54 protein-coding genes and 2 pseudogenes (1 of these 56 only partly in view) are annotated in these 57,671 nt (G+C 65.1%); 18 read left to right on the plus strand and 38 right to left on the minus strand.

From position 1 onward, the window contains the following. The 3 genes from ABTV10_RS25630 to ABTV10_RS25640 form a co-directional block, all read right to left on the minus strand. On the minus strand, positions 1–341 hold the 5' portion of the coding sequence (locus ABTV10_RS25630; RefSeq protein ID WP_433604918.1) for an RNA polymerase sigma factor. It extends 226 nt beyond the left edge of the window; the window shows 341 of its 567 coding nt (coding positions 1–341); the start codon lies at positions 339–341; its stop codon lies beyond the left edge, outside the window. Positions 342–550: 209 nt separating this feature from the next. Further along, the gene (locus tag ABTV10_RS25635) at positions 551–781 is read right to left on the minus strand and encodes a hypothetical protein (protein WP_499035696.1); all 231 of its coding nucleotides are present in this window, start codon (positions 779–781) and stop codon (positions 551–553) included. 140 nt (positions 782–921) lie between these two features. After that, positions 922–1,263: a hypothetical protein gene (locus ABTV10_RS25640; protein ID WP_499035697.1), complete on the minus strand. Its 342-nt coding sequence runs from the start codon at positions 1,261–1,263 to the stop codon at positions 922–924. 361 nt (positions 1,264–1,624) lie between these two features. Here ABTV10_RS25640 and ABTV10_RS25645 point away from each other — a divergent pair, with 361 nt between their 5' ends. Then, entirely contained in the window at positions 1,625–2,137 is a 513-nt protein-coding gene (locus tag ABTV10_RS25645) for a hypothetical protein (RefSeq protein WP_499035698.1), read from the plus strand. Positions 2,138–4,143: 2,006 nt separating this feature from the next. After that, a complete protein-coding gene (locus ABTV10_RS25650) occupies positions 4,144–4,371 on the plus strand; it encodes a hypothetical protein (protein ID WP_499035699.1) in 228 nt (75 codons plus the stop codon). A 1,181-nt stretch (positions 4,372–5,552) separates the two neighbouring features. On the opposite strand, the gene ABTV10_RS25655 is transcribed toward ABTV10_RS25650, so the two are convergent. Together ABTV10_RS25655 and ABTV10_RS25660 are read right to left on the minus strand one after the other, a co-directional pair. After that, complete coding sequence (locus ABTV10_RS25655) at positions 5,553–5,915, minus strand: hypothetical protein (protein ID WP_499035700.1); 363 nt, start codon at positions 5,913–5,915, stop codon at positions 5,553–5,555. Between the two features lie 92 nt (positions 5,916–6,007). Then, positions 6,008–6,280: a hypothetical protein gene (locus ABTV10_RS25660; protein ID WP_499035702.1), complete on the minus strand. Its 273-nt coding sequence runs from the start codon at positions 6,278–6,280 to the stop codon at positions 6,008–6,010. A gap of 158 nt (positions 6,281–6,438) precedes the next feature. Here ABTV10_RS25660 and ABTV10_RS25665 point away from each other — a divergent pair. Beyond that, positions 6,439–6,705 (plus strand): annotated as a pseudogene (locus tag ABTV10_RS25665) (hypothetical protein); the annotation flags it as partial. A 168-nt stretch (positions 6,706–6,873) separates the two neighbouring features. Here ABTV10_RS25665 and ABTV10_RS25670 read toward each other — a convergent pair. Further along, positions 6,874–7,389 carry a hypothetical protein gene (locus ABTV10_RS25670; RefSeq protein ID WP_499035703.1) on the minus strand — a complete coding sequence of 172 codons (516 nt, stop codon included), beginning with the start codon at positions 7,387–7,389 and terminating at the stop codon, positions 6,874–6,876. Positions 7,390–7,488: 99 nt separating this feature from the next. Between ABTV10_RS25670 and ABTV10_RS25675 the strand changes: the two genes are divergently transcribed. Next, positions 7,489–7,641 carry a hypothetical protein gene (locus tag ABTV10_RS25675; protein ID WP_499035704.1) on the plus strand — a complete coding sequence of 51 codons (153 nt, stop codon included), beginning with the start codon at positions 7,489–7,491 and terminating at the stop codon, positions 7,639–7,641. A 263-nt stretch (positions 7,642–7,904) separates the two neighbouring features. On the opposite strand, the gene ABTV10_RS25680 is transcribed toward ABTV10_RS25675, so the two are convergent. From ABTV10_RS25680 to ABTV10_RS25695, 4 genes and pseudogenes are all read right to left on the minus strand, one after another. Continuing rightward, positions 7,905–8,663: a DUF4839 domain-containing protein gene (locus tag ABTV10_RS25680; RefSeq protein ID WP_499035705.1), complete on the minus strand. Its 759-nt coding sequence runs from the start codon at positions 8,661–8,663 to the stop codon at positions 7,905–7,907. 686 nt (positions 8,664–9,349) lie between these two features. Beyond that, a pseudogene (locus tag ABTV10_RS25685) lies at positions 9,350–9,895 on the minus strand (peptide deformylase). Positions 9,896–9,900: 5 nt separating this feature from the next. Then, positions 9,901–10,413, minus strand: a complete 513-nt coding sequence (msrA, locus tag ABTV10_RS25690) for a peptide-methionine (S)-S-oxide reductase MsrA (RefSeq protein ID WP_499035706.1) — start codon at positions 10,411–10,413, stop codon at positions 9,901–9,903. 456 nt (positions 10,414–10,869) lie between these two features. Beyond that, entirely contained in the window at positions 10,870–12,321 is a 1,452-nt protein-coding gene (locus ABTV10_RS25695) for a DHA2 family efflux MFS transporter permease subunit (protein WP_499035707.1), read from the minus strand. A gap of 61 nt (positions 12,322–12,382) precedes the next feature. Here ABTV10_RS25695 and ABTV10_RS25700 point away from each other — a divergent pair, with 61 nt between their 5' ends. Beyond that, positions 12,383–13,009: a TetR/AcrR family transcriptional regulator gene (locus tag ABTV10_RS25700; protein WP_499035708.1), complete on the plus strand. Its 627-nt coding sequence runs from the start codon at positions 12,383–12,385 to the stop codon at positions 13,007–13,009. A 216-nt stretch (positions 13,010–13,225) separates the two neighbouring features. Here the strand turns inward: ABTV10_RS25700 and ABTV10_RS25705 are convergent, their stop codons facing one another. Next, positions 13,226–14,788, minus strand: a complete 1,563-nt coding sequence (locus tag ABTV10_RS25705) for an MFS transporter (protein ID WP_499035709.1) — start codon at positions 14,786–14,788, stop codon at positions 13,226–13,228. 88 nt (positions 14,789–14,876) lie between these two features. Here ABTV10_RS25705 and ABTV10_RS25710 point away from each other — a divergent pair, with 88 nt between their 5' ends. Beyond that, positions 14,877–15,419: a TetR/AcrR family transcriptional regulator gene (locus ABTV10_RS25710; RefSeq protein ID WP_499035710.1), complete on the plus strand. Its 543-nt coding sequence runs from the start codon at positions 14,877–14,879 to the stop codon at positions 15,417–15,419. A 503-nt stretch (positions 15,420–15,922) separates the two neighbouring features. Here the strand turns inward: ABTV10_RS25710 and ABTV10_RS25715 are convergent. Continuing rightward, positions 15,923–18,208 carry a hypothetical protein gene (locus ABTV10_RS25715; RefSeq protein WP_499035711.1) on the minus strand — a complete coding sequence of 762 codons (2,286 nt, stop codon included), beginning with the start codon at positions 18,206–18,208 and terminating at the stop codon, positions 15,923–15,925. Further along, positions 18,205–18,945, minus strand: a complete 741-nt coding sequence (locus ABTV10_RS25720; RefSeq protein WP_499035712.1) for an ABC transporter ATP-binding protein — start codon at positions 18,943–18,945, stop codon at positions 18,205–18,207. The genes ABTV10_RS25715 and ABTV10_RS25720 overlap by 4 nt, the downstream gene beginning before the upstream one ends. Before the next feature lie 879 nt (positions 18,946–19,824). On the opposite strand from ABTV10_RS25720, the gene ABTV10_RS25725 reads away from it, so the two are divergent. Continuing rightward, positions 19,825–20,769: a hypothetical protein gene (locus tag ABTV10_RS25725; RefSeq protein WP_499035713.1), complete on the plus strand. Its 945-nt coding sequence runs from the start codon at positions 19,825–19,827 to the stop codon at positions 20,767–20,769. 537 nt (positions 20,770–21,306) lie between these two features. On the opposite strand, the gene ABTV10_RS25730 is transcribed toward ABTV10_RS25725, so the two are convergent. Together ABTV10_RS25730 and ABTV10_RS25735 are read right to left on the minus strand one after the other, a co-directional pair. After that, positions 21,307–23,238 carry an FtsX-like permease family protein gene (locus ABTV10_RS25730; RefSeq protein WP_499035714.1) on the minus strand — a complete coding sequence of 644 codons (1,932 nt, stop codon included), beginning with the start codon at positions 23,236–23,238 and terminating at the stop codon, positions 21,307–21,309. Further along, positions 23,235–23,984 carry an ABC transporter ATP-binding protein gene (locus ABTV10_RS25735; protein ID WP_499035715.1) on the minus strand — a complete coding sequence of 250 codons (750 nt, stop codon included), beginning with the start codon at positions 23,982–23,984 and terminating at the stop codon, positions 23,235–23,237. Before ABTV10_RS25735 ends, ABTV10_RS25730 begins: the two co-directional genes overlap by 4 nt. Before the next feature lie 110 nt (positions 23,985–24,094). Between ABTV10_RS25735 and ABTV10_RS25740 the strand changes: the two genes are divergently transcribed. Both ABTV10_RS25740 and ABTV10_RS25745 read left to right on the plus strand, forming a co-directional pair. Continuing rightward, positions 24,095–25,369 (plus strand): sensor histidine kinase, encoded by a 1,275-nt coding sequence (locus tag ABTV10_RS25740; protein WP_499035716.1) that lies wholly within the window; start codon positions 24,095–24,097, stop codon positions 25,367–25,369. Continuing rightward, on the plus strand, positions 25,366–26,052 hold the full coding sequence (locus tag ABTV10_RS25745; protein WP_499035717.1) for a response regulator transcription factor: 687 nt from the start codon (positions 25,366–25,368) through the stop codon (positions 26,050–26,052). Before ABTV10_RS25740 ends, ABTV10_RS25745 begins: the two co-directional genes overlap by 4 nt. On the opposite strand, the gene ABTV10_RS25750 is transcribed toward ABTV10_RS25745, so the two are convergent. Beyond that, the gene (locus tag ABTV10_RS25750) at positions 26,053–26,406 is read right to left on the minus strand and encodes a hypothetical protein (protein ID WP_499035718.1); all 354 of its coding nucleotides are present in this window, start codon (positions 26,404–26,406) and stop codon (positions 26,053–26,055) included. Between the two features lie 958 nt (positions 26,407–27,364). Between ABTV10_RS25750 and ABTV10_RS25755 the strand changes: the two genes are divergently transcribed. Beyond that, positions 27,365–28,687 (plus strand): lipase family protein, encoded by a 1,323-nt coding sequence (locus ABTV10_RS25755; protein WP_499035719.1) that lies wholly within the window; start codon positions 27,365–27,367, stop codon positions 28,685–28,687. A 646-nt stretch (positions 28,688–29,333) separates the two neighbouring features. Here the strand turns inward: ABTV10_RS25755 and ABTV10_RS25760 are convergent. The 5 genes from ABTV10_RS25760 to ABTV10_RS25780 all read right to left on the minus strand — a co-directional run bounded on the left by ABTV10_RS25760 (position 29,334) and on the right by ABTV10_RS25780 (position 35,436). Then, on the minus strand, positions 29,334–30,353 hold the full coding sequence (locus tag ABTV10_RS25760) for a dipeptidase (RefSeq protein ID WP_499035909.1): 1,020 nt from the start codon (positions 30,351–30,353) through the stop codon (positions 29,334–29,336). Positions 30,354–31,407: 1,054 nt separating this feature from the next. Then, positions 31,408–32,034: a TetR/AcrR family transcriptional regulator gene (locus ABTV10_RS25765; protein ID WP_499035720.1), complete on the minus strand. Its 627-nt coding sequence runs from the start codon at positions 32,032–32,034 to the stop codon at positions 31,408–31,410. 423 nt (positions 32,035–32,457) lie between these two features. Beyond that, positions 32,458–33,699: an MFS transporter gene (locus ABTV10_RS25770; RefSeq protein WP_499035721.1), complete on the minus strand. Its 1,242-nt coding sequence runs from the start codon at positions 33,697–33,699 to the stop codon at positions 32,458–32,460. 39 nt (positions 33,700–33,738) lie between these two features. Beyond that, entirely contained in the window at positions 33,739–34,764 is a 1,026-nt protein-coding gene (locus ABTV10_RS25775) for a ketoacyl-ACP synthase III family protein (protein ID WP_499035722.1), read from the minus strand. Positions 34,765–34,947: 183 nt separating this feature from the next. Continuing rightward, on the minus strand, positions 34,948–35,436 hold the full coding sequence (locus ABTV10_RS25780) for a hypothetical protein (RefSeq protein WP_499035723.1): 489 nt from the start codon (positions 35,434–35,436) through the stop codon (positions 34,948–34,950). 441 nt (positions 35,437–35,877) lie between these two features. Between ABTV10_RS25780 and ABTV10_RS25785 the strand changes: the two genes are divergently transcribed. The 4 genes from ABTV10_RS25785 to phzG all read left to right on the plus strand — a co-directional run bounded on the left by ABTV10_RS25785 (position 35,878) and on the right by phzG (position 40,193). Continuing rightward, positions 35,878–36,615, plus strand: a complete 738-nt coding sequence (locus ABTV10_RS25785; protein WP_499035724.1) for a hypothetical protein — start codon at positions 35,878–35,880, stop codon at positions 36,613–36,615. A gap of 119 nt (positions 36,616–36,734) precedes the next feature. Then, the gene (gene proS, locus ABTV10_RS25790; protein WP_499035725.1) at positions 36,735–38,159 is read left to right on the plus strand and encodes a proline--tRNA ligase; all 1,425 of its coding nucleotides are present in this window, start codon (positions 36,735–36,737) and stop codon (positions 38,157–38,159) included. Positions 38,160–38,672: 513 nt separating this feature from the next. Continuing rightward, positions 38,673–39,323, plus strand: a complete 651-nt coding sequence (locus ABTV10_RS25795) for a 2'-5' RNA ligase family protein (RefSeq protein WP_499035726.1) — start codon at positions 38,673–38,675, stop codon at positions 39,321–39,323. 228 nt (positions 39,324–39,551) lie between these two features. After that, on the plus strand, positions 39,552–40,193 hold the full coding sequence (gene phzG / locus ABTV10_RS25800; RefSeq protein WP_499035728.1) for a phenazine biosynthesis FMN-dependent oxidase PhzG: 642 nt from the start codon (positions 39,552–39,554) through the stop codon (positions 40,191–40,193). A gap of 293 nt (positions 40,194–40,486) precedes the next feature. Here phzG and ABTV10_RS25805 read toward each other — a convergent pair whose 3' ends face one another. From ABTV10_RS25805 to ABTV10_RS25845, 9 genes are all read right to left on the minus strand, one after another. Then, a complete protein-coding gene (locus tag ABTV10_RS25805) occupies positions 40,487–41,035 on the minus strand; it encodes an AAA family ATPase (RefSeq protein ID WP_499035730.1) in 549 nt (182 codons plus the stop codon). Positions 41,036–41,374: 339 nt separating this feature from the next. Continuing rightward, positions 41,375–41,599, minus strand: a complete 225-nt coding sequence (locus tag ABTV10_RS25810) for a hypothetical protein (RefSeq protein WP_499035731.1) — start codon at positions 41,597–41,599, stop codon at positions 41,375–41,377. A 273-nt stretch (positions 41,600–41,872) separates the two neighbouring features. Continuing rightward, complete coding sequence (locus ABTV10_RS25815; RefSeq protein ID WP_499035733.1) at positions 41,873–42,208, minus strand: hypothetical protein; 336 nt, start codon at positions 42,206–42,208, stop codon at positions 41,873–41,875. Positions 42,209–42,527: 319 nt separating this feature from the next. Beyond that, complete coding sequence (locus tag ABTV10_RS25820) at positions 42,528–43,418, minus strand: alpha/beta fold hydrolase (protein WP_499035735.1); 891 nt, start codon at positions 43,416–43,418, stop codon at positions 42,528–42,530. A gap of 49 nt (positions 43,419–43,467) precedes the next feature. Then, positions 43,468–44,103, minus strand: a complete 636-nt coding sequence (locus ABTV10_RS25825; RefSeq protein WP_499035736.1) for a TetR/AcrR family transcriptional regulator — start codon at positions 44,101–44,103, stop codon at positions 43,468–43,470. A 345-nt stretch (positions 44,104–44,448) separates the two neighbouring features. Then, positions 44,449–44,748: a hypothetical protein gene (locus ABTV10_RS25830; protein WP_499035737.1), complete on the minus strand. Its 300-nt coding sequence runs from the start codon at positions 44,746–44,748 to the stop codon at positions 44,449–44,451. A 3-nt stretch (positions 44,749–44,751) separates the two neighbouring features. Beyond that, positions 44,752–45,210: a hypothetical protein gene (locus tag ABTV10_RS25835; RefSeq protein WP_499035738.1), complete on the minus strand. Its 459-nt coding sequence runs from the start codon at positions 45,208–45,210 to the stop codon at positions 44,752–44,754. Next, on the minus strand, positions 45,207–45,545 hold the full coding sequence (locus ABTV10_RS25840; protein WP_499035740.1) for a hypothetical protein: 339 nt from the start codon (positions 45,543–45,545) through the stop codon (positions 45,207–45,209). Before ABTV10_RS25840 ends, ABTV10_RS25835 begins: the two co-directional genes overlap by 4 nt. 44 nt (positions 45,546–45,589) lie before the next feature. Beyond that, positions 45,590–46,273, minus strand: coding sequence for a DJ-1/PfpI family protein (locus ABTV10_RS25845; RefSeq protein WP_499035741.1), 684 nt, complete (start codon positions 46,271–46,273; stop codon positions 45,590–45,592). Positions 46,274–46,471: 198 nt separating this feature from the next. Here ABTV10_RS25845 and ABTV10_RS25850 point away from each other — a divergent pair, with 198 nt between their 5' ends. Further along, the gene (locus ABTV10_RS25850; protein WP_499035743.1) at positions 46,472–47,410 is read left to right on the plus strand and encodes a GlxA family transcriptional regulator; all 939 of its coding nucleotides are present in this window, start codon (positions 46,472–46,474) and stop codon (positions 47,408–47,410) included. A 1,012-nt stretch (positions 47,411–48,422) separates the two neighbouring features. Here ABTV10_RS25850 and ABTV10_RS25855 read toward each other — a convergent pair. Next, positions 48,423–48,788, minus strand: a complete 366-nt coding sequence (locus ABTV10_RS25855) for a winged helix-turn-helix transcriptional regulator (protein ID WP_433604949.1) — start codon at positions 48,786–48,788, stop codon at positions 48,423–48,425. 116 nt (positions 48,789–48,904) lie between these two features. Here ABTV10_RS25855 and ABTV10_RS25860 point away from each other — a divergent pair, with 116 nt between their 5' ends. After that, positions 48,905–49,624, plus strand: a complete 720-nt coding sequence (locus ABTV10_RS25860) for an SDR family oxidoreductase (protein WP_499035744.1) — start codon at positions 48,905–48,907, stop codon at positions 49,622–49,624. A gap of 399 nt (positions 49,625–50,023) precedes the next feature. On the opposite strand, the gene ABTV10_RS25865 is transcribed toward ABTV10_RS25860, so the two are convergent. From ABTV10_RS25865 to ABTV10_RS25885, 5 genes are all read right to left on the minus strand, one after another. Beyond that, positions 50,024–51,085, minus strand: a complete 1,062-nt coding sequence (locus ABTV10_RS25865; protein WP_499035472.1) for an IS110 family RNA-guided transposase — start codon at positions 51,083–51,085, stop codon at positions 50,024–50,026. 187 nt (positions 51,086–51,272) lie between these two features. Then, positions 51,273–52,334 (minus strand): IS110 family RNA-guided transposase, encoded by a 1,062-nt coding sequence (locus tag ABTV10_RS25870; protein ID WP_499035472.1) that lies wholly within the window; start codon positions 52,332–52,334, stop codon positions 51,273–51,275. Positions 52,335–52,610: 276 nt separating this feature from the next. After that, a complete protein-coding gene (locus ABTV10_RS25875; protein WP_499035746.1) occupies positions 52,611–53,606 on the minus strand; it encodes an IS481 family transposase in 996 nt (331 codons plus the stop codon). Between the two features lie 117 nt (positions 53,607–53,723). Then, positions 53,724–54,215 (minus strand): hypothetical protein, encoded by a 492-nt coding sequence (locus ABTV10_RS25880; protein WP_499035747.1) that lies wholly within the window; start codon positions 54,213–54,215, stop codon positions 53,724–53,726. A gap of 329 nt (positions 54,216–54,544) precedes the next feature. Further along, a complete protein-coding gene (locus ABTV10_RS25885; protein WP_499028032.1) occupies positions 54,545–55,390 on the minus strand; it encodes a hypothetical protein in 846 nt (281 codons plus the stop codon). Positions 55,391–56,096: 706 nt separating this feature from the next. Between ABTV10_RS25885 and ABTV10_RS25890 the strand changes: the two genes are divergently transcribed. Then, on the plus strand, positions 56,097–56,312 hold the full coding sequence (locus ABTV10_RS25890; protein WP_499035748.1) for a hypothetical protein: 216 nt from the start codon (positions 56,097–56,099) through the stop codon (positions 56,310–56,312). 2 nt (positions 56,313–56,314) lie between these two features. Next, positions 56,315–56,668 (plus strand): hypothetical protein, encoded by a 354-nt coding sequence (locus tag ABTV10_RS25895; RefSeq protein WP_499035749.1) that lies wholly within the window; start codon positions 56,315–56,317, stop codon positions 56,666–56,668. A gap of 47 nt (positions 56,669–56,715) precedes the next feature. Here ABTV10_RS25895 and ABTV10_RS25900 read toward each other — a convergent pair whose 3' ends face one another. Next, positions 56,716–57,042, minus strand: a complete 327-nt coding sequence (locus ABTV10_RS25900) for a transposase (protein WP_499035751.1) — start codon at positions 57,040–57,042, stop codon at positions 56,716–56,718. Positions 57,043–57,136: 94 nt separating this feature from the next. Further along, on the minus strand, positions 57,137–57,478 hold the full coding sequence (locus ABTV10_RS25905; protein ID WP_499035910.1) for a histone-like nucleoid-structuring protein Lsr2: 342 nt from the start codon (positions 57,476–57,478) through the stop codon (positions 57,137–57,139). Positions 57,479–57,671: the final 193 nt, after the last annotated feature.

The raw sequence follows: 57,671 nt of genomic DNA on the forward strand, positions 1-57,671 counted from the left end.
ACTTCAACGCGGTCGGTGACTGCTACGTCCGCGCCGGGCACGGATGCCGTCATTTGCTCGATACGTGCCAGTTCCGCGGCCAACGCATCATGGCGGCGGACGGTGCGCAGGTTGTTGCTCATAGTGTTTCGGGCGACCACCAGCAGCCAGGGCAATCCCGGGTCGGGTACCTCGGCAAGGCGTCGCCATGCAACGAGGAACGTCTCGGCCACCACTTCCTGGGCGGTGTGGTGATCGACGTGCCTGCAGGTGTACGCGAACACGCGCCCGGCGTAGGTTTCCCACAGCGCGGTGAAGCGTTCCCTGTCTCGCGGCGGTGGCCGGTGCGCTTTCTCTCTCATATGAAGAAGTGTCCGGACGCGTGCTGTTTCTTACGGCGGTCTTCGAATCCTGTACTCCGACGGTCGATAGGCCGGCGCTCGTGGTGAGGATGGTGTCAACAACTTGACGGGCTTCCTCCTTCGGTCTTGGCCGCGACTCGAGCTCGGGCATGCCGGAGCACCCGCAGGTGGCAGGAAGCTGCCCTTCTTCGGTGCGTCGGAACTTCACGTCATCCTTGAGTGGCCCTGGTGCCAACCACACCAGGGGATTGTGCGTGCCGGAGTGGTATCGCGGCGTCGGCGGATAGCAGGGCTGTGGCGGTCGTTGCCGTGGCTGAGATAGTGGGCTGCTCGGCGGCGGCGGGCTTGTCCTCGATTCGGTAGGCGGCGAAGTGCGCCCAGACTAGGAACCCGATTGTGGCAACGACGATCATCGCCATGATGAGCTTGCTTACCTTCACCTGAAAAATTCCTAACCTGCAGTCATTTTGGGTCATTGCCCAGGATGGACGACACCTCGCGCGCTTCGAATGGGTGGTCACGCTGTAGGTGTTGAATGTGGGTCGGCGGCGCCGGCGCGGGATGAGCGCAGGCGCAGGGTTTAGGCGCCACCGGACAGTGAGTAGCTGATGTAGCGGTCGACCTGGAAGGCATCCCATGCCGCCTCGACATCGCCCTCGAGTCGGACACTGTCGATCGTCAGTGCGCCGGCCGCGTTCTCGCCCCGTTCACAGCGTATGACGGCGACCGGCGAGAAATGTTCGGGTGGGTATCCGACCCCAACAGCAGGTGGGCGGCCGGGATCGATGCTGTTGAGGTTCGCCGCCGAGAGCGTGCTCTCGATGTCCGGGGCGAGGCAGTCAGCCCGCTCGGCGATCGCGGCCGTCGGGGGACGGTAGGACGTCGAGCTGCACGCGGTGAGGACGGCGCCTGCAACTGCCACGATCGCCAGCGCTGGGGCGAGTTTCGCTGCCCTGCTATGCATTACGGACTGCCAGCTCATGGACCGTTCAGACATGGCCAACCCGGGGCTCGCGCATCACTACGCCACCGTATCTGGCAGGTCCCGCAAATCCCGCGGTACGCGGATTCCGGATCCCCTGAACACTGCCAGCCCGGTAGCAGCACGGCGGTCGAAAACGGGCCTTTAGTCGCCGCCGTAATGGTGCACATCGGTGAACCCTCACGGTCTCGACGGGTGAACACCCTGAAGCGGCGCCTACTGCGCTCTGAGTGTCATCGCCGCCGTGATCGTCCTCGTCTGTCTTGCGTCAAGACTCTGGCCGGAAGTCGCGATAGTTCGGGTGGATATCGACGCGGCGGAGTGTCAGCATCGACTGATTGTGGTCCGCTGGCACGCCCCTCCTATGCGGAACATCAGGCTCGTATGGTTGCTTCTTGCTCTCGGTGTGGGCAGTCTCGGGTTGATCGCGACAACATTGGCGTCCTGGCCGATGTCAGAATTCACGAGTTGCGAGATCGATCCGGGTTACGACCCGGCCAGATGCGGCGAGTCCCTGATCGACCGCGGCGGTTCCGGGTATATCGCGGCATTGCTGCTTCCCGCGGTCCTGTGTGCAGTGCCGGTGGTTGTCCCGCGGCGAAGCGTGGTGTGGGGCACGGTCGCTGCGCTCACTGTCGGCGCCATTCTGGCCTTCGTGACGGTGGGCGGAGTAGCGATGATGCTCGCGGTGACAGCCGTTGCGGCGACAGCACTCGGAATGGGATACGCCAGGCTGACCACCAAGGATCAGACCGCTCCCGCTGGCGGCCTCTCACTGCTTCACCAAGTGAGCCAACGCCAGCGACACGAGTAGGGCTACGCAGAATCCGCGAAACTGACAGGGCGCTACCAACTCGGGTGCGCTTCGGGGTGCCAGCCCTGAAACTCGATGTTCGATTCAGGAAATCCGCTCATCCAACAGGGGAGCGGTGTACCCGCAGTCACCAAACGCGAAGTCCCGACAACTCAGCTACTCGTCGAGTGACACGGTCAGGCCTTCCGCAACACCTCCTTCGTCTTGAATCATCTGGACGACAACAGATGTGAGCCGACGCCGGTCAACACGGATTATGTGCAGCCCACATCGATGGCGGAGTTAACTCCGGTCTACCACCTGAAATGTCGGCCGTGAAGAGTTTGCGGATTGGTGTACCCGCAACGACGACATCATCGTGGTCATCGGGGGTGCGGCCGGCGAAGTTGGGTAGGACGCTCATCGGTGGCGTCGACCTCAGCCACCGCAACTCCTGATCAACGCAGACGAAGCGACCAAGCTGTGCAATGGAGTGTCCGCAAAACGGGCGCAACCAAGTGAGGCTTTCCGTCACAGTGACCAAATGGGGAGGCAGAATTTTCGCACGAGGAACTAGCGGGGTGGGCATCATGGACTCCGGATCCCATGAGGTCGTCACCGAACCCGGGTCCACAGCGGTCTTCCTCCAGAGAAGGCGCAAGAAGGAACCCGGAACCACGGACTCTCGGGTGCCCCCGGTCTCAAGTTGAGCGAGCTGGCGACCTCAGTTGTGCCAACTAGGCTGTCCATTTGCCAACTATGGTGACCACCGCGCCAACTAGGCTGTCCATTTGCTTAACGTCGCGTCAGAAGACAGCGGAGGAGGCTGGGTGATGTTTGCTAGATAATATGGGTTATCTAGCAAACCTGATGGATTTGGCTGGGAATCGCGTTTGAGCCGCCGCCCACACAGCGCGCGCGAGCGGTTTGCATCTTCCAAGATCGTCGGAAGCTACGGGGTGTGAATCGTGACGAAAGTTAGCAACTCTTCAGGTAGTTGGCATTTGGTATGACCGGTAAGTGGCCGATCAGGCCGCTGGCATCCCTTCACAACGGGTTGACGAGCTGCGCGATCGTTCGCTGTAACGTTCAGGCGTCGTCATTTGCCCTTCCGCAGCATTCGGTCGTCGCCGCGAGTGCGAGCGCTGTACGCGATGGCCGATCTCGTACACCGGCCTTCGCGCCTGAGTTAGGCTCGCCCACTTCGGCGCCCCTACGAGACCTCCCAGCTATTTCATCACAGTGACGAATAAGCGTGATCGCCCCCTCTGTGCCCGGGTGGCCGCACCGGGGCGATCTGCCACCCTCCGATTCCGGTCAGTGGCTGTTCGTGCTGCTCGCCCAGCCGCGGACAGGCCAACGCTAGTCGTCCCCTTTCCACTTCTCTGACGGGGGCCGCGCCACCGCCGTTGGCACGGTCCGGCCGGCCACAGCGCCGCAACTACCGTCCGCCTGGACGGGGCGTCGACGACCTCGACCTCGCATATTTGACGACCCATCCCCCGGCCACAAGCACGCTGGTTTCTAATCTGAGCGCATGGCCGGAGGAACAGTACTGGCATTGCGCCCGAGGAACTAGCTCTCGCTTCGGGTTTCTGACTCTGGTCAGTGAATCGCGAATACGTTGCGGCGCAAATCGTTCGATGTTGGAAGCCTCGTACCACCGGGCTTGCCCACCTATGCTCATGTCTTCCACCCCGTCCACCGCAGCCGCCGCGACGAGTGGACTCGAAGCAACTGGCGAACCCGCCGCCGAACAACACGGCCAATCGCTCACGCTGCGATTAGCTCGCAGACCATCACTGGGACCCACCGTCCCGGTTACGATCCAGAAGAAGGCTCCCTGCCTCAACCGGTAGCCCACATCCTCGCGACGATTCCCAACAGTGGTTGCGCCACAACACAATTCCAATCAACCCCTGCAGGCCCCTCCAGACCGCCCCCGGCCAGCACCGGGCCGCCCCGACCGGCGCGGCCCAGGACGTGTCATCCGCCCAGGTCAGAGCGGGAAAGGCTGCAGTCCAACCGTGCCCACCATCCGACACGCTGACCCGCTGAAGATCGCTGCCGTCTGCCTCGCCGGGGCAATCACCAGCTCCGCCCTGGTACCGCTCGCGCTAGTACTCTTCGCGACCGTGCCGCCCCTCGGCGTCATCCTGCTCGCCATCACCACCGCACTCGCACCTGTCCTACTCTGTACCTCCATCGGATTCCTCACCCGCTCGATCTTGCTCAGCCGACGCACCCGGACGTGACATCACCCCAGCTCAGAGCGCGACTGCCCCCACACCGTAGAAGGGTGTGGGGGCCGAGAACGAGGGCTGAAGCGATCGACCAGGCAGATGACCGGGACCGGCCCGGCTGCTACAGGCTGGCCCCACCCACGTCAGACCGGACGAACCTCGGTGCCGTCACGTCGTCGTCAAGGAACCGGACCACGATCCCCTCACGCTCCACACCGACCAAGTCCAATCCGGCAGGGCCGCCCACGCGTCCCCCAGATCCACGCGCTCCCTCACCAGCAGATCGTCCTCCGAACTGATTCCACCAACCGGCGAAGAGGTTCCACTTGAGTATCCCCGGCCGCACGCCCTGCTTCAGCGGATTCACGCACCACAAGTCCGGTAGTAGTTCAATCACAACGGCCCCTACAGACGCACGGTGGGACGTGTCATCAGTGCAGGCCCAGTCTCAGAGTCGATCCGAAGCTCGATGCCGCCGATGAACGTCAACCGCTCGACATCGACGAACAGGCCCCGGGGGCGCTGATCACGCGGGCTCACTCTCGCAGCGAAGCAGCGCCGCCGTCAGGGTGCCGCTGGACGCCGGGTCCTGAGCGCGCCAGGCGATATGCCCCTCGGGCGCACCAGCAGGGCCCCGGTGTCAGCGAGCCCGCACACGCGACGCAGCCGGTCCCACGGGTCACAGGGTGCACCCTGTGACCGGAACACCTTGTCGGGCAGCATCATCGACCTGATCGCGCCACTGCGCTGTCGGCGGGGCCATGAATCAGAGTGAACCTGGCGCCGATCAGTTCGAGAGTCGAGCGCGCCCCGACCGAATCGCACGGGCAGTGAACGCGGGAAGCGTGGCGCGGTGCGTTTGCCGTATGCGGGCGGCCAGCACGCCGCGATCAGTCTCCATACCTACGAGGCTACTGGCGCCCATCCGGCGCGAGCAGCGACGTCATGGCAACGAAAATCAGTGGTTGAGCTGCATAGACGACACGTCCCCTCGTCGGGCAGGGACCACCTTGCGCGACGCGCTGCCCGAGCACAATCGGGGGTGTGCTCAGGCACCGTTTGCACCCCGCCGAAGAGCCGGAGCGCGGCCGTGCGAGTAGCCCGCGCACGGCTCTTCTGTGTTCTGCTCGTCCGTCGGAGACCAGAGAGACCGCGGCGCCCTCGGGCGGTGAACTGTGGAGCCCTGCTGGAATTCAGCACGTCTCGAGCGGGTCGGCCTGTCCGAGCAGTTCCGCGAACGGGGTCCCGGTCCGCGCGGCGAGGATGCGTCGGGCCCGCACCTGCGCCCGGGTACGGGGACGGAACTTCGGATCCCGCCCACACCCGCACGGCTCGAAACCCTCGTAGCGCAGCCCGGCACCCATGACCACGGCAACGACCGACCATGCCTTCCGATCGCTACGGCGAGGTGCCGCGAAGTCATGGCCGGCACACAGCAGCGGCCCGTCGCAATTCGGGCACCTGTGTCCGCCCTCCATGGGATGCCGCTTGAAGCTGATCCGGCACGATACGCACGCGTAGTGCAGCTTGTAGTGGACGAACGCGTAGGTACACACGGACTGAACGTACCGACGACACTTCCTCGCGGCCAGCAGATTCCGCTTCCGTCGACGACGGCCCCGCCGTCGTGCGCCTGCGACGCTCGGATTCAGCGCATCATCACAATGGCGAGGACGATTACGACAACGAGTTCGAGGCACCCCAACATCGCGGCGGCGAAGGCAATCCAGCTGCCGGTCTCGTGGGGTCGACGGTCAGCTTCGTACAGCCCGAGAATCCCGAAAACGACTGCGACCGGGGCCAGACCGATGAGGGCAGCGAACAGCGCGATCTGTGCGGACACGTTTGTCCGCTCCGCGGCCGTCTGCTCCTCGAGCAGGTCGTACACGTCCTCAATGGTCGGGACTGCAGTCGTGGTCATGGCCGGAGACGATACGTCGCCCAGCACTCCGCCGTCGCGGTTCAATCCAATCCGGATCTCGGTATCACTCCTGCGGGTGGATGAGCTTCTTCGGCGTCTTGGCGAACACCAGCGGGCCGGCCATCGCTCCTGATCCGGCTTCCCGCACCGTCGGCAGCATGGGCGACGTCCTCCTCCAGATCACCACCGACAACACATGGATTCAGCCGCCGACAGTCGTGGACTCCGACCCAATCCCGATTCCACACAGCCCCCACGCGGTGGCATACCTGCTGCGTACCCGAGCCGATCTGGAGCCGCTACCGGTGCCCGAAGCCGAGGCGCGACTCGCCGACCTCGGACACCACAACCCTCGGCTGTACACCGACCACCGAATCGTCTCCCCCGGTCTTCGATCCGCGTTGCTGCGACTGTGGAACCTCTGACCAACCGAGGGACGGTTAGTTCGGGACCTGTCGGCGTAGCTCGTCCTCCTTGAAGTAGCCGAGGAATGCGCTCGTCAACTCAGTCCATGAACTCCAGTCGGCATTCTCGTCCAGATGCTCGATGGCCGGCCCAAGTGATGAATCCCCCCGCGCAGGACAGTGCTCGACTCAGTGCAAGGCGCCGATCCAATGGCGCGGGGTGTCGATCGTCTGCGTCGGCACCCGGATCGGGGCCGCGTCCTCGTCGAGGTAGAGGCGGTAGACGGTCCGGCCGTGCTCGGGAAGTCCGGTGTCCGGGTTGATGCCGCCGAGCAGGTAGATCCACTGGGCGTCGTCGTCGAACTCCGCGAAAACTGCTCGGGCCCACGCCTCCGGCTCCCGCAGCTGCACGTGCCGGCGGGCGCCAGTCTCGGTGTCGGTGCTCGTCACGGTCACGGTCACGGTCACGACGGTCCCTGTAGCGGCCGGGTCCCATCGCCGCGGACCGACGGCGAACCGCCGGCAGGTGATCGCGACGGTGAGGGTGATGTTCTCGGTCGCAAGTGCTTCTGCCACAGCGATGGTCGTCGAGTCATCGAGCGCACCGGTGGCGAAGGAAGGGAGCATACCGGTGGCGAAGGAAGGGAGCACGGACAGGTGCGCCCGGCGTATGCGGGCGGCCAGAACGGCGCGATCAGTCTCCACACCACCCACGCTGCTGCGAACCCTGGGTAACCATCAACGGAGGTGTGGCGGAAACCTGTGCATGATCTGGACAGATGACACGTCCCCCACACGCCGTACGTGTCCTCACTCACCCGGAACACGATCGCCCGTGAACTCGGGTACTCCGCCGGCACCGTCACCAAAGCGGCCCGGCACCTCATCGTCGTCAGCCGCGGTGTCCTCGTCCATCCGTTCGCCGACGAGTCGCTTAAGCCAGCCGAGGCTAACTGACGAGCTTCGCCAGCGTGGACGTCCGGCCCGACTGGCTGCTGATCGACGACGTCCTCGTCCACGTAGTCGGCGCATGGGTGCAGGTCGAGAACGGGAACCTGCGAAGCGCCACGAAGCCCTTGCGAAGCTCGTCGCGGACCTCCGCGCCCGAAGCGACGCGACCGAGCAGGGCTACTCCCGCTGCCGAGTTCGTCGCTGGGGTCGAGGATGCCAACGGCGCAGTCAACGACTTCACCGAGGAGGCTTCCCCGGGTCGCGGAGGGCTAGCGGACGGCGGTGGTAACCGGCTCAAGGAGGAACAGGCACGACCGCTCCTCATAGCGGTCGACTTCTGCCGTGACGCTCAGGTTCGTCCTCACACCGATCGTGTCCGGCACCGAGCCGGTCCAGTGCATGTCGGACATGGTGTTTTCGTCACGGAACTGGAAGGCCGGCCCGGTCGCGGACGTTTCGCTGTAGTCGCCCGCGTTGATGAGGATGTCGTATCTGGTCTTCGCGTCCCCATGGGGTGTCAACGCGCCGATGTTGCCCGGGAACGCGATCGTCTGACCACGATGAGCCGCAGCGAACGCTGCGATGTCAGGCGCGCAGTAGTCAGTCCCCGCGAGGAGAGCCGCGAGCTCAGGACTGTTCTCAGACGTGAGGACAACGTCGCCAGGTTCCGGCGATGGTGCCGGTGCCGCGTCTGTCGATTCCGGGGACGGTTGCTCGCTCGGCGCAGCTGCTGTTTCGCTCGGCACAGGGCTCGCGGATTCTGCTGGGGCAGCGTTCCTCTCGCCGATCACCCCAACGGTAAAGATGATCGCGAGCGCAAGCACGAACACGCCGCCACCGACGATCCAAAGGAGCGGGCGAGACTTGGGCTTCGGGCGTCGGAACGTGATCTCTGTCTGCACCTTCCCGGGCGCCTGAGAGGCAACCTCCCAGCCATCTGTTTCCCACTTCTTGATGGTCCGCGACTCCATGCCGCGGATCGCGCGGACCGTCTTCGTCTCGTACGTGACTTCGGTGTCCGTTGTCATGCCCATAACCCCCAGATTCATGCCAGAAAGTGACCGGCCTCGCCGGAGCTTTACCGACCTCACGATCCTCCGCCCAATCGCGACACCCCGTCGGGATCAAGCCCCCGCCGCTCCCCACCGGTTCCTCGAACCGGCCGCGAACTGAAGTGATGCAACGCCGCGCACCGGTGACCGTCGGCCCTTCTCCGCCGAGGCGTTCCCACCCGCCGGGGATGGGGTGACCTTGCGCGACGCGGTGCCCGAGCGCAGTCGGGGGTGTGCTCGCGCACCGCACCGTCGAATGTAGCCACTGGCACCGTATCTCGTGGCGACTGTGCTTCAACTCTCAATCAATCATCCCTCGCTCGTCCGGCTGACCGTGTCACACGATGCTGTCGCCGCTTCAACCGCGCGACAGGATGCCCCCGCCCGGAAGCCGGAACAGGGGACGCGTCTCGTGGTGGCAAGGTCGGGCGTCACGATGCGCAAGGTCACCCCGCACGTCGAGGAAGCGGGCCAGTGCCACGGCCTGCTCCCAGCTCGGATACAGGCTGCCGACCTCCTTAACTGGACTCGGAATATGAGGCCATGACGTTGGTGACTCCGGTCTGAAGCTTGTCCGCGGGGGGCCGGTCGCGGGCGGCAGTGTGGCGCCGGCGGCAGTTGACGAGACCGACGGCGAGTGGTGCATCCGCGTGGACCACCGATCACCAACCGAACGGGTCGTGGTCGGCACCCGGTAGCCACGCGTTTCCGGGCACCGACCACACCCATGGCGTTTGATCATCTTGCGCGCACCACGGTGGTTACGGCCGATCAACCGATCGAGGTAGAGGAGCCCGGTGAGGTGGTCGGTTTCGTGTTGCAGGCACCGGGCGAGATAGCCGGTGCCTTCGACGGAGATCGGTTCGCCCGAGCTGTCGAGACCGGTCACGCGGGGCCCAGTGGCCGCGGCCCGTCGGGTACCGCTCCCCCGGAACCGACAGGCATCCCTCGAGATCGTCGGGGTCGGGCATCGTCTCAGGCAGCGCCGAGGTCTCGAGGGTCGGGTTGATGAGGTGCCCACGGTGACGACGGCCCTCGTCAACCATAGGTTCTATCCCGCACTGCGCTTGCGCCTTAACTAACTGAGATGTCTGTGTGTCTGTCAAGTTCGGAGGATGTTCGAACTGGACGTGACGGCCGGGGTGGTGCGGACCTGTAAGGGAAGTAGCGGTCCGCTCACACTCGGCAGTCCCTGACGAACAGTTCACCCTGATTAGGTGGTAGATCGACTCGTCGGCAACTTCCAGTGAAGCCGAGGGAAATGGCAGGTATAGCCATCCGGGTAGTGCTGGAGGTAGTTCTGATGCTGGGCCTCAGCCTCCCAGAACGTGCCCGCTGGGGTCACCTCTGTAACTACCTTGCCGGGCCACAGACGTGAGTCCTCTATATCGACGATGGTGCCCAGCGCGACGCGCTTCTGCTCCTGGTCGAGATAGAAGATCGCCGACCGATAGCTGGATCCGAAGTCGCGACCCTGGTAGTTCAGGGTCGTTGGATCGTGAATCTGGAAGAAGAATTCCAGCAGCGCTCGGTAGTCCGTCTGCGTGGGATCGTAGACAATCTCGACAGCCTCCGCATGACCCGGATGATTGCGATACGTGGGACGATCGTTGCTCCCACCGGTGTAGCCAACCCGGGTCGACACCACACCCGGCTGCTTACGAATCAAGTCCTCCATCCCCCAGAAGCACCCGCCTGCCAAAATCGCCTTACGTGTGTCAACCATCCCTCCCCCTCATCCAAAAGCCTTATGGGTACGCAGCATTCCGCTGCGACCCTACGGGCGAAATCACTGAGCGTTCTCACTGTAGTGGTCCAAGGTTGGCCGCCCGTGGCTCCGGTGAGGAGCGGTTGGAGATAAGCCTGGACAAGCCAACCGTTACCGTTTGATTCTGTGACGCTGGCACCTTCACTCAGCATCGACCGTCCGCATGGTGAGCCACTTGAGTTGGTCATCTCGCATAGTGCGCCAGAGGCGTTTCGCTACTTGCCGTTTGAGGCAGCGCATTGGCTCGCGGGACGTCTTGCCTTCGGCCATCTTTCGCTGGTGGTAGGTGTATCCGTCGCTGCTCGGTGTTCGGGCTTGAGTGACGGCGACGATGTGGATAGCGGCGTTCAGGGAGCGATCGCCGGTGACCGGGCGCGTCGGCGAGAGGTGAGTCATCACAGACGATGTGTGGCGCTATCGGTCTCCTTGGGTGGCCTGCTCTGTTTCGGTACTGTTGGCGTCCGCCACTCGAGCGGCAGCCGCGAGCACTGCCACGAGAGCAGCGATGATCGCTGCGACCATGATGGCGACGCTGTATCCCTGCACGAGGCGCTCCAACGAGGCCGAGGCGCTCGAGTGCGCGGTCACCGCGCCGGCGGTGGACGCCAGGACCGCGAGTCCGACCGCACCGCCTGTGCCCCGTGCAGTGTTGGCCAGTCCTGATGCGAGGCCCGCGTGCTCGGCGTCGATGCCGGTGGTGGCCAGGGCGATACACGGCATGATGACGATGCTCGCCCCCGCGGCCCACACGAGCGTGGGTCCGAGAATGTGCAACACGTAGCCGCTGTGCGTGGTGATGGCGGAGAGCCAGACGAGGCCGGCCGCCATCAGCAGGCCTCCCGCGGCGATGAGACGGCGTACCCCGAATGCGGCAAGCAGCGACCTCGAGGCGAGCGCACCGAGCGTGAGCACGATGCTCATCGGTACCAGTGCGAGACCGGTCTCCAGTGGGCTGCTTCCGAGAACTTGCTGCAGGTAGAGCGACAAGAAGTACATCGTGGCGGTCATGATCGCACCGAGTCCCGCGATGACGGTGTTCGCGACCACGATGTTGCGTCGGCGCAGAATCGACAATGGCACAAGTGGTTTCGAGCTGCGCTGCTCGACGAGAACGAACAGTCCGAGAAGAGCAACCGCGGCAACAAGGGGCACCACGACGTAGGCCGACGCCCAGCCGTGCGCCCCAGCTTGGGAGATGCCATAGGTCAGCGCGCCGGCGCCGAGGGTGACCGTCACCGCGCCGGGCACGTCGAGAGCCCACCTCGTACGCACCTGCGCCGGCGCGAGGGTCGCCGTCGCCACGATCCACAGCGCCGCGCCGATCGGGACGTTGATCAGCAGTACCCAGCGCCACCCCAGGGCCCCGGTGATCACACCGCCCAGCACCAGGCCGAGCGCACCCGCCGAGCTGGAGGTGGCGCTCCAGATCGCCAACGCGCGAGCACGGCGTTTGCCGGCGTGGGTCGCGGTGAGCAGGCTCAGGCTGCTCGGCGCCAACGCCGCCGCACCGATACCCTGCGCCAGACGCGCCGCGATCAGCACAGTCGGGTCGTGAGCGAGACCGCCCGCGAGGCTCGCGAGGGTGAACACCGCGATCCCCGCGAGGAAAACTCGCCGATGACCGATGAAATCGGCGGCCCGAGCGGCGAGCAGCAACAGGCCGCCGAAGGTGACCAGATACCCATTGACGACCCACTGCAGCGGCGATGGCGACATGCCCAGATCGAGACCTATCTGGGGCAGAGCCACGTTCACCACCAGCCCGTCCAGGACCACCATCAGCTGCGCGCCACACGCCAGGACGAGCACCACGGCCAATGGAACACGGGGCTTCGCCACCGAGGACGGGAGGTAAACACTGTTCACTTGGGTGACGGTAGAGCGTGCCCGAGGCGGTGGTCAACCCTCCGCCGTAGGCTCGACAGCCGTGGCTGCACGTGGACTGACCCGGGACCGACTCGTGGCGATCGCCCACGACTACGTGGCCGAACACGGCCTCGACGCCCTGACGATGCGGCGCCTGGCCGGCGCCGCCGACGTCTCCCCCGGCGCCATCTACAAGCACTTCCGCGACCAACGCGACCTGCGCCGCGCGATGGCCGACGCCATCTACGCCACCATCGACCTGTCCGACATCGACACCGACCAACCGACCCCCGAACAGGTGATCACCTGCTGCATGCGCATGCGGTCCGCGATGCTGAAATTTCGAGACGGCGGCCGCATCGTCGCCGGGTCCTACTCGCCGTTCGCCGCGACGGCGGCTCTCGGCGCAACACTACGCACGCTCCTGCAAGCGATTGCCCTGCCGGCCTTCGACGCAGGGAACCTCGCATACGTGCTGCGCAACTTCACCGTCGGATTCGTCATCGAGGAACAGGCCTACCTCGGCCTGGTCGCCAGCGGCGAATGGGACAATCTCATTCAGACGCCTCCCGGCCACGAACGAGCCGAACCGGACGGCGCCTCCGACGCCATCACCATCCTCGGCGACGATCGCGACCAGCGGTTTCGCGCAGGCATCGAAGCGATCCTCGCCGGAACCGTCGCCTAGCCCAAACCCGGCACCAGTCGCTCGGGAGGCGCACATCCCCGGCCTGCGGCCCCGCCACCTGCCAATCGATGGCCCCGTAGCGCCCCGACCAGCTACGAACGGCCATCACCTGCCAGGTGAAGCCGCGGACAGACTCGGGCACACCCGAATCATGCGAGTGGCCGTATGTTCCGCACGAAGAACGTTTACGTGTCCCACAGGAGCGGTGGATTCAAGCTACGCGTCGACCGACGGCGCGGACTGCGACGGTCGACGGTTGCCGAGGGTAAGCAGCGCCAGACCCGCCGCCGCGACCATCAAGATCATGCCGATGAGCGAGGTGATCTCGACGCCGGTGTCGAACGCCGCCCCGGCCGAATCCAGCAGTGCGGCACTTTGAGCGGCGGGGAGACCCTCCGCCACCTGATGTGCCCCGCCGAGCGTCTCGCGGGCAGTGTCCGCCGCACCCGCCATGACGCCTTCGGGCACAACGAGGTTCGCACGGTACGACGCCGTGAGGATCGTACCGAGGACCGCCGTCCCGAGCACAGCGCCGAGTTCGTAGGCGGTCTCGGAAACCGCCGACGCCGCACCAGCTTTTGCTGCGGGAACACTGGAGACGATCAGATCGTTCGAGATCGTCTCCGCTGCACCGATGCCCGCACCCAGGATCGCGAACGCCGCGAGGATCGGCGTGACGGACTCCGGCGACGCGAACAGGTACACAGTCGCGTAGCCGAACGCCGACAACACCAATCCGACGACCACGATGGTCACCGGCTGCACCTTCCGCACGAGCGGCACCACCGCGAGACCGGCGACCACCATGACTGCCAGACCGGGCAGGAGGCTGATCCCGGCCTGCATCGGGCTCTGCCCGCTCACTAGCTGCAGGTGCTGCGAGACGAAGAACAGGAAACCGACCAGCGAGAACACGCTGAGCAGGTTCACCGCCACCGCACCCGAGAACACGGGCACCTTGAACAGGCGAACATCGAGCATCGGGACCTCGCGCCGCAACTGGCGGCGGACGAACAGTGTGGTACTGACCACGCCGACGACCGCGGGCACCACGGTGAGGAGCAGGGACCCGTCCTTCGCGAGATTCTTGATCGCGAACACGATCGGCGCGAGCGCGAGCAACGACAGTGCGATGCTCACCAAGTCGACCGGACCGGGATGCGGATCTCGCGACTCGGGCACGAAGATCGGCGCCAGCACCAAGAGGGGAATCAGCACCAGGACCGCGAGCAGGAAGACCGAGCCCCACCAGTAGTGCTCGAGCAGGAATCCACCCACGATCGGACCCAACGCCGCACCGGCCGCGAAACACGAGGCCCAGATCGCGATCGCCAGTCGACGTTGTGAGGCGTCGACGAAGACGTTGCGCAGCAACGACAGCGTCGACGGCATGAGCATCGCACCGAACACACCCAGGACAGCCCGGGACGCGATCAGCATCTCGGCGGACGGCGCGTATGCGGCGAAGGCTGAGACTGCCGCGAAGCCCGTCGCACCGATCAGGAGTAGACGCCGGCGGCCGAACCGATCGCCGAGGCTGCCCATCGGGACCAGGAGTCCGGCCAGCACCAGCGGATAGATGTCGATGATCCAGAGCTGCTGGACGCCGGTCGGCGCGAGAGACGCCGATATCGACGGCAGCGCGAAAGACAACACCGTGTTGTCCACGGACACCAGCAGCACCGGGAGCATCAGGACGGCGAGCGCGCCCCACTCCCGAGGTCCGGCCTTGGCGGTCTGCGCGGTCGTGTCGCTTACGGCGCGGACTGTGGTCGACATGGGGAGGGACTCCAACCGGGTGCACGAGTAGGAACATCGTTACTGTACCAGCCGGACGGTTCAGTAACGATGCGATTATCATCGGGCCGTGCCCCCTCCCCCTGCCGCCCGCTCCAAGATCCTGGATGCGTTCGTACGCATCCTCATCGAGCAGGGCGAGCGCGCCGCCACCCTCGAGGCCGTGGCGTCGGCCGCCGGTGTCTCGAAGGGCGGTCTGCTCTACCACTTCGCCTCGAAGGAGGCGCTCGTCGAAGGCCTCATCGCGTATCTCGACGAACTCGCAGCGGCCGATGCAGCCGTCATGGCCACCGCCCCGGAGGGGCCCGCGGCCTACTACGTGCGCACCTCCAACTACGAGGACACCCTCCTCGACCGCGCGATCATCGCGACCATGCGGCTGAGCCAGGGTGCGAACGCACGCGCCCAAGGGGCGCTGCGCGGCATCCACGCCCGATGGATGGACGCACTGAGCGAGGAGATTCCGAACCGGAACGTAGCGCGCGCGGTGATGCTGATGGGCGATGGCCTGTACTACAACGCCGCGATGTCCGGCGCGCGGAGCCTCGTCACCGACGAAGAGATGTGCGAGCTGCTCGAGATCGTTCGGCGCGTGGTGCAGTCCGACGCGTAACTACGAAGCGACGACGCCCGGCGACCGGTTCCACCACCGACCTGGATTCGACCCCGGATGGCCACGCCAGCATCGGCGCCGCCGCGGCGCACATCGTGGCAAGGCGATCCTGGCGGCCGACCACTGCATGTGCGGCGGAGATCCTCGGTTCTGACGACGACTACGGTGGCGGTTGGCTGTTTGTGTGGCATTGAGAATCGGTCGAGCAGGCCGAGTCCGCCGTAACGCCGGTAGCGGTGTTCCCGCTTCGAGGCACGTTAGGTCCCCACCCGAGAGCGGCGCAGGCCCGCCACCCGATCTCCGAGGCCTGCACAACGACCATCCTCGTACGCTACCGATCTGCCGCCGGCGTGATCGAGGCTGATCGGGGCCCGCCGCGATCGCAACTGCTGTTAATCGCCGGAACCGGGGGTCTGCCCCGACGCTGCATTCACTTGAACGACCTGCGGATGCGGAACCTGACGGCACCCCCATGGTGGGTTGGCGCTTCAGCTGTTCGGCGTCTACCGATCCGGGGGAACCTCACTGGTTCCCCCGGGGGAATCTCCCGGTTCGACCGACCGAACACCGATCACCGCACCCGCTGCCGCGACGATGACGGCGCCTACGCTGACCACCCAGGTCCATTCGCTGAGCCGCAGTGTGCCCACACCCGCTCCAAGGGCCGCGGTCGGGAAGAGCGACAGCAGGCTGGCCAGGATGGCGATCACGGCAGCTACGGCGACCGCCGACGTGACTTCGACGATCAACCGCGTCGTCCGCTGCGTCCGTGTCGTGCCCTGCCTGCGGAGTGCGTGTAGCGCGCTCTTGCGACCGTAGATTCCGAGGACGATGGATCCGGACAGTGCAGCGGCGCAGTAGATCACGAGGACCGCAATGACCAGTGCGGAGCTGGGGTCGACCTCGACCTGCCCCTGAGCGCTCAGATCTCCCAAGGACGCTGAACTTCCGTCGCGGCCGGCGGCGGTGACGAGGCGCGCGGCCGAGTACGGTGCATAGCTGGCCGCGGCGACTGTCGTGTTCGGCATCAGCATCTGGCCGAAGATCAGGTCCCGGTCGTAGGTGAACCGCATCGTCAGCGTCTGTGTCGACCCGTCCGGTAGCGGTACGGAGTACCGCTGGCCGACGGCCCAACCGCGTTTGCCTGCGAGCGAGGCGGATGCTGCGAACTCGTCGGGCTCGAGGTCCCTCGCAGTCCCGGAGGTGTCACCGGGATCGAGTAGACCAGTTGCCAGCATGGCGGAGGGGACGCCCACCACCGTCCAGTCGGCGTCATCTGGGGTGTCAGTTCCGCGGATCTGCTCGCGAATGAGCGCATCCCCGAAATCGGTGGCGGGCGCTCGCGACACCTCCACGCCCACGGTGCTTTCGCTCCCCTGATACTCGTACGCCGCGCGGAGGGTCGGCTGGAGCCCGAACAAGGTGGAGGCGAGGGCTACAGCAACCAGGACCGGTGTGCCCACCGAAACGACCAGCCCGTCGTAGAACTTGATGTCGGCGGCAACGAGTCGGCCCAACCTCCGATCGACGACCGCCCATCCGGCGCCGACCAGTCTGACCAGCGGCAGCACGATCCACGGCGCGAGTAGTGCCGTGATGGGCGCGAGCAACATCACCATCGAGAAGCCGATCATGGCCCCGGACACTCGGTCCAACAGAACCATCGGCATGATCATCGTCGCGCTGGCCGCGATCAGGATCAGCCCGCCGATGAGTCGCCCCCGCGTCCGCGACGAGCGTTGCTGGCGAGGGGGCCGCAACGCATCCGATGGCGCGCACGTCCAGACCCGACGCATCGAGACGCTGCCTGACAGAACCGCAACGAGCAGCACCGCCAGCCCCGACAGCAGCACTCCCGCCCACAGCCCGAATCCGAGATGCCACGCCACGCGCGGGTCGACGACTCCGGTGCGGTGCAAGAACGTGAGCAGGCCCCAACTCGCCGGGACACCGCACACGACACCGACGATGGTCGGAACCACGGCGGCACCCAGGAACGTCTGCAGGTGCAGCCTGACCGTCTGCACCCGGCTGGCGCCGACGGCGCGCACCACCGCCAACGCCGGCAGCATGTGCACGGTCACGAGCGCCATCAGCGATGACAGCACCACCACGGCGAGGAGCACGACGAATCCCGTGATCGTCGAAACCGCTTCCAATGCCCCTGCGAGATCAGGTGTCTCGACGATCCCCAGGTCCCGCCCCACCGCGTCCATGTGCGATGCCAACCAACCGCAGCCCGCGGCAACACTTGCGATGTCCGCGGTCGCCGAGCCTGCCCCTGTCACCGCGATCGCAGGAACTCGCTCACTCCCGGCGATTCGTTGAAGAACGTCGTCGTCGACGACCACGGCCGCGAGAGGATCGCTGCGGGCAACATCCGTGTCGGCTGAATACGCCAACCCCTCGACACGTCGCACGTCCGTTGTGTGTGGCCGTGCCTCGTCGGTCATCACCTCGGTGAGCGAGCGGCCGACCAGTAACGTGGGAGCGCCGTCGACGGCCGCGCGCCGAATCGTGATCGGCGTCGCGCGAAGCGAAGGGTCCACGTCGTGCAGCCGAGTCTCGACGTCTGCTGCCGAGCACGACGCAGCGGGCGCCGTCACCATGGCCGCTGTGTCGGCACGAAAGGCTCCATCGGTGCCGGGGGCCGTGGACGCGAACAGGCCGAGCAACGCCCCGAGCGCCGAACAGACGAACGCGGTTGTGAAGACGACGAACGCGACCGCCCGCCAGGCCGCGGAATCGTTGCGCCGCAGCGACGTGCCGATGATCGACGCGCCGATCATAGCTGCGCTCGGGCAGTCAGTTCGCCGTCGACCAGTTCCAGCACATCGTCCGCGGCGCGAGCCGCCCGTGGATCGTGGGTCACCACGATCACGGTCGCCTGATGCGCGACGCACAAGTCGCGCAGGAGCGCCATTACCTCGGCTGCACTGCGGTCATCCAACGCCGACGTCGGCTCGTCGGCGAACACAACAGACGGGTGCATGATCAGAGCCCGTGCGATCCCGACGCGTTGCTTCTGGCCGCCCGAGAGTTCACCGGGTAGTCGCGAGGAAAGGTCTCCGAGGCCGACGCTCCCCAGCAGATCCTGCGCTCTGGCGGCTATCTCGCGCATCGGTGCACGCGACAGGCGGGCCGGCAGTAGGACGTTCTCGATCACCGACAGCGACTCGATCAGCGAATGCTGCTGGAAGACGAACCCGATCTCCGATCTGCGGAGCTTGGCGAGCTTCCTGTCCGATAGGAGCGTCAGGTCGATGCCGGCGAGCTGCACACTGCCTGCGGACGGTTGAGCCAGCCCCGACGCGCACTCAAGAAAGGTGGTCTTTCCGCTTCCCGACGCACCCAGCACGCAATACAACCGTGCTGCATCGAAACTCGCGTTGACACCGTCGAGCACCAACGGGCCCGCCGGGCCGTACCGCTTGGACACGTTACAGAGCATCAACCGCTTGATATCCCCCACCCCCGCTTCACTGATATCGCGCTCACTATTGGCTACGAAGCCCGAGACACCCACCAGCCCAACAACTGGGTTCGGATCACGAGGTCGCAAACCGCAAGAATTGACCATACCGGCCGTCCGGCTTTTGAGGTAGTTCGGTTAGGCTCGTGCAATGACCGCGGACGTGGGGCACGAAGATTGCACCGTACGGATCGATGACCAGGGCATCACCATCAAGCGCTACTACTCCCCCCCGATCCCCTAACCGAAGCGGATCCCCTTCGCTCGGATCAAAGACGTAGGTTCCACATTGCTTCCTGCCATCAACGGTCGGTGGAGGATCTGGGGCACTACAGATTTCGGAACTTGGTACAACCTGGATCCGCGGCGTCCCCGGAAGGGTTCCGCCGTAGCTGTCGATACAGGCGCGTGGATCTCTCCCGGGTTCACGCCGGACGAGCCAGACACGGTTGTCGCCCTGATCCGTCGCGAGATCGGTCAGGTGGATTGAGAGTCTCACCAGAGTCGGCGAACGAACGGAGCATCGGTTCGTTCGCCGAATGCTGATGGCTGTCAAGCGGACCGCGCAGTCGGCGTCCTGACTGCCCGTCCGGTACGTGTGACCGGGTTTGGTGACCTTGCTCGCCGAGCTGTTGGCCTCACCCGCACTTCGCGACCTGCTCCGCGTCCGGGCTGCCTGAACCTTTGCTAGCTACTTTGACCACCATGGCGCCGCACGATTAATCATCTCAGTTGCCACTCCACAGGTCAGTGCCCCGAGAAACGACAACTATGGTGACGATTCACAGCTCCAAGCCGTCGCCCGTCCCCGAGGCGGTTTCCGTTCCCGCTTGCTGCGGGCGGTTCGTTCTCCGTCGACTTCGTCGGGCGGCTGACGGTCGACGGTCCAGAGTGTATCCAGATGTCGGTGCTGCTCGTCCGTATCGTGTACTCGTGACTTTCGTAATTGCGCAGATCACTGGAGACGACGGTGATCTGGCACTCATCGCCGACACGAAGGTGACCGTTGCGAACGACGAGCGAGCAACTCGCCAGTCCTACCCGCGCCCGTGTCTGAAGGTGGTGATCCTCGATGATGACCTAGCGGCTGGGTTCGCTGGAGACGCCCCCGCTACCGCACTGCGTCACCTGGTCGGGCTGCGCGGTAGGTCGATCGACGAGGTCCTCGATGATTTGGTGGAGTACACCGCTGACGTCAGCGCGATCCACGGAGCCTCGAAGTCGTTCGTGATCGCCAAGAGAGCGCCCGATCCGCAGCTCTGGACGGTTTGCAACGGTGATGCAGAGGATCGCACCACGATCGGAACGGCATGGGTGGGTGACCGGGACGCCCACCGGGCCTACACCCGGCGCTACATGGAGTGGCCGCCTGACTCCGCCGAGATCGATCGATTCCAGTCGTCGGTCACAGCTGTTATCGACAGTGGCGAAGTCCCGACAGTCGGCGGCTATGCGGTCTGCGCCGCAGGAACAGCCTCGTCCCCTTTCCGATTCATCGTTGACTTCGGGTTCACCGGGCCGTGGTCCTCAGAGCTTTCCGTCACCGAAGACGACGGAGGAGCGACGTCGCTGTGGAGGACTGTGCCTCCATGTGGCGATACCACCGAACACATTCGCGTTTCCGTTCCGGGTGAAGGCAGCACCTTCGGTGCCCTTGCTCACTATGTCCCGGAGTGTGATGTCGCGTTGCTTCATCCTCACGAGGACCCGTATTCGGAGCCGATTGAGCTGTGTGTTCGCTCTATCCACGAGTTGCTGGACACTGCAGCCACCCAGCACGGGCAGCGCTTGCAGATGCCGACCGACTACATGACGAGCGACGGCGACGGCCTGCTGCTGTCGGCCGGTGGTGACACCTGCGCGGACTCGGATCTTTGACGTAGAAACCGGCGCGGGTCTGCGGTGGGGCTAATCCAACCGGCACCGCCGCATCACTCGTCAATCCAGCGCACACGTCGACCGAGCCCGAGTCCGAGTCCACGCGGGGAGTTCGCGAACAATTGCCAACTATCTCGACCACGATCGCCGCCAGATGTAGTCACGGTGGTTGTCACACGGCAGGTCAGGGCGCCGGGATATGACAACTACGATGGCGATTCACAGCGAGCCGCCGGCGCCTGCGGCACAGCGGCGGGTTCGCCACGCCGCCACGGTCGGTCCGTCGACTGTACCGACCGGAGTGCAGGTCGAGTTGTTGGATCGACTACGAGCGGAGGACGCACGCTTGCGCGCCGAAACCGCGTGCCTGCATCTACTGCACGGACTGAGAGCAGAGACGGCGGTGAAATCCAGTGTCGCCGCCCCTTCAGAATGAACACCGGTTGGAAGCGCTCAAGGGCCTGGCCCGGTGCAATACCGGACCAGACCCTCGCTGTTTAGACGCCTACTCTGCCAGTTCAGTGGGTCAGCCTCGGCTCACTCTGGGGTGCCGACCGCGCGTATCGCGCTGACGCGCAGCGCGGATAGGGTCGACACGATGGAGGTGGCCGCGGTCAGCGCCATTGTCAGCGCGGTGAGGCCGAGTAGCAGCGTCCAGGGGACTGCGATGACGGCGGTGCCGTATGCGCGGAATGTTGCGATCCACAGCCCGACGAGGGCCGTCACTGCGGCGACTGCTCCGAGGAACAGACCGATAAGTATTGCTGAGAGCGACTCCGCGACAACCAAACCCACGACCTGTCGGCGTGTGGTTCCTGACAGTCTAAGTATGGCCAGCTCTCGCCGTCGTTGTCCGATCGAGATCGCGACGGTGCTCAGCACACTGATCAGGGCGTACAGGCTGCCGAGTCCGACGATTGCGCCCATCACCCCGCGGTTCTCACGGTCTTTCGTCGACGAGTCGTCCTGTGCTGCCGCCGTTGGTGTTTCGATGCGGGTCGCCCCGAGTGCGGCGAGCTCGGCGCGCACCAGGTCGAGGTCGGCGTCTGGTTCGAGCTGTACGAGCGCGGTCGTGGACCGCTCGAGCATCTGTGCGGGTAAGATCGCGCGGTCGATGTAGAAGCCATCCGTCCCGGCCAGTGTCTCCGGCATGCGCGCGGCTTCTGTCAGGGGGATGGCGGTGCCATCGACCTCGAGCGTGATCTGCTCGTACTCGCCGTTGACCATCAGGCTGTCCAGCCCGTTCCCGAACACGATGCGCCCGGGGCCGAAGTCGTCGAGATCGCCTGACGCGGGCTGCAAGAGCCGCGTCAGGCGGAAGCGGTCCGGGTCGACCGCAACCACCGTTCCCGGGCCGTCCAGGACCACGCCGCCGCGGGTGAGCCTCACGGCGAGCGGGACGATCGTCTCGGGCGCCGCGACGGCGATCCCGGGAATCGTCTCGGCCCTCCCGGCCTCGAACGTCGCTCCGGATACGACGAGATCCGCTCGGATCATGCGACTGCGCTCGAACTCGGCCGCCGCGGTTTGGGTATCGAGAATGCCCTGCAGGCCCATCACAAGACTCACCAGGACGATCATCGGGGCCGCGCAGGATGCCGTGCGGCGCACCGCGTCACGGAGGTTCGCCACTGCGACCGCGGTCACTGGACGCTGCCCGGCGAGAGCGGAGACGACGCGCGCGACGGCGGGCACCAGCAACGGTGCGAGACAGCTCATCGCCACGGAAGTGGTGACGACGATGCCCAGGCTGAGCAGCAGCGGGATGAGCATCCCCCCGTTGGTGGCCGAGAAGTACACCTGGACCACGGAGAGCAGGACGGCGATCATCGCGGTCAGCCACCGCCGCACCCCCATCACCCGACGTTCCGTCTCGCCCCGCCGCAGCACCTCCAGGGGCCGGACACGCGTCGCGCGTCGCGCGACCCCCCAGGCCACGACGATCGTGACAGACACCGCAACGACCAGATCGAGGATCAGAACGGTGGGCTGGACGGGCGAGTCGATCCCAGCCGGCAGCACGCCCAGACCGCTGAGGATCACCCGCTGCACCGGCGTCAATGCAAGGCCGAGTGCCGCACCGACGAGCGTTCCCAGCAGCGCGATCAGGGCCGCCTCCCCAAGCAGCACACGACGAATCTGCCCTGCGGTGACGCCCACGATGCGCAGCATCGCGAGGTCACATCGACGTTGGTCGACGGCGAAGCCAATCGTCGAGGCGACCACGAATATTGTGAGAAAAGCACCGAGCATCACGGTCATTCCGGTGAGCGTGTTCGCGGCGCCGGCCGCCTGGCGGAACGCTTCGGACGCCTCTGGTGTCATGGTCGCGGGCGGCGCGGTGTTCTCGACACCGAGGATGATCGTCATACCGGCATGCACGATTCCCACACCGATCGCCACCGCAGCAATCGTCCCGACGAACAACTGCCACCGATCGAGAAAGGTACGGGCCGCGAGCGCGATCACAGCTGGAACTCCAAGTCGGCGAGAGTAGCGGCGATCTTCGGCGCATCGGCACCGTCCAGGGTCCGCACCACACGTCCGTCGCGCAGGAACGCCACGTGGTTGGCGCAGGAGGCAGCCTGCGGATCGTGCGTCACCATGAGGATGGTCTGGCCCTGGCTGTCAACGAGGTCGCGCAGAAGTCCCAGGACGACGGCAGCGGACGCGCTGTCGAGAGCTCCAGTCGGTTCGTCGGCGAAGAGGACGCTGGGACGCGCAGCCAGCGCGCGTGCGATGGCGACACGCTGTTGCTGTCCGCCGGACAGTTCCCGCGGCTTCTGGTGCGCATGACCAGCCAGGCCGAGCGCACCCAGAGCGTCCCGTGCCGCCGAGTCGGCCTTGCGAACGCCGGCCAGCCGCAGCGGAAGACTCACGTTCTGTACCGCTGTCAGTGCGGCGACCAGGTTGAACTGCTGAAAGACGAAGCCGATGTCGGTGCGGCGCAGGCGAGTGAGCGTGTCGTCACTCAGTGTGCTGATGTCGCGGCCGTTGAGGAAGATCCGGCCGGAGTCAGGGACGTCCAACCCGGCGGCACAGTTCATGAGCGTGGATTTGCCCGAGCCTGACGGCCCCATGATTGCCGTCCACGACCCTCTGCGGCATCCCAGCGTGACGCGGTCGAGCGCAACGAACGCGTCCGCGCCGGAGGGATAGGTCCGCGTGACGTCCTGAAGGTGAAGCACTGTGTTCGTCGGTTCCGGTTCGATCATGCTTCCACTCCACCGGGTCGCGTCGGTGCCGTCAGTCGGTCTGAACCGTGAAGTCACGGTAGGGCTGGCTCTACCGCGCAGGCCTGGGACCAGCACCTAGTATCCCGAGGATGAACGGCAGCACGTCGACATCCCCCGCGTTGGTGCCTGTGGCTCGCTGGCGCGCGGTGACATACGTCGCCACCACGGTCACACGCACGCTGCTCGCGGTCGCCGCATCGGCACTCCTGGCGGCACCGATCCTGATCGCAACGACCGAAAACCACTGGGGCGCAGAGCGCACAGGCGCGTTCCTCGTCGCTGGACTCGTGGTGCTGGGGGTCGGCTTGCCTCTCTCCGCGGCCGTCCTCGCGAAGACGGACTGGGTCGCCGCCGAGGCGCTGCACGACGGCGCGGAGGCAGCACGACCTGATATCCAACTGAGTGAACCGAAGACCCTCGTGCGCCCGATCGCCTACACGGTCGTCATGCTCACTTTGGGCGGCGCAATCGCGGTGCTTGTGCTGCTCGCGGCGATCGGTTCGGTTGTCGCCTTGTTCAGCCCGTACCTGGCGATCACGGGAGACACCGCTGTCATCGGCCCATTCACCATTTCGACGGTGGCGCACAGCATCCTCGCGGCCGGCGTCGGTGCAGTTCTACTTGCCCTGCTGGTGTGGGTATCGCCAACCCTTGCGTACGCACATGCGCGACTCGTCCGGCAGATGCTGACCCGGCCGGAACAGTCTCTGCGGCAAGACCTCACGGCGACCGCGCAGTCGAGGGCGCGGCTGGTACGTGCCTTCGACATCGAGCGCCGTCACATCGAACGCGACCTGCATGACGCGATCCAGCCGCAGCTGCTGTCGGTGAGTATGGCGCTAGGCCTCGCCCTCGACTCGCTCCCGCAGGACGTCCCCGGACGGGACGACGTCGTGCGCGCCCAGCAGCAGGCCCGGAAGACCCTCGACGACCTGCGCAGGGTCGTGCGGAACATCCACCCCCAAGTACTCATCGACCACGGCCTCAGTGCCGCAATCAGAGAGGTCGCCGACGGCTTCGCCATCCCGGTCACGGTAGAGGACCTGTTGGGCGCCCGCCTGGCGCCGGACGTCGAGACGAACCTCTACTTCTGTGTATCCGAACTGCTGTCAAACATCGTGAAGCACAGCGCGGCCAGCCGCGCCGACATCCTGCTACACCGTCCCGCGCCTGATCAGGTCCACATCGTCGTCCGCGACGACGGATGCGGCGGCGCCGGCGCCCGGAGCCTCGATGACGGCGGGCTAAGTGGGATCACCGACCGCATCGCCGCACTGGACGGCACTCTTCTCATCGACTCGCCCCTCGGCGGGCCGACGCTCATCACCGTCGAGGCTGCCGTCCCTGACGGAGCCGCGGCATGACCGCGGTACGACCCGATCCGTCCGCGCCGCTGCGCGTGGTCCTTGCGGAAGACAACACGCTGCTGCGCGAGGGGCTGCAAATGCTACTGGAGCGCAACGGCTTCGTCGCCGTCGCGGCCGTCGGGACGGCGGACGAGCTCCTGGCGGCGTGCAGGAAGCACGATCCCGACCTTGTCGTCACCGACGTGCGGATGCCACCGGAGTACCGTTCCGAGGGACTGGCAGCCGCATCACAACTGCGGCAAGAGAGGCCAACGCTGCCAATCGTGGTGCTCAGCCAGTACATCGAGCAAAGCTACGTCGCCGAACTGCTCGACGGCGCCGGCGGATCCGGGATCGGCTATCTGCTGAAGGACCGCGTCAGCGATGTCCGGGAATTCGCGGACACCCTGCGTCGGGTGCACTCCGGCGGCACGGCGGTCGATCCCGCCGTGATCAGCCAGATGATCAGCCGGCGACGCGACCCGCTCGCGCAGCTCACCCCCCGCGAGCGCGAGGTCCTCGTGGTCGTCGCGGAGGGGCACTCGAACGCCGCCATCGCGAGGATGCTGTTCATCAGCGAGGCCGCCGTGGTCAAGCACATCGGCAACATCATGATGAAGCTCGACATCCCACCCAACAACGACCAGAACCGCCGGGTCGCGGCGGTTCTGGCCTACCTTCAGACGCAAGACCGATACTGATCATCCAGTCGATGTGGGAACCCCGTTGATGTAGACCTCGGTCCCTTCCGGTACGACTATCGAGTAACTGCCTTCGCAATACCCGATGACGCCGTCCCCACACGGCGTGTCCAGGTTCAGGCTGCTGCCACTGAGCGACCACGCCGGAGTGCTCGCGCTCTTGCCCATCGTCTCCGTCTGCACCTTGACGACGACCTCTTTGGCTCCTGCCTCAGATGAGACAGTGACCGGCATGTTCGCGTGTGAGTTCACGACGTCCAATCGCTGCCCGCCGAAGACGAACGACTCCTCACGCTCCTCTGTGCTGGAACAGCTGGTCAACATCATTGCCCCGATCACAATGGTCGCGGCCACACCCGCATGAAGGAAATTTCTCATACAGGTATTCCAGCCGTCGAGCCATGGTGGCGGCATAGGCCAGACCCGTACATTCAGGGTAGACCCAGCCCTACCCCAGCTCGCTGGACGTGCGCTACGTATCGATCACTCGAGAGGCTGCCTCGACTGCATATCCATTCGTGCGCAAACTGCGGATGACGCCGCGAGAACACCGCCATCCATCGCCGAGAGTCACACATCACTGGGCTTTCCGGAGGCTTCGGTACGCGGACTGGCGATCCCGCACGGAGCCGACAGGACCCGGAGCGCCACGGATGCCCTCTGGGACGAGCTCTCACAACGGGGAGGCCGCGACGAGAACCGCCAAAGGTAACAACATGGTTTGACCAACGAACAGCAGCGAACAATTGCCACTTGGATGACGAAGATCGCGCGGTGTGGTCGTCAACCTAGTTGTCACACCGCAGGTCAGAGCGCCAGGAGATGCCAACTAGCCTGGCGATTCACACGCGAGCGAGCGCTGTGAATCGGCGCCGAAGTTGGCATTCGTCAGATAGCTGGCATCTCCAGCAGTTCCGTTGCGGCCGGGACGACGTGCCGTGCGGTGCCGTCAAGTCGATCGGCCGGTGTCATTGTCGAGCGCTCGGATCAGTTGGCATCTAGTGGGTGATGCCCGCACACATCCTTCCCCGATACGCCTCCCCGGCTCCTCACCGTTCGCGCCGCTGCTGCCCGGCGGCCATTCGTCAACGCCGACGAGTTCGCCGAGGACCGCTGAAACTATGCAGCCGAAGAACACTCCTACGAAGCCGCGCATTGGGGGCTCAACACAGTGTGGGCCATGAGTGGGTGCCAGTCGGCCACCCACCAACTACTACTGGATTATGATCCGGATCACACACGGTCCGTTGGCGGGGTGAACAACGGCAGGCTCGAGGGGGTTCACGTGCGGGGGAAATCGGTTTCGCGTTTCATGGTCGCTTTGCTTGCGATCGCCGTCACGGCGCTCGCCGCTCCGATATCGTCCGCGCAGCCGACGTCGGATCCGTTCTACCGGTACGACGGCGTAGTGCCTCTGTCTTCGTATGCACCTGGCGCGGTTCTCAAAACACGCAGTGTGCCGTACTCCGTGGTGAACGTCCCTACGCCCCTGCAGGCGATCCAGATCCTCTACCGCTCGACCGACGCCCTGGGGCGCCCCGCCGCCAACGTGACCTCGATCCTGCGGCCGCCCAACGCCCGACCTGACAAGGTCGTTTCCTACCAATCCTTCTACGACTCACTGAATCCCGAAGACAGCCCATCCCGAGCTATTGCCGGCAACGCCCCGATCGGTCGGTGGACCCCCAGCGGCCGCAACTTCGGCCTCGGCGGCACACTCGCGTCCACCGAAGCGGCGCTGTTCGGGCCGCTGTTGGCGCTGGGCTACACGGTGGTCATCGCCGATACCGAGGGACCGGATGCTGACTTCGCCGCCGGACCCGAGTACGGCATGATGACCCTCGATTCCCTGCGGGCCGCCCGCAGTGTGCCCGAGACGGGGATGACCACCGACGCCAAGATAGGTCTGATGGGCTACTCCGGCGGCGCGATCGCCACCAACTGGGCGTCGATTCTCGCACCCGAATATGCGCCCGAGATCAACGAAGACCTCATTGGCGCAGCCCAGGGCGGAGTCCTCGTCAATCCCGCCAACAATCTCCGATACGCAAGCGGAAGCCTCGGATGGGGCGGCGTGGTCGGAATGGCCGTCGTCGGTGTGGCCCGCTCCTACGACATCGACTTCGATCGGTATCTCAGCGACCGAGGACGCGAAGTCATGGCTCGGCTCGAAGACGCATCGATCGCCAACGTCATCGCGCAGTACCCCGGTCTCACCTGGCAGCAGATGGTCAAGCCCGAGTACGAAGACCCCAGCTCGATTTCGGAGTACGTCGAGGCAGTCAACAAGATCAACATGGGCATCGCGCCTATCCCCACAATCCCGATGTTCATCGCCCAAGCCAGCAACGGCGCCCTCGAGGGAACCCAACCAGGCGGCCCCGGCATCGGCCCGGGCGACGGGATCATGGTCGCCGATGATGTGCGTGCCCTCGCCAATCGCTATTGTGACGCCGGGCTCGCGATCCAGTACGACGAGTACAACACCCTCAGCCACGTCCCGGGCGCACTGCTCTGGCTGCCCGGTGCGCTCTCCTGGCTCAACGACCGCATGATCGGTATACCCGCACCCAGCAACTGTGGCCACTTCCCACCCGGAAACCCTCTCGGCCCGGTCCAACACACGATCCGCTGACAACGAACGTGCGAGAGCGTTTGGCGGGCACCGACGATGACATCGCGCCAAGGCGAGATCCCAGCGGGCGCGGCCGCGCTACGACTGTGGAGTTGTCAATGAGATCGGCCTGTCCAGGCGCGTGCGGGGCGATCACGACAGTCAGCCGCGCACCACTCCCCTGTATGTGCCTGTGTGAGCTACGCGTTGGCGCTCCTCAAGGAGCCGCGCTAGGCGACTTGCGTGCCCAGTCCTACAACGCCGTCACGGCGATTGGTCGAATGGTCACCGTAGTTGGCGGATGGTCACGTAGTTGTCGAGTGTTCTTGACGCGCAGATGTGCGGACCGATTCGGCGCGTGGCGCCGCGCAGCTGTCGTCGTACGACCTGCGGCAGGCCTCTTCCGCGTGGCCATGCCACGCAACTTTGACGGATTCCCGGCAGCAGCAACATGAGCGGTGGCGCCGCCGCCGGTCCGTCGATGCGACGCAGTCGACGCCCGCTCCCGAGTCCACACCGAGGATTCGCGAACTATTGCCAACTATCTCGACCACGATCGCAACCGAACGCCGCCACTGTAGTTGTCACACCGCAGGTCAGGGCCGGGAAATGACTACTACGACGGCGTTCACAGGTACTGCAAACGAACTGCCGTTGGCGCACTCGTTCACGGCTGACCGGCGGCGTTCTGTGCCTCCTGAAATCTGCTCTCAGGCGTAGCGCTGCCGTGGTTCTCGCGCCATGCGTGTTGGGCGACGCGGTAAAAGTTGCCGCCTAGGACGGCCTGGACGTCGCTGGTGCTCCAGCCGCGCTCAGTGAGGTGCTCGCCGAGCGTCAGTAGCGTTTCCGGTGGCATCCATTGGATGGTTCCCCAGCGGGTGTAGTTCTCGTCGAACAGGTGGGGGTTGCGGGTGACTTCGTCGACGAAGTCGGCGTAGTCGAACGAGAAGTCGGTGCTGACGCCGACGTGGTCGATGCCGACCAGGTCGACGGCGTACTCGAGGTGCCGTGTCATCGCCTCGAGGCTAGGGGTATTGGGGCCGAGGAATATACCGACGCCGGTGATGCCGATTACTCCACCGGTCGCCGCGCAGGCCCTCGCTTGGTCGTCGGTCACGTTGCGGGGGTGATCCCACACCGCTCGCATACAGGAGTGGCTGTAAATGACCGGGCCGGTGGAGATTTCACACATCTCGAGTCCGGTTCGGGCACTGCAGTGCGACCCGTCCGGGACGATTCCGACCTGGTTCATTTCAGCGACGAGTGAACGCCCCCACTTCGTGAGGCCGTTGTCGGCTGTGTCCAGGCAGCCACTGCCGGCCTGGTTTGCGTGGTTGTAGGTGGGCAACATGGTGCGCACACCAAGATCAGCCAGGGTCGACAGGTTGTCGAGATCGCCGTCGAGAGGACCGGAGTCCTCCAGATCGAACACGACCGCGATGCCGTCGGCGCGAGTGATGGTCACGACATCGTCAATATCGGCGGCGAGCTCGAGATCCGGATGCGTGTCGACCGCGGCACGGTAGTGCCCGAGCAGCGTCATGGTATCGGTGAAGTCGTGGGGCGAATATCCTGCGTTGACCGAAACCAGGGCGCCCCCGCGGCGCCGGTAACGGGTCAACGGGTCGACATCGGTGCCCGCCTGCAAGGGCAGGCACGTGTGTTGCTCCCATAGCAATGGCGTCATGGCTACCGATCTTGCACGGCCACCCATGTTCACCTCAGCCAGACGGTGCAATGTCGTTGGCAGCGCTGTCCCGCAACCGCACCGATGTCGGAGTGCTTCCGGAACAATTCACCACCGAGTGACCGGCGAAGTTAAGGGGCATCAATGACGGCCTTCGGAAGCCCGTTCTCGTTGGCTGGCGATGGTCTGCGCAGCTGAAGTTCAGCAAAATGCCGCCTCCGGAGGCGGCTCTCTGGTTCAGTGGTCCTCGATGAGCGAATTACGAGGGTCGCGTGTCCGGCTCATAGCGTTTGCTGCGGGTGGCGTTTTGAGCTTTGCCGCGGACCGTTCTCTGTCGAAGCAGAACCCCTCTCGCCGAGTGATGGCCTATGCCGCGGGGTTGGTCGGCGCCGCGGTTGTGTATCCACTTGCACGGCTGGGGCGCCGCGCCGATTCGGCAGTGCTGACCCGCGAATGGACTGCAATGCTAGCAACGACGGCGGTTCTCGTCGGTGCGATCATCCTGCCGAAGGAGTGGGGCGCCCGGCTGACTGCCGGTGGGTGGCTTGCGCATGCGGTTTTCGATCACGCGCACGAGCGAGGCGGGTCATCGCGTCTGCCCGGCTGGTATCCCGCGCTGTGCGCCGGTTACGACGTGGGAGTCGCAGCGCTGCTGTCACCCAACTTGTCACGGCAGTCAGCGGCACGGTCGATCACGTAGGCGCGCGCCGGGACCACGACCCCCGGTAGCTCGTTGTCGTTGACGATGCCGAGCAACGGAGATGCCAGCCGACCCTGAACCTAGTTCCGTCAACATAAAGCCATGAACAATTGCCAACTACATTGACCACGATCACGCCCTGTCGTCGCCACGGTAGTTGTCACACTGCAGGTCAGGGCTTCGGGAAATGACAACAACGATGGCGATTCACACCTGTGCCAGGGCACGACCGCTGCAATGGTGGTTCGTTCTGGGCTGCATGTGGATTGGATAGATTGACCAGTCGGTAATCACACTCAAGGGTGGTTCAGGTCACACAAATTTGGACGAGTTCCAGGTTCTTGACACTGGCGATTAGCGGGAGGTCGGCGTAGCCGTATGCCCACGGATGTCAATGTCCAGCGCTCTTGCTGCGAGCGCCGCAGCGGCGGTCAGTTCTGCGACGGTCGCGCCGTCCCTGGCGCGAGTGGACATGCCCTGGATCGTCGCGGCGAGGAACTCGGCCGCGGCTCGCGGATCCACATCGCTGGGAAGTTCCCCCAACGCATCGCCGGATCGGAGGCGGTCTTCGAGACGCGCGACGTTTGCGTTGCGTTGATCCCGCAGTACGGATGCGACGGCAGAATCCATGACGGTGCTTCCCGCATTGATCACCAGACAACCACCGGGCTCGTCGGGATCGGCGTAGTGCCTGGCAGCTTCGACGAGCAGCCGTCCTACCAGACCACGTACGGTCGCCTCTTCCTCGAACACGCGGTCCATCCAGGCGCCAGGACCGCTGAGGTAGTGCTCGACCACCCGATCGAATAACTGGCGTTTGTCGCCGAACGCCGCATAGAGACTCGGAGGTGAGATATCCATCGTTTTGGTCAGACCGGCAAGGGTGGTTCCCTCGTAGCCTTGCCGCCAGAACATGTTCATCGCGGCGGTCAGAGCGCTGTCGATATCAAACTTGCGTCCCTGCCCGGGCACGCCGACCATGATGATCCCTTCCCGCGACCTCGCCGTAGATGATCAAGCCGCGTCACTCAAGGTTACCCAGTCACAGTCCGACAGCTTAAGGTTGTAGGTGGCGCCGCAGGAGCGCACCCCGATCGCGAAGGTGTCGTTCGGGTCGACGTGTGTCGCTGCCCGGTCGGACCCGCGAACTCTCCAGGAACGAGCGTCACCGTCTCCGCGCCATCGAAATGACCATGCCGGCGCGGCCCGGTGTCGAGGTCCACGCTGAGGGTGACCGGTGCGCGCCCATATTCGTTGGACAGAGCGATACGGAACTCCGATCCTGCGAATGCGATGCGGTGATCATGAACGACAATTACATTGTACGACAACATGATCGACTCGACGCCCGATGTGGATTCGTACGGGTTGACCAGCGGTACCCGGTGGCCCGCGCGCCAGGATTCACGCCTCGACACGAAAGGTTCCCGAGTCGCGGGCCGGACGCAGCGCGTCTCGAACCGACCACAGCGCCACGAGCAGTCCGAGCATCGTGGCAATAGCGCCGATCCAGCCGAGATCTCGCTCGGACAGTCCGTTCGCGAGTGCAGCGCCGCCGATCAACGACCCGAGTGCGATACCGGCGTTGATGCCGGACGTATTCGCGGCGATGGCCGAAGGTGCACCGTCGGCCATCGTCAGCACTCGGGTCTGATAGGCCGGGACAACAGCGAATCCAGCTGCTCCGAGCAGGACGAGAGCCGCCACCACCGCAGTCTTGGACGGTGCAGCGATACTCACGGCGAGAAGGGCCACCACCAGAACGGCAAGTAGCATGATCAACGCACGGGGCAGGTTCCAGTCGGCGAGTCGGCCGCCTGCCAGGTTTCCGAGAAAGCCCCCGACGCCCAAGACAAAGAGCAGTAGTGCCACAGTCGCGCCGCCGAATCCGGAGACGTCTTCGAGCAATGGGGTGATGTAGGTGTAGGCCGTGAAGAACCCGGTCTGGCCCAGGGCACTGAACGCGAGGACGACGAGGACCTGCGGGCGGATGATCACGCGGAGCTCGCCGAGCACGCCCGGAGGTGTATCGGCGGGGACATCGACCGGGATCGCTGCCGACATCGCGACGATTCCGGCAGCGGCGGTCACAGCAAGGGCAACGAATGTTGCGCGCCATCCGAGGTTTTGGCCAATGATCGTGCCGATCGGCGCACCGAGGATCATCGCGAGGATCAGGCCACCGGCAACCCACGAGATCGCTTGTGCGATGCGTTGCGGTGGAACCATCGTCGCCACCGTTGCGATCGAGAATGCGGCGAAGGCACTGAGGGCCAACGCGGCGACGACGCGGCCGGTGAGGATGAGCACGATGTTCGGCGCGGCGGCGCTGACGACATTTCCGATGAGAAAGACGATCATGAGCGCGATCATGGAGCGCTTGCGTGAGTACCGCGCCAGGTACGCGGCAAGGAAGGGGCCAGTGATTGCGACGGTCACGGCGTAGACGGTGACGATCCATCCGGACGCGGTGACGGTCGATCCGAGATCGCGTGCGATGTCGGGTAGTAGACCGATCACGGCGTACTCAGCACTGCCGAGGGCGAACACACACAGCATCATTGCGAGAATCGGAACGACGGGGATCGATCCCGAGGCAGGTGCTTCCGGCGTGTCCGCGGTTGCGGTGGGATTCTCGGTTGTCATGTCGAGGCTCCTTTGAGTAGGCGTAGCGGTGTGGGTTGCTCAGGTAAGGATCTCGACGATGGCGGCGCCCCAGTTGAATCCGATTCCGGACGAGCAGAGGGCGACTCGGGATCCTGGTCCGACAGCGTCGGTTGAGATCAGGTGATGGAGCCCCGCAAGTTGATCGGCGGCTCCGACGTGGCCGACCGTGCGACCCCACTCCCAGCATGTGCGGTCCTCGTCGATTCCGTACTTGTCCAGGAACTTCCATTCACCGATTCCTCGGCCGGTGTTGGGAAAGACAAATCGATCGATGTCGGTGATCTTGCAGTTCGCATCGTCCGCGGCTACAAGAAGGACTTCTTCCATCGCCCCGGTCAGTTGGGCGACAACGTCGTCCACCGAACGTGTCAGTAGGTAGTCGTCTTTTCGTCCGCGCAGGTCGAGTGGGATATCGGGGGTGTTCGGGAGCGCACGTGGCGCGTCGCCCGCATACAGCGGTTCGAGACCGGGGTCCCCGATGAGCGCGGTGCTGCGCAGCGCGGCGATACCAGGCGTGCGCCCGAGCACCACGGCAGCGCCTCCGTCGCCGAGTACGAGCCCCTTGTCGCTGCGGTACCGGTCGAAGTGGGGTAGATGGAAGACGTCGGCCGCAGTGACCGCGACCGATCCAGACGCGAGCCGCTCTGTGTACAGAGCTGCCGTATTCAGAGCCGCGACGCCACCGTTGGAGGCCTGCCGAACCTCCATCGTTGTGATACGTCGGCCGGCTTCGTGGCGATCGCCGAGCGCCAGCCGTGCGACATGCGCGGCCGGAGTCCAGTAGTCCTGCCCCTGAAAGTGGATACCAGTGTGCACGAGCGCACGCACGTCGTGCGCCGTTCCGGGGCTCGTGTTCAGCGCGTCGCGAAATGCGGTGGCCGCGACTTCGGTCGGGCGAGCGTTCGGAATGACGGAGATCGATGCCAGATCGTCGTCTCGGGCGTCGTCCGGATCGTAATCACCTCGCTCCACGGCTGATTCGACCGAATCCAGCTCCCCCAGAACTGTTGCGATTCCTGCGATGAACACGTCGGTGTGTCTCACACCGTCGCCCCTCCGTGATGGCCGAATGGACTGGAACCTCGCCCGAGGTCCGGCGCAGTGGCACCCGTTGTCGCGTTCCCGGGCGAGAACCACGATCCAGATCATTCATGTAGTGATCGCTACACGAGTATGGGCGGCCGGGCCCCGAGAGCGCAACCATGCGGACCCGCCGCGCCACGGACGCTAATGGGTGGATGGGTGAACCCACCTCGACTGACACCGACCGGCGTACATCGCCGCCTCTTGGCGCCACCATTGGGCGCCAGCGCTCAACTTGTCGGGTGTCGCCTCCTCGGCAGCTAAACGTTCGGGTATGCCCGATCGTCGGGCAATTGGTGTTTCGGACCCGCGTCGGGTAGGTGTGCCACGGTTGCGCGGCGAGATGTGCGTGGTGGTGCGTGACTTCGTCGCGTCGCTGTGTTGGAGCTGGGCGGGCGGCTGATCGTTCAGGGTTGGGTTGCCGGCTTGGAACCATGTTTGTGCGATGGTGGGGTCATCGCGGGCGGTGATTCGTTGTGTGGCGTCGAGGGCGACCTGAATTCGGTCGAGTGCTGCCTGGGACGGCAGTGGCCCTTCGTCGGCAGCCCATCGGCGAACAGTAGCGGTTTCGGGTGTATGCGACAGGTAGGCAACGAGTTTCGTGCCGAGCAGTGAGCGGAGCTTGATGCTCATCTCCCGTGCTGCTGAGGAAGGCTGTGCACACGGAAGACGGTCTACCGAGTCCTCGACGATCTGACCGTCGAGCCGATCCGTCCCGTGTCACATCACGGGCTTCGCCTGGGACTGATCGGCGACGGGCCGTGGACCGTCACGTACCGGCCGCGCGGCATCGGCCGCAGAGGGTGGTGGCCTGGCACCGGGCCGGACGATCTGCCACCCCGAGAGGCCGGTCAGTGGCTGTTCGTGCTGCTCGACAAGGACTCGGACAGGCCGACGATAGTCGTGCCCCTGTTCACTCCCCTGACGCGGCCGGCCGCCACCACTGACGGCACGATCTGGCTGGCCGACGGCGCCGTAACCGCCCTCCGCCCCGACGGGAGCGTCGACGACCTCGGCCTCGCGTTTGACGACCGATCCCCCGGCCACAGGCTGACTAGTCTCTAAGGTGAGCGCATGACCGGAAGCGAGCAGCGTTGGCATTGGGCGCCCGAGGAGTTGACCCTCGCCGCCGGCCCCGCGGCGGGCCGCTGGATCGCTGATGCGCTACGCCGAGATACAGCGGAGGTCGGCGCCCTCGTGCCGCCGGTGTTCGACGCCTACGCCCGTGTCTTCCACCCCGTCTACCTTCGCAGCGGTGACGAGTGGATTCGAATCAACTGGCGAACGGTCGCCGAGCAACACGGCACGATCGCTCACGCTGCGATGAGCTGGCAGACCATCACCGGGACCCACCGTCCCGACTACGACCCGGAAGAAGGCTCCCTGCCTCAACCGGAGGCCCGCGTCCTCGCATCGATCCTCCGCAACCACACCGCCACACCGGACGCGTGTTGGTTCGCGATCTGGGACGGATCCGGAGACGAAGGCAAGCCCCCGCCCGGTATCGAACACCTCGATGCCCACCGGAACATGGTCGTCCTCCACGGGCCGATCGACGCCGCCGAGGCTCGTTTCGGCACGACCCCACACCACCGGGGCGGCGGCTACAGCGCCAACCTGTGGTGGCCTGACGATCACACCTGGTGCGTAGCAACCGATATCGACCTCAAATCGACCTACGTCGGCGGCAGCACCGCCTGCATCGACGCCATCCTCACCGACCCACGTCTCGAAGCCTTCCCCGTCCCCGACACCCACTTCTTCGGCTGGACAGCCGACACCATCAACCCCCACCCGCCGCACGGGACGTGACAGCCACCGAACCCTCCCGTCGGACAATCGGCTCCGACGCTTGCGCTGCTTCTATCCCGACGGGATGGTCCACCCCATCCCCCAGGGTTGACCACGATCGGGTGGTTAGCATGGGCTTGGTGACGACAACAAAGCGACCGAGGGTCCTTGCCTCTCAGGCGGAGGATTTCCCTCGCTGGTACCAGGATGTACTGGAGAAGGCAGAACTAGCTGACAACGGGCCCGTGCGCGGCACGATGGTGATCCGACCATACGCATACGGGCTCTGGGAGCGAATGCAGAGCGAGATCGACGCCCGGATCAAAGCCACGGGCGCGGAAAACGTCTATCTGCCACTGTTCATCCCGCAGTCGTACCTCGAGCGTGAAGCAGAGCATGTCGAGGGGTTCAGCCCAGAGTTGGCCGTCGTCACTCATGCGGGCGGCAAGGAGTTGACCGAACCGGTCGTTGTCCGCCCGACGAGCGAGACATTGTTCGGCGAAATGATGTCGAAATGGGTCCAGTCGCACCGCGATCTACCGATGTTGCTCAACCAGTGGGCTAATGTGGTGCGCTGGGAGATGCGCCCGCGGACCTTCCTACGCACGACGGAGTTCCTGTGGCAGGAAGGGCACACCGCACACGCCACCCAGGAGGACGCCACAGCCTACGCGCTCCGAATCCACCTCGACGTGTACCGAGACTTCCTGCAGAACGTTCTCGCGATTCCGGTCCTGGTAGGGGTGAAGACGAAGAGGGAGCGATTCGCCGGCGCGGTCAACACAATGACATGCGAGGCGATGATGGGCGACGGCAAGGCGCTACAGATGGCCACCAGCCACGAGCTGGGACAGAACTTCGCCAACGCGTTCAGCATCACCTACGCCGACGCTTCCGGACATGATCAATCGTGCTGGACGACGTCGTGGGGCTCGAGCACGCGGATGCTCGGCGGCCTGATCATGGCGCACGGCGATGACCGCGGGTTGCGCATCCCGCCGAAGGTGGCGCCGATCCAGGCCGTCGTCATCGCGGTCAAGGACGAGGACCGCACCATCGTTGCGGCCTCCGGCCTTACCGAGGCGCTGCAGTCCGCTGGCGTCCAAGCCCGGCTCGACACGAGGACCACGCAGGGATTCGGTCGCCGGGCCACCGAGTGGGAACTCAAAGGCGTCCCACTACGGATCGAAGTCGGACCGCGGGACCTCGAGAACGGGTGCGTCACGGTCGCGAGGCGTGACGTCGACGAGAAGTCATCTATGCCGCTCGAGGCGGTAGCTACGGCCGTTCCGATGCTGCTGGAATCAATTCACGCAGGGATGGTCGAGAGCGCGCGCGGCCGGCTTTCCAACCGCACCGTCGACGTAGCCACAGCCTCAGAGGCCGTGGAAGCTGCGAAGACAGGCTTCGCACGTATTCCGTGGAAGCTCCTCGGCGAGGACGGAGAGCGGACACTGAACGAGCAAGCGGTCAGCGTCCGGTGCCTCCAAACCTCGGAAGGCACCGTGCCTGGCCCCGCGGACTCACCTGATGACCTGATCGCGATCGTCGGGCGGGGCTACTGAACCAGGTGTCTCCCGAAAAACAAGAGACATAGGCTCATTCGACGGATACTTCTCCGCTCCCAGGGCGAGGCGCTCGTTCGCCCAAACGAGTGCCTCGCCCAGGCGATCGTGCACGTTCCGGATCCGGCATGGTGCTCGACCCTCCGGCTCGACACTCCACCGCGAAACGCCAACAGGACCGACTTTCCGACGTGCGCCTGGTTGGCATTCGTCACCGCCGTTGGCGGACGGTCAGATCATTTGGCAATTACAAACTTTCAGCGACTACGGGGCGTCCGACCGCCTCCGATGCCATAGCGCTTCGCCGTTCGCGCGCTGCCAGATCGATTGATGCCAGCCATCGCACCCACCCGCATTGAGTGGCACTCGGCCGGCGACCCCTTCCTCCTCCGCCCCTGGACGGGTACGCAACGGAGATCGAAGAGTGAAATGTTCCATGAAGTCGAGCAATGTTCCAGATCTGTTCACCTGGCCCGTGGATGCTCGCGTCATCTTGAAAAGGGGGTCCTGCTCATGAGAAGCCTGTTCAACCTGCCAGTTACCGATTGGCCGCAAGATCACAACGCCCTGCATGTGTATGCCCTGCCGGACTTCGACGCAACCATCCTCGCGCCGATCCAGAACGCGATTCGCGACACCGGGGTGTGCTCGGTCCAGCCCACCGAGTTTCTTCATGCCACCGTCACCCGGATTCCGGCATTCCTCGACACCACGGCTATCGAAACGCTGCGCGAGCTGCAGTCTGCGCTCGATGAGACAGCAGGGAACCTGGCGCCATTCGACATCCCCCTGACGGGCCCGTACGTGTCGCCGGATTCGGTCGAATTGGCTGGCGAACGGAGTCTCGAATGGGATCGGCTCGTCGATTCGGTACGCGCTTGTGTGGCAGGGGTTCTCGGCGGTGTGGAGATGCCGCCGGGGCCTCATGCACCACACGTCTCCCTGGGATACGGCACGCGAGACGTCGACTCCAAACCACTGATCGCTGAACTCGCTCGCTTGGCAGCCGGTCGCGAGCCACAGCTGACTGTACCCATGCACATCGCCGACGTGCAGCTACTCGCAGTCCATCAAGATGCCATCGCGGGCATCTACACCTGGGACATGATCAGCACCCATGTTCTCGGAAACCTCCCGGAGCCAATCGTCCTCCCAAAGATCTAGGGTTTCCGGCGACCTGTTCCGAGAATCGGGAATGGATCCCTCGCCGACGGAACCGCGCCCACACCGGCGGGGTTCGAAGCCACCAGAGCGGATGTCGAGATGCATTGGAGACCAGCGGGACACACCGCGCCACTTTGACGGATCCCGAATGCGCGGTGCGACGTCGCTAGTATGGCTGCATCAAGCTCCGCTACCTCCTCTGCTTCACAGACCTGGGAAAGAGACACTGTGACATCGAAGGAAACGCTGACTGGTGATGCCACCCTGGTGCTGGCGGAGTTCGACACACCTCCCCCGGAACCACTGGCGCTGATACGGACTTGGTTGGAAAGCGCGACTGCGCGCGGCGTTCGTGAACCGAACTCGGTTGTCCTGGCGACGACCGATGCGCAGGGCAGGCCGTCGACCCGCGTGGTGAGCGTCAAGGACATGGACCGTCGCGGGCTGATCTTCACCAGCTTCCGCCACAGCCGCAAAGGCATCGATCTGCAGCAACGTCCCTGGGCATCGGTCACCTTCTACTGGCGCGAATCCCTTCAACAGCTCACCATCGCTGGCCAGGTCGAGCACCTCGGCGATGAGGAGTCCGATCGGCTCTTCGCCGAACGACCTCGAGCAGCACAAGCCACGACCGCCGTCTCGCGACAGAGTCGCCCACTCGGCGACGAGACCGAGTTGAGAGTGCGCGCGCGTCTACTCGGAGACGGCGATCAACCCATCGGACGACCGGCCGACTGGACTGGCTATCGCGTGGTCCCCGAAACCGTCGAATTCTGGTACGGCAGCCCGGATCGCCTGCACCGGCGGTTGCGGTACATACGTTCCTCACCCGGCGTCGAGCGCTGGACCCATCAACGCTTGCAGCCGTGAACGACAAAAGGGGGAACGAATCGCGACCGTCAGGTAGGCCCGGCCGGTCAAGCTAGCGTCGCATCACGCTAATCTGCGCTGCGTCTCGACAGCGGGACGACAGGGTCCAATCGGCGTCATCGAATTTCGCATTTGTTCGCGGCTGTTCGTTGGCGGAACTAGGTTCAGGGTCGGCTGGCAACTCCACTTCTCGACTTCGACAACGAACCACCGAGGTGAGGGATCGCCCGCCGACCGCACTTCTTGCGCGATAGATTCTGCGACAACACCTTTCCATGCGGGTCCAGCCGCCGCTACGCCGTAAAGAGTCGGAAACGATCATCACTGATGGCCTCCGTCACCCTCTGGGTACTGCGCTCTTCCGTCTCACCCGACGTGTCTAGGACATGGCTATCGAGCTCGCCGAGGTCGGAGAACTGATCCCACATCGTGAGGATGGGCCCCTCATCGATCAAGGCGCTCGGCGCGGTTCGGGCTTGCGCCCGGATCAGCGTGATGTCGCGCGGCGGCCGGAGCACGACGTAGTGGACCGCCAGCTCCGGGTGCTCTGCCGCTTGGGATCGGAAGTGGTCGAGCATCCACGGCCCAATGATCCCGTCGATCACGGTGGTGAACCCGCCGAGCGCAAAAGCATAGGCGGCACCGGCGATCACATCCATGACAGTCTGGTTCTGCGCGTCAGACGCGGGGTCATACGGAGGTATCGCACCCGAAACGATGCAGTGCCAGAAGTCGTCCGTGTGCAGGTGAACGCCCTTGCCGTAGCAGCGGGCAAGCTTCGCGGCGAGGGTCGACTTGCCGGCACCGGGCGGGCCGGTGAGGATGATCACTTCTCCGTTCACGCACCACAAGCTATCCACATCACTGCGTCCGAAGCACCCAATATTTGCGGGCATCGGGTCAGCGCCTCGAATGCACGCCCTGCGCGGTCGAGTTGGCAATGAGCGACCACCCGACCGACGACGTCTTCGACTTGGCCCGGCACTTGCCCCGGAACCGGCGCCAGCTCGAACTGCCACATCTCGTTGGCGCGCCCGCAGAGCACCGCACACCCGTTCCGGGCTTCCGTATGCTGCGTCAACGTGACAATCGACAGGACTCAGGGCCGGTGGTCGCGCCACGAGCGGCGCGCCTTGCTGGTGCTATGACCGATCGGCGGACTCGCGCGTCTTACGGTCCCGTCATCCGGTGACGACGACTCGATAGTCGCCCGCGGACGCCTCCCAGCGACCGCCCGCCCGGAGGTTCAGTTCTCCCGATGGATCCCCGTAGGCGAGGTTGAGTTGGCGACCGAGTTCGGCAATGACGGTCTGGTCACCGATCGCGTTGTAGGCGGTGTACAGCGGCTCGTCGCCGTAGCTGGTGAGGATCTGCTTCTGTAGCACCACCTCGCCGCGCTTCGTCACGGTCACAGTCGAATTGATCAATTTGGGTGTCTGCGTTCAGGCTACTTGCATCGTTGCAGGCGACTCCGACACTATGCGCCACGCAATCGCTTCCGGTGGCGGCGCCGCCCTTCTACATGTGGCAGGTAAGCGGACGGTCACTCAGTTGGCGGAGTCGTCGTGAATGTGGGCGGATGGTCCGCGCATTACGACTCCGACAGGTCCACCGATGGACGCACCGCAGGCCAGTACCCGACGGCTCGCATCAGGGGCACGCTACGTTCGCGAGGAACGTCACTCACGCCAGGCGCAGGGGCAGAGGAAGTCGTCACACGGGGTGCCGACCTCGCTTCCGTATCGGGCCAGCCCCTGAACGGGAGTGAGCACCTCCGCGGCCGCGTGTCCCTCGAGTCGCGGGGCCTCGTCCGCCGTGCGGATCTCCCATCCCTGTGGGTCGGTCTCGAGGTCGAATCGGCGCCCGTCGTCGATGAACAGCGTCCAGAGCGGATGGTCCGGGAAGCAGTTGAGCCGCAGAACCGACCACTGCCCGTCGACGAACGCCGCGTAGGGAAAGAAGGTGCTCCCGGTCCTGCGCCACTGGGGCCGCGCATCCAACACATCTGCCGACATCAGTGGCCTCCTCCCCTGCCAATCTCCGGGCACGGCGAACCCGATGCAGGCGTCGAGTGTCTCACTTCGAAGGCAGGGGTCTGGGTCGCGCCGACTGTTTGGCACCTCACTGTCGGAATGCGCGAGATCGTCGATTTACGAACGTGTGCTCACCAGACCACGGCCTCCGCCGCGCCGATCCCTCCGAACGGAGAATGTGGCAGCGGCCGTCAACCCCCACACACTCCTACTCACGGTCGGCGCCGCGGCTGCTCCACGTCGGCCACCGACCGCGTTCCCTACCAACCCGTTTCGCCCGAAGTTGGCGAGAGGGTTCGACTTATACAGGCATGCGTTCCACCAAGCTCTGGATGAAGGCAGCCACCTCGTCCGGTTTCTCCTCTGCCATGAAGTGTCCGGCGTCGATTGGTTGGTACGTGGCGGCGGGGGCCCACTGTTGCCACAGGGCCAGGGCGTCGAATCCCAGCTGGGATCCCCAGTCCTGGGAGAGCACGCCCACAGGCATCGCCAACTGGGCGCCGGCCTTTCGGTCGGTTCGGTCCATCTCGAGGTCGATGCCGGCTGTGGCCCGGTAGTCGGCGACGATCGACGGCACCGCGCGTGAGGAGCTGTCGACGTAGTGTCGGCGCACGTCAGCGGGGAATGTCGTCCCACTGTGGTCCCATGCGTCGAGGAACGAGCCGAAGAAGTCGTCCGAGACGGCCTCGATCATCCTCTCCGGCAGGCCTTTCGGCTGCGCCATCAGGTAGAGGTGCCAGGCAACGGCGGCGTCGACACCGTGCAGCACGTCCCAGGTGTCCATGGTCGGCAGGACGTCCAGGATGCCCAGGTGGGTGACCTTCTCCGGGTGGTCGAGGGCCGCACGGACACCGACGAGAGCACCGCGGTCGTGACCGATGAGGCTGAACTGGTCCCGACCGATGCCTCGTACGACGTCCACGATGTCGTTCGCCATCGTTCGCTTCGAGTAGGTCTCAGGGCCTGTTTCCTCGGGCTTGTCGCTCGCGCCGTATCCCCGCAGGTCGGGCACGATCACGAGGTACCGCTCGGCCAGCCGGCGGGCGACGTGACGCCACATCAGGTGTGTCTGTGGGAAGCCGTGCAGCAGGACGACGGTATCGCCGCTGCCACCGACGGCGACGTTCAGTTCGACGCCTCCCTCACCGGGGATCCGGCGGTAGTCGAAGTCGCCGATCGTCAGGTCCGTCATGGGCACACCTTTCGGGGATGTGGATGGATGATGGGCTCGGTTGCCGCGGTCACGAGAAGATGGCGCGGGTGGGCGGCTCGCCGCTGGTCGCGCTTGCCCGGAGTGCAGGGATGAGGATGTGATCGACGAGGTGGGTCAGATAGTCGGGGCCGGCGGGATGACCGTTCAGTCGACGCAGGAGCAGCACCGATCCGGTGATCTCCTCGTAGGGGAAGGGCTGGGCGCCCTCGGGAAGTTCGCCTCGTGCGATGGCCGCGGTGAGCACTGATGCCGGGAGCTTGGCGCCGGTCGGTCCGGTCGCCTCCTCGATGTGGCTGCACAGGTCCGGGTCCTCGAGGCCGGCCTGGAGCAGCATCAGGCTCATCGCCCCGTCGGCCGAGCGCATCGTCCGGTCGAGTCGTTCGCACAGCGCGAGGAGATCCCCGCGCAACGATCCGGTGTCGATCACGGTGCCGGATCCGCCGGACGCGGGGCCTGCCTTGACCGCGGCGACGACCATGTCGCGTTTCGTCTCCCATCGCCGGTACAGCGTCGCCTTCGATGACTGGGCGCGGCGTGCCACTGCCTCGAATGTCAACGCGTCGTAGCCGACCTCGCTGAGCAGCTCCAGCACGCAGGCGAGGATCTTGGCTTCGCGCGCCTGGTCACGCGGCCGCCCGGGGCGGACCTCCGCCTCGGTGTTCACAGTACCCCTATTTCGATACGGCACGTTTCGTACCGTATCAGATTGCTCCCTCATTCCTTCCCCTGGCGCGTTCGGATTGATAGATCGGCGAGAGGCGCGAATCCGATTCGAGAGAGGCCACGCCGACCCACCGACCAGTACGGGTTCACATGCTGCCATCTTGCGGTCACCGCTAAAGCAGCGAACGAGACAGCGCCGCATGACAGTCGGTAGATCGCAACCCAGGCTCGTGCGCAACCTTGCCGAGGGCCGAACGGTCACGACCTCACGGTCAGCGGGCGACCGCTAGGTCGCCCGCTGACCGTGAGGTCGGGTTCAAATTCACCGCCAGGAGGCTGGTTGTGGTTAGCCCGTTGTGCCGCTCCATTCCTCGCGGACGGGCAGTTGCGTTGCAACCGCGTCTGGCTGTTGTCTATGAACAGCGAGTTGGCCGCCTATTCCCGGGATCAGCGCCACGGCCTTGGTGATGGCGGTTGCTTCTGGCGATCGCCAGAACGCGGCAACGATGACGAGATAGGTGCAGCCGTGCAAGGGGCCCATCATCGAGGAGACGACGTCCAGATGCACGGTGGCCAGGTTCACCAACATGACGATCAGCGAGACGAGCTCGACGTGCGCGGCGACCCGCAGGAGACGTAGATTCACCGTTCAGGCTCCTGTCGTCGATCCGGGGCGCACGATCATCAGCACGGTGACCGTCGCCCACAGCAGGTTGAAGACGCCCGTGTACATCGCGAGACGACTCGCAGCACGAACACCGAGACCGTCTCCGTCGACGTGCAGCACGTCGATCTCACGGGCCTGACCGGGCAATATCGCGAAGGCAAGGATGGCCGCAGCCGCGCCGGTCAGGATGGTCGAGGCGATCAGCCAGGCGCTGCCGAGGACCCCGAGACTGCTCGCTGTGGCGAACCCGAAGACCGGTACCGCGAAGCCAACGGCAGCGTAGACCCGGCAGATGCGGTGCAGCACATGCACCGTGTTCGCGACGTCGGGGTCGTCCTCCGTGCGACGCAGGGCCGCCGGGAACATGCTGGCGGCGACGGTGACTGGGCCGATCGCGATGATCACGGACAGAACATGCAGGGACAGGAACAGTTTCGTCATTCCTGTGGGCCTTCACCCGTAGAGTAATCGGTTGGCCGCCGCCGGCCCGACACCGTCGACGCCGGCAGCCGGCCGGCCCGGGCGGTTCCCGTCATGGTGTCCCCGTCGACGGTGGTCGCGAAGGTGAGATTCAAGCGCATCGGCCTGGTGATGGCCTGTTTCCAGGTGATGCGGCCGCCTTCGTGCAGTGCGATATCCGTGAGAGGCACCAATTGTCCGGCGCCGTGGGCGGAACCGGTGAGTATTCCGTTGTCCTGGTGCTGCAGTTCGACCACCGCGTCGATACTGCCGATGGGTGTTGCGATCGTCAGATCCCAGATGCCGTCGACAGGCATGCGTGTATTCCCTTCGTGTGATGGTGAAGTCGGATGACGGGCGGTCAGTTCGTTGACAGGCCGGAGGGGCGCCACACGATGCCGCGGCGCTCGTAGGCGAACAGTTCCTCGACAGCATGGGCGAGACGGGGACCGATCTCGCGTTCGAGGAGGTGCAGGCCCACATCGAGTCCGGACGTGACGCCCGCGCCCGTGACGAGGTCGCCGTCGTCGACGACACGGGCTCGTACGGCGCGGACGCCGGTCGCGTCGAGCAGGTCGAAACCCAGGTGGTGGGTGGTGGCGTAGCGGCCCTCGATCAGGCCCGCCAGAGCGAGGATCATCGATCCGCCGCACACAGCGGACACCGTCACCCGGGGATCTTCCACGGCCTCCTTCAGCAGTGCGGGCAGCGCAGTGGTCAGTGTCCGGCCGAGCAGAACCGGAATGGATTCGCCCTCCTGCCAGTACCCTTCGCCTGCTCCGTGATCGGGGTCCTCGCTGGGCTCATCGATCCGGCCCGCGGCGCCGGGTACAAGCACCAGGTCGGCTCGCCGCGCATCGAGCGCCGCGGTCGCGCGCACCGGCAGGGCGCCGACGCCGCTGATCACCTCACGTGGCCCTTCCGCTGACACCAGCTCCACCGCCACCGCTCCGCCGGAAGCGACGCCGCCAGCGTGCAGGACCTCGAACGGGGCGATGACGTCGAGCGGATCGAAACCGTCGAAGAGGACGATCTGGGCATGCATGGGGATCCTCCATATGTGAAAGGACCGGCGGAAAAGGTCGCCGGCCGCACCCCACGCTAAGCGGCATCCGCCAAACGCCACAGTGGCAATACTGACAAGTATCAACGGATTACTGCCAACCCGCCGAATCGGCCCTGACCTCGATAAATCTCTCGACTGCCACAGCATTGCTGGTGTGCGGTCCGGTATGATCACGCCATGTTGACGGTCGCAGTTCTCGCTCTCGATCGGGTGATTCCGTTCGACCTGTCCACCCCGATCGAGACGTTCGGGCGCACCCGTCTGCCTGACGGTCGACCCGGCTATCAGGTGCGTGTGTGCGGGCTCGAGAAGGAGACCGACGCGGGCAGCTTCACGATTCGCACAGAGTGGGGATTGGACGGGCTCACCGACGCCGAAACCATCATCGTCCCCGGCGTCGCCGACCCGTCGGCGTCCCTGCCGCCACAAGTGCGTGCCGCCGTGTGCGACGCCGCCGAGCGGGGAACCCGGATAGCGTCGATCTGCACGGGCGCTTTCCCTTTCGCCTCCACCGGACTCCTCAACGGTCTCCGGGTCACCACCCACTGGGCTGCCGCCGACCTCCTCGCTGCCCGCTACCCCGAGCTCACCGTCGACCCCGACGTGCTGTACGTCGACAACGGGCAGTTCCTGACCTCGGCGGGCGCCGCGGCCGGCCTGGACTTGTGCCTGCACATGGTCCGCCGTGACTACGGCTCGGCCGTTGCCGCCGACACCGCCCGATTGTCGGTAATGCCCCTCGAACGCGAAGGAGGACAGGCACAGTTCATCGTCCACGACCACGCGCCGCTCCCCCACGGCTCCGAGTTCGAGCCACTGCTCGAGTGGCTCCAGGACAACCTCGCCCGCCCACTGACCCTCGACAAGATCGCCGCGCACGCCGGGACCAGCACCCGAACCCTGATCCGCCGCTTCCGCGAACAAACCGGCGCCACCCCGATGCAGTGGCTACACAGGGCACGGATCCGGCACGCCCAACAGCTCCTGGAAACCACAGACCACTCCGTCGAACGAATCGGCGATCAGGTCGGCTTCGGCTCCCCCACCGCGTTCCGCGACCGGTTCAAGAAGACCACCGGCGTCAGCCCCCAGACCTATCGCCGCGCCTTCGCATGAGCCTCCGTCTCATCAGGGACTACACCGCGACGGACTTCAAACGCACCGGCTCACGCCGCGAGCGAGACGTCTCCTCGGCGCGTGAACAACCACCGCGCCACTGAAGGGCACCCGGCTCGCTGAGCAGTGTCGCGAGGACGTCGAGTTCCGCTTATTCGACACAGTTCTCTCAGCCAAGGAACGGCCGCGATAAGTGCAACTTCCGGCATCGGCGGCAGCGCACTGGGCTGCGGTCGCGGTGAACGCGCGGAACTTCAATTCGCCACTCCCCCTTGTCGGATCACTCCGAATCTGGCGGCTGTGAGCGGATCCGGTGGAACAGTCGCGGATCGTGCGTGACGAGGTTGCCGGCAACGAAGAAAGTCATCCCGCGGAAGGACACCAGATCGGACCTGGGGCCGATGTCTACAGCGCCCTAGCTGATAGCTGGGTTCGGCAGCGTTCTCGAGCGCCCGCTCGAGCGCGTCCGCGTGCCCTCATCCCCGTTGGTGCCGTCGGTTCCGCGGCCCCGAGACCGCCCACCACGGTGAGCACCGCAGCAGACGCAGTCCACGCCGCACGCGCCCGGCGGCTGTATCTCCCGCATATACAGGCCCTGCTCGGGACACTGAAGTGAAGAGCCTGCAGATCCCAGCCCACGCATCGCGCGCGTACCTGGACGCCGTACTTCGCGGACAGGGCGATGAGCTCGAGAACACACTCGCCGAGCTGGGAACACTGGAACAGAAATGAGCCCTCAGAGCAGGGTGGCGACCACTCGACTGCCATTGCGAAGTACGACCATCCCACCGGTCGCGCGGCCAACGACCAGCGTCAACACGGTCTCGCACAACCGAGCGCGCCGCTGCGTTGCGAAAAGGTCCACTCGATCGCGGCGAGGAGTGCGCGTCTTGCACCACCTGCAGGGCCGCAAACACCCACCGTCGGCCGCGCCCCGGTCTGCTCGGTGATCTTTCCGGAGGAGGCTAACCGATCAACATGTCGGAAAGACGGAAAATATCGCTAGTCAGCCTCAGGTGGCGTCGAGACCTGTCTTGCGCTGCGCCCGTTGGATTTCCGGCACGTGGGTCTCGGCCCACTCGCGGACAGTCTGCAGAGGCCCCCACAGCGAACGGCCGAGGGGGGTAAGTCGGTACTCGACCCGCGGCGGGTTCTCGTTGTACTCCGTGCGGGCGACGAGCCCGTCTGTCTCCAGTGCCCGCAAGGTCTCGGTGAGCACCTTAGGGGTGATGCCCTGGATGTACGCCTTGAGCTCGGTGAAGCGCATGGAACGGTCAGCCAGGGCGGTGATGACGAAGATCGTCCAGCGCGCCCCGATGCGGTTCAACACCGTGCGACTCGGGCAGCTCGCAGCCATCACGTCGTACGCCTTCCCCATGCTCGTCCCTTCAGTTTCGTTGAAGTAACCGGTATCAAAACCATACCTTTGATGTGGGCGACGGCGTGTGGCCGGATGCCCACGAATTGAGTACCCCACGAGAGGAGCGCCAGAGCATGAGCACAGAGCTGACAGGACACAGGGTCCTGGTCGTCGGCGGATCGAAGTATCTCGGGGAGGCGGTGGCGCGGAAGGCTGCGGCATTAGGCGCCGTGCCGGTGATCGGTGCGCGCGACGTTGAACGCGCCGCCGCTCTGGCGAGTGAATTGCCGGGCGCAACCGCGATCCATATCGACCTGACGGACGAGGTCACGATCGCCGCCGCAGCGGACCAGCTCGGCCCGATCGATCACATCGTCATCACCGCCTCGGCCCACCACAACGTCCCGGTGACCGAACTCGAGCACGACAAGATCGTCACCGCCTTCGAGGCGAAGGTGTTCGGTCCACTACTAGTGGCCAAGCACTTCGCGAAGACCCTGTCGCCTCACGGCTCCATCGTGCTGTTCTCCGGTGTCGCCGCATGGAATCCAAACGCGCCGTACACGATCATGGGCGTATCCAACGGCGCCGTCGCATTCCTGGTCACCCACCTGGCCAAGGAACTCGCTCCGATCCGAGTCAACGCGATCTCGCCCGGAATCATCGACTCCGGCACCTGGGACGAACTCGGCGCGCACGCCAAGCAGGGCCTACTCGCGGGCGCTGCCGCCGCGAACCTCGCCAGCCGCGCAGGGTCCAGCGACGACATCGCCGACGCCGTGGCCTGGCTCCTGGGCGCCGGGTTCGTCTCCGGTGAAACCATCCACGTCGAGGGCGGGGCACGGCATGCATGACCGCAAACAAGTAGCTCTTGACCGGCAAGGCCGTCCTCGTCGCCAGCAGTGGGACTGAACCGGACGGGCCCCAATGGTCGTCGTTGTGGTGAGGGACGGCACCGGATGGGTGTTCCCCTCACCCGCGGCCAGTGCCGCCCGGATCGCTCACGACCTCACCGCGCCGGTGCGTGTGGCGTTGCCCCGAACGTGCACTACCACGATGACGATTCACAGCCGCCGCTGTGAATCGCCAGGCTGGTTGGCACATGGACAACGTAGTTCGCAGAGCGGTCACTGTAGTTGGCAAATTGACAGACTAGTTGTATGAAGTCATGACGTTGGTGACGCCGGTGTGGAGTCGGGTCGCTGGCGGCCGGTTCCCGGCGGCAGTGTGGGGTCGATGGTCCCTCTGTATTGTCAAGCCGCGCTCGAACACTGTGTGGTGGGCGTGAAGTCGCGTGACCGGGCATCGTTGATCATCCTCTTCCAGAGGACGGTAGACAGGTGACGTTTGAGGCAACGGATGGCTTCCCGTGAGGTCTTTCCCTCGGCAATCTTGCGGTCGTAGTAGCGTCGGCCAGAACTTGTGCGGGTCCGGATCTGGACGACGGCGATGGAGTGGAGCGCCGAGTTGAGATCTCGATTTCCATAGCGAGAGAGCCGATGTCGGTTGTAGTCGCCGCTCGCGACCTGGACCGGTGCGGTCCCGGTGTAGTTCGCGTAGGCCGCGGCGGTGGGAAACCGCCGCGGATCACGCGTGCCGGCAAGGACACGGGCGGCGAGGACGGGGCCGATCCCGACGACGTCGGTCAGTGACGTGGCGTGCTCGTCGAGTACCTGCTTCATCCTGGCGGTGTTGTCGGCGAGCTGGCAGTCGTGTCGGCGGATGTCGGCGATGAGGTCTTCGGCGAGCTGGGCGCGGACCTGGTCGACTGAGGTGGCGGGTGTGACGGTGTGCAGGGCTCTTTCGGCAGCGGTGGCAGTCAGCGAGCGTTTCACGCCGCCCGGGATCAGTTCCCGCAAAAGAGCATGCAGCTGGTTGAGGAGTCTGGTGCGGTGCCGGCTGAGGGTGTGTCGCCGCTCGTCCAGGAGCGCGAGGGCATCGGTATGGTCCTCGGCGGCGACCGGTCGGCTCTCCCCGCGGATCGCTGCCGCGCAGGCCGCTGCGGCGGCATCGATCGGATCGTTCTTGCGTCGGCCTCCGCGGGAAAGTGCGCGGATCTTCGCGGTGGCGGTCGGGGGAATGTCGACCACCGTCTCACCACGGCTGATCAGCCACTGCGCCAGGTGATGACCAAGCCCCTCGGCGTTTTCGATGGCCCAGTAGCGCTCCGGCCACCGCCGTGCCCAGTCCAGCAGCCGACGGTATTCGGCCTCGGACGAGGAGATGGTGAGGGTGTCGATCGTCGTGGTTGCCGGAGTGTCGACGGCAGCGGCGGTGTGGGACGCCTTGTGCGGGTCGACGCCGAGGATGATCATGCGAGCAGGGCCTCCATGAAGTCAGAGTCGGTGGATCGGGGCCGCGGCCGACAAGCCGACTTCCAGAACTGCGCATGCTTATGTGCTGGTCATCCCTCTGTCGAGTCAGGCCGCAGACGGAAGTGGACGCGGCGACCGGACCATCGATGAGTCAACCCGACGGACGGGTGACGGTCCCTCTGTATTGTCAAGCCGCGCTCGAACACTGTGTGGTGGGCGTGAAGTCGCGTGACCGGGCATCGTTGATCATCCTCTTCCAGAGGACGGTAGACAGGTGACGTTTGAGGCAACGGATGGCTTCCCGTGAGGTCTTTCCCTCGGCAATCTTGCGGTCGTAGTAGCGTCGGCCAGAACTTGTGCGGGTCCGGATCTGGACGACGGCGATGGAGTGGAGCGCCGAGTTGAGATCTCGATTTCCATAGCGAGAGAGCCGATGTCGGTTGTAGTCGCCGCTCGCGACCTGGACCGGTGCGGTCCCGGTGTAGTTCGCGTAGGCCGCGGCGGTGGGAAACCGCCGCGGATCACGCGTGCCGGCAAGGACACGGGCGGCGAGGACGGGGCCGATCCCGACGACGTCGGTCAGTGACGTGGCGTGCTCGTCGAGTACCTGCTTCATCCTGGCGGTGTTGTCGGCGAGCTGGCAGTCGTGTCGGCGGATGTCGGCGATGAGGTCTTCGGCGAGCTGGGCGCGGACCTGGTCGACTGAGGTGGCGGGTGTGACGGTGTGCAGGGCTCTTTCGGCAGCGGTGGCAGTCAGCGAGCGTTTCACGCCGCCCGGGATCAGTTCCCGCAAAAGAGCATGCAGCTGGTTGAGGAGTCTGGTGCGGTGCCGGCTGAGGGTGTGTCGCCGCTCGTCCAGGAGCGCGAGGGCATCGGTATGGTCCTCGGCGGCGACCGGTCGGCTCTCCCCGCGGATCGCTGCCGCGCAGGCCGCTGCGGCGGCATCGATCGGATCGTTCTTGCGTCGGCCTCCGCGGGAAAGTGCGCGGATCTTCGCGGTGGCGGTCGGGGGAATGTCGACCACCGTCTCACCACGGCTGATCAGCCACTGCGCCAGGTGATGACCAAGCCCCTCGGCGTTTTCGATGGCCCAGTAGCGCTCCGGCCACCGCCGTGCCCAGTCCAGCAGCCGACGGTATTCGGCCTCGGACGAGGAGATGGTGAGGGTGTCGATCGTCGTGGTTGCCGGAGTGTCGACGGCAGCGGCGGTGTGGGACGCCTTGTGCGGGTCGACGCCGAGGATGATCATGCGAGCAGGGCCTCCATGAAGTCAGAGTCGGTGGATCGGGGCCGCGGCCGACAAGCCGACTTCCAGAACTGCGCATGCTTATGTGCTGGTCATCCCTCTGTCGAGTCAGGCCGCAGACGGAAGTGGACGCGGCGACCGGACCATCGATGAGTCAACCCGACGGACGGGTGACAGATAGTTGTCGAGTCAGCCGACGTCCACTTCCTGACACCGTATCGACGGGTAGCTACTCCCGCGACTCAGTGCTGGCTCGACGATAAGTCGATAGTTGTCGAGTCAGCCGACGTCCACTTCCTGACACCGTATCGACGGGTAGCTACTCCCGCGACTCAGTGCTGGCTCGACGATAAGTCGGTAGTTGTAGTGGATGTTCCAGACACTCAGGGCCTGGGACCGCTGCGTCTCGCTGATCCATTCGCGGGCGTAGAGGAACTCCTCGGCCAGGATCCGGTTGTAGCGCTCGACCTTCCCGTTGTGCCGTGGGGTGTAGGGCCGGATGAACTGGTGCCGGACCCCGGCGAGGGTGCGGGCGAATACCGTCGAGCGGTAGCAGGCACCGTTGTCGGTGACCACCCGGGTGAATCGGGCGATGCCGTGGGCGGCGAAGAACGCCTTCGCTCTGTTGATGAAACCGACTGCGGTGACACCCTTCTCGTCGGATAGCGCCTCGGTGTAGGCGAGGCGGGAGAATCCGTCGACGATCGAGTGCAGGTACACGTATCCGGTGCGGGTGCCGCGCTTCTTTGCCCGGTCGACGGTCTTGGCGTGAGTGCTGCCGCGGCCGTGGACCCGCCATCCACCGCCGTCGGGGATACGGCCGACCTTCTTGATGTCGACGTGCACCATGTGACCCGGATACCGGGCGACGATGGTGTTCGCGGGCTTGCGGTTGTCGGCGCCGGTCGGGTCGAGGAAGCGACGCCGGTTGATCCCGAGACGTACCAGCCACCAGCCGACGGTCGACACCGACACGTGGTGGCCGTCGGCGGTGAGTTCGCCGGCGATGCGGCGGGCGGACCACTTCCGCTTCCGCCGCAGCGTCTCGATCTCGGTGACCAGCGCCGGGTCGAGGGTGGCGGGTTGATGGTGCGGGACGCTGGCCCGGTCGAGCAGGCCGGCCTCACCGCTGGTCCGGTACCTGTTCACCCACTTCGACAGGCACTGGCGGGAGATGCCGGCCTCGGCGGCGACGTGGGCGATCGGGCGGTGCTCGCAGCGTCGGACAAGGCGCAGCCTGCCGGCAGGGGTGAGCGGGGCGTTACGGTGGGACACGCGGGTCTCTTTCTGGCCGGGACGAGTTGGTCGCACTTCTCATCCTGCCGATCGAGACCCGCGCCCGTTTCTACCGACGTGCCCCTACCGCGTCACCAACCTCATGAACCGCAGCAACTAGTTGGCGCAGCGCCCGCGCACGCTCGTCTCGCGCTCACGCAATCGGCAGGACTGCAACGAGTCGCCTGCAACCGCGGCAACCAGGTCCAGGTCGAATTCAGTGACGTCGGCGGTTGACGCCGGTTCGGCGGGAGGCTTCTTCTCGCGAATGCTCGACAGAATCTGGTACAGGAAGCCGAGAGCTATTGCGACCAGGATTCCCCCGGCGATCCGGCCGAGCAACGCCTCCTGCGTGACGACCATCGCGCCGCCTCCGATGGCGGTCACCAGCGCCATCGTTCTGGATGCGAGCTGTTGACGTGGCGCGTCCGTCGGCATGGACGACATTCCCCGTCGATCGCGCCACCAGTCGAGTGCCATCATCGCCAGCAGGAATTGCCAGAACAACTGCGTCCAGTTGCTCTCGACGATCCCGTCGACGACCATGAACAGCCACGACACCACCACGATCACGCACGCAGTAGCGACGAGAATCCTTCGTATGGGCACGGATTGGTTCTGACCCTGACCAGGGCGGAAGTCCAAGAGCGAATGACCCCGGCGATGACGGTTCACAGGTTGGCCACTGGTCACGATGATGGGTCGATCAGCGTGAGTGCAGCTGTGTCTCCAGCCGGGTCTGCGTGGGTCACGGTGCCGATTTTCGTGCGACAAAGACAACGTAGAACCAGAGGCGAGGCGCATATGAAATGCACAAAGCCTTTGCGCTCAAGGCGATCTCGCACAACGCCCGGCGGCCTGACTGCGCTGTCGTTGGTGCACGCCACACGGACGACAGGTGAACGTTACGGAGGGTGCGGGTGATCTCTCCGCGGTTCTCAGCCGGCGAGCAGTTCGGAGACGACGAATACGAGCAGCACGGCGCAAATGATCCAGTTGGACGTGGAATGGGCTGCGGCCGCCGTCGATACCGCCGGCACCCGAAGCGCGGCCCGCTGTTCCCGTGCCCGTCGGGACTCCTCGTCTACACCGTCCTCCCAATCCAGGCGACGTTGCCTGTTGCGTGCCCGAATATCGGATCGGAGCAGTTGGATCCGGTCCCATTCGGCTGGGTCGTACGGGGCGCCGACAGGTAGCGTCGGACAAGCCTCCTCGGTGGGAGGCGGCACGTCCTGCAAGGCAATGATCTCCGACCGGTGACGTCGCACCGCACGTAGGTACACCCACTCGAAGTAGAACCCGCTGATCACGAGAGCCAACCCGGCCGCCACCGGTATACCCATTGTCAGATGGATCAGTCCGAACGTGACCTGCGTGCGGATCCGGCGACCAACGGTCCAGCCTTCGGCACCGGACCGGAATATGGACTCCTCATTGTGAGCGAGAGCGGGCACCAGCAGCATCAGGCAGAGTGGGACGGCAACCGCCAGCATCGTCCAGCCGATGCCGTCCTTGCCCGTCTGACCGAGCGAGATGTTGCCGCTTCCGCCGAGGGCGACCCACCAGCCGAACTTTGTGAACGGCGCGAGGGTGGTCAGAGCCCAGAACGTGGTGGCCACGAGAGTGATCTGAGCGATCGCTCCCGGCACCATCCACCAGCGTAGGGCTCGCACTGTCTGCAGGTATTCGGCGCGGCGTTCGGGACCGCGGGCCAAATTCCGGACCGACAACACCATCGATGTGACGACCACCAGCAGAACGATCGCGGAAACGATGTCCCCCACCTGTGTCCCGTGCCTCCCGTCTGTGCGCCGGCCTTGTCGACCCTCGGGCTCGGCCGCATCTCGTTGAGGACGACTGTCGCACGCGGCACCGACAAACCGGACAGGAGCAGCGGGCCGCCCTACCGTCAGGAAACTGCTACAGCCGCGACTGTAGGCACGCGGTGAGGACCGTCCACAGGCACCGGTTCTGCAGCGAGGACACGCTTCTCGTTCCTGGTGCTGTGCACGATGCCGGATACGTTGCGGAGGACTCCCCCGTTCACTACGACGAACTCGGAGAGTCACCAGCGCTGTGAGCACGGTGGCGAGATCTCGTTCCTGCCCCGCCCGAATGCTGTAGGGATTTCCAAGGTCGCTGCGTTGATTCGGTCCGCCCCCACCGGTGGGGATGCGCCCGCCAGTGGCCTTCACCACGGCCCGCGCCGGCAGGGTCGTGGCGCACCTCACAAACCGGCTTGTCCGATTGCATTTCGTTTCGGCGGCGTGATGATGTCGAGGTTCCGCCGCTGATTCGTGGCGGCGGGGGACAGGGAGGATTCCCAGGTGGGGACCATGAAGACGACTTTGAAGATCGCTGTCACGGCAGCGGGCGCGTGTGCGGCGCTAGGCGCTCGGCACCGGAACCGCTTCTGCCGTTGAGCTCTTCTCAGGGGACAGGCATCAGGGGCTCTCGTTTGACCGTAACGAGACTCGTGTTCTGCGGGATGTGGGTGCGGGCAACGCGATCGACGCTGTCGTGCCCGGCGATCAGAGGTTGATCTATCTAGGCGGCGGATCGATCTACGACACGCACCCGACGCTGTTGTCCGCTTCCACGCAGCAGCTGATCGACGAGGCCGTGGCTCGCGGCGGGTCGATGGCGTTCACCTTGAACGATCCCGGGTACTGGGGCAACCTCGTCGACGTGTACCAGGAGTGGTGACTATGAAGACCGCAGTGAAGATCGCGGCCGCGGCCGCTGGGGCGTGCGCGGCGATGGCACTCGGCGCCGGCACGGCGTCGGCGTTCGCAGCGAAGCCGGTCCCGGGTGGCACCTCGTTCGAAGTGAATCACGCGGAAGCGGTGGCGCTGTCGCAGGTCCATGTCGCGGGTCCGCTGCTGAATCCGCTGTACCCGCAGATGACGAAGGTCTACTACGGCACACCCGGAATCCGCGCAGGCGACGCATTCCAGCAATCCATCGATCTGGCGGCTGCGGCGGGGGATCGTAGTGTCGGCATGACCATCTACGGGCCGATCCACAGTCCGGATTACCTGCGGTTCTACCACTTCCGCTAGAACGGTCAGCAAGGCCCGCCCCTACAGCACTTGGGTTCTAGTGGTCGTCACAACACCCCAGCATGGGGAGTGCGATGGAGGCCCAGCGAGGGTTCGGGCGAACACCGCCGAGCGGTGACCGTCGCCGCGGAGACGGTATGGCCCTCGGCGGTGAGTTCGCCGGTGATGCGGCGGTGCCGCTTCCAGATCGTCTGCCGAGGACCGAACTCCGCAGGACCATCCCGCCACGCAACTCCGGCTCGGTAGCGGTAGACGCTGTCCTCGACGACCCGACGATTGTCCCGGAACGGGCGTCCCCGATGTCCGTCGGACGTGGGAAGTAGCGATTCGATCAGCGAACACTGCTCATCGGTCAGGTACTCGGTGAGCGACACACTGAACAGTGTCGCGCGCCGACTGCCCCAGATTGCGGACCTTGCCTAACTGGCCTGCGTACGTTGACACCGTCGCCGTGGCGCACGCGGGACCTCATGCCATCGAGACGGGGTGCGTGGCGGCGTAGTCCGCGAGGACGGCGTAGGGGACACGGGAAGAGCGGGAGATCGGGTAACCGTGAGCGCGCGCCCATTCACGGACGTCGTGCATCCCGTTGCCGGATGCACGGATCATCCCCGCCCACCGCTTGTGCCCACCGACACGGCGGGCATGTCGGATGTAGCTGCCGAACAGACGGCGTAGCTGTGCCGCGTTCTCGTCTCGGAGGTCGATCGAGTACTCGACCCCATTCACAATGAAATCGATCGTTTCGCCGCCGGATTCGATCTTCCCCCCATCGAGATCGTCGAGGATCTCCACCACCACCTGGTACATCACGGCCCTCTCGTTGCAGGAGTGTCCGATGGATCTGGATCGGCGTCGGTGAGCGATGCGTCCCTCGAAGGTGACGGCGAAGGCGTCCAGGGGGCTCTCACCCGGCTGCCCATCGTTTCGGGGAAATCGGGCGGCCATGTCGTGAGACGGAGACATTCGAGGGCGACCGTTCGATCAGGACGTATGCCTGTGG

Source organism: Paraburkholderia sp. RHO2 (assembly GCF_050955445.1).
GTDB lineage: Bacteria > Actinomycetota > Actinomycetes > Mycobacteriales > Mycobacteriaceae > Prescottella > Prescottella agglutinans_A.

Bases quoted from the DNA above. Each gene is read 5' to 3' on its own strand.
- ABTV10_RS25660 (WP_499035702.1), bottom strand. From the start codon at position 6,280: ATGACCACGACTGCAGTCCCGACCATTGAGGACGTGTACGACCTGCTC.
- ABTV10_RS25680 (WP_499035705.1), bottom strand. From the start codon at position 8,663: ATGACAACGGACACCGAAGTCACGTACGAGACGAAGACGGTCCGCGCG.
- msrA (WP_499035706.1), bottom strand. From the start codon at position 10,413: ATGGTTGACACACGTAAGGCGATTTTGGCAGGCGGGTGCTTCTGGGGG.
- ABTV10_RS25705 (WP_499035709.1), bottom strand. From the start codon at position 14,788: ATGTCGACCACAGTCCGCGCCGTAAGCGACACGACCGCGCAGACCGCC.
- ABTV10_RS25715 (WP_499035711.1), bottom strand. From the start codon at position 18,208: ATGATCGGCGCGTCGATCATCGGCACGTCGCTGCGGCGCAACGATTCC.
- ABTV10_RS25735 (WP_499035715.1), bottom strand. From the start codon at position 23,984: ATGATCGAACCGGAACCGACGAACACAGTGCTTCACCTTCAGGACGTC.
- ABTV10_RS25740 (WP_499035716.1), top strand. From the start codon at position 24,095: ATGAACGGCAGCACGTCGACATCCCCCGCGTTGGTGCCTGTGGCTCGC.
- ABTV10_RS25745 (WP_499035717.1), top strand. From the start codon at position 25,366: ATGACCGCGGTACGACCCGATCCGTCCGCGCCGCTGCGCGTGGTCCTT.
- ABTV10_RS25755 (WP_499035719.1), top strand. From the start codon at position 27,365: ATGGTCGCTTTGCTTGCGATCGCCGTCACGGCGCTCGCCGCTCCGATA.
- ABTV10_RS25760 (WP_499035909.1), bottom strand. From the start codon at position 30,353: ATGACGCCATTGCTATGGGAGCAACACACGTGCCTGCCCTTGCAGGCG.
- ABTV10_RS25765 (WP_499035720.1), bottom strand. From the start codon at position 32,034: ATGGTCGGCGTGCCCGGGCAGGGACGCAAGTTTGATATCGACAGCGCT.
- ABTV10_RS25770 (WP_499035721.1), bottom strand. From the start codon at position 33,699: ATGACAACCGAGAATCCCACCGCAACCGCGGACACGCCGGAAGCACCT.
- ABTV10_RS25780 (WP_499035723.1), bottom strand. From the start codon at position 35,436: ATGAGCATCAAGCTCCGCTCACTGCTCGGCACGAAACTCGTTGCCTAC.
- ABTV10_RS25785 (WP_499035724.1), top strand. From the start codon at position 35,878: ATGACCGGAAGCGAGCAGCGTTGGCATTGGGCGCCCGAGGAGTTGACC.
- ABTV10_RS25795 (WP_499035726.1), top strand. From the start codon at position 38,673: ATGAGAAGCCTGTTCAACCTGCCAGTTACCGATTGGCCGCAAGATCAC.
- ABTV10_RS25815 (WP_499035733.1), bottom strand. From the start codon at position 42,208: ATGTCGGCAGATGTGTTGGATGCGCGGCCCCAGTGGCGCAGGACCGGG.
- ABTV10_RS25820 (WP_499035735.1), bottom strand. From the start codon at position 43,418: ATGACGGACCTGACGATCGGCGACTTCGACTACCGCCGGATCCCCGGT.
- ABTV10_RS25835 (WP_499035738.1), bottom strand. From the start codon at position 45,210: ATGACGAAACTGTTCCTGTCCCTGCATGTTCTGTCCGTGATCATCGCG.
- ABTV10_RS25840 (WP_499035740.1), bottom strand. From the start codon at position 45,545: ATGCCTGTCGACGGCATCTGGGATCTGACGATCGCAACACCCATCGGC.
- ABTV10_RS25845 (WP_499035741.1), bottom strand. From the start codon at position 46,273: ATGCATGCCCAGATCGTCCTCTTCGACGGTTTCGATCCGCTCGACGTC.
- ABTV10_RS25850 (WP_499035743.1), top strand. From the start codon at position 46,472: ATGTTGACGGTCGCAGTTCTCGCTCTCGATCGGGTGATTCCGTTCGAC.
- ABTV10_RS25855 (WP_433604949.1), bottom strand. From the start codon at position 48,788: ATGGGGAAGGCGTACGACGTGATGGCTGCGAGCTGCCCGAGTCGCACG.
- ABTV10_RS25860 (WP_499035744.1), top strand. From the start codon at position 48,905: ATGAGCACAGAGCTGACAGGACACAGGGTCCTGGTCGTCGGCGGATCG.
- ABTV10_RS25865 (WP_499035472.1), bottom strand. From the start codon at position 51,085: ATGATCATCCTCGGCGTCGACCCGCACAAGGCGTCCCACACCGCCGCT.
- ABTV10_RS25870 (WP_499035472.1), bottom strand. From the start codon at position 52,334: ATGATCATCCTCGGCGTCGACCCGCACAAGGCGTCCCACACCGCCGCT.
- ABTV10_RS25895 (WP_499035749.1), top strand. From the start codon at position 56,315: ATGAAGACCGCAGTGAAGATCGCGGCCGCGGCCGCTGGGGCGTGCGCG.
- ABTV10_RS25905 (WP_499035910.1), bottom strand. From the start codon at position 57,478: ATGTACCAGGTGGTGGTGGAGATCCTCGACGATCTCGATGGGGGGAAG.